The organism is Sporosarcina thermotolerans (genome assembly GCF_042658975.1).
GTDB lineage: Bacteria > Bacillota > Bacilli > Bacillales_A > Planococcaceae > Sporosarcina > Sporosarcina thermotolerans.
In genome coordinates this window covers 57,672-115,342 of sequence record NZ_JBHSRM010000017.1, presented here as the reverse complement: position 1 = coordinate 115,342, position 57,671 = coordinate 57,672, and the positions used below count along the sequence as shown (strand labels likewise).

General features: G+C 42.8%; 59 protein-coding genes (1 of these 59 only partly in view). 38 read left to right on the top strand and 21 right to left on the bottom strand.

Annotated elements, in window-relative coordinates; genetic code table 11:
* The 4 genes from ACFPZG_RS14455 to ACFPZG_RS14440 all read left to right on the top strand — a co-directional run.
* Positions 1-803 carry the 3' portion of a putative RNA methyltransferase gene (locus ACFPZG_RS14455; protein WP_317941028.1) on the top strand. The gene continues 61 nt to the left of window position 1, outside the view, so the window shows 803 of its 864 coding nt (coding positions 62-864); its start codon lies beyond the left edge, outside the window; it ends in the stop codon at positions 801-803.
* A 297-nt stretch (positions 804-1,100) separates the two neighbouring features.
* The gene (locus ACFPZG_RS14450) at positions 1,101-1,748 is read left to right on the top strand and encodes a pentapeptide repeat-containing protein (protein ID WP_317941030.1); all 648 of its coding nucleotides are present in this window, start codon (positions 1,101-1,103) and stop codon (positions 1,746-1,748) included.
* A 47-nt stretch (positions 1,749-1,795) separates the two neighbouring features.
* The gene (locus ACFPZG_RS14445; RefSeq protein ID WP_283733752.1) at positions 1,796-2,281 is read left to right on the top strand and encodes a hypothetical protein; all 486 of its coding nucleotides are present in this window, start codon (positions 1,796-1,798) and stop codon (positions 2,279-2,281) included.
* Complete coding sequence (locus ACFPZG_RS14440; protein ID WP_283733753.1) at positions 2,278-2,409, top strand: hypothetical protein; 132 nt, start codon at positions 2,278-2,280, stop codon at positions 2,407-2,409. Before ACFPZG_RS14445 ends, ACFPZG_RS14440 begins: the two co-directional genes overlap by 4 nt.
* A 59-nt stretch (positions 2,410-2,468) precedes the next feature.
* Here ACFPZG_RS14440 and ACFPZG_RS14435 read toward each other — a convergent pair whose 3' ends face one another.
* The 4 genes from ACFPZG_RS14435 to ACFPZG_RS14420 all read right to left on the bottom strand — a co-directional run bounded on the left by ACFPZG_RS14435 (position 2,469) and on the right by ACFPZG_RS14420 (position 6,812).
* Positions 2,469-4,598: an MMPL family transporter gene (locus ACFPZG_RS14435; protein WP_317941031.1), complete on the bottom strand. Its 2,130-nt coding sequence runs from the start codon at positions 4,596-4,598 to the stop codon at positions 2,469-2,471.
* A 227-nt stretch (positions 4,599-4,825) separates the two neighbouring features.
* On the bottom strand, positions 4,826-5,026 hold the full coding sequence (locus tag ACFPZG_RS14430; RefSeq protein ID WP_116018206.1) for a cold-shock protein: 201 nt from the start codon (positions 5,024-5,026) through the stop codon (positions 4,826-4,828).
* 155 nt (positions 5,027-5,181) lie between these two features.
* Positions 5,182-6,180 (bottom strand): inorganic phosphate transporter, encoded by a 999-nt coding sequence (locus ACFPZG_RS14425; RefSeq protein WP_283733754.1) that lies wholly within the window; start codon positions 6,178-6,180, stop codon positions 5,182-5,184.
* An 11-nt stretch (positions 6,181-6,191) separates the two neighbouring features.
* Positions 6,192-6,812, bottom strand: a complete 621-nt coding sequence (locus tag ACFPZG_RS14420; protein ID WP_317941034.1) for a DUF47 domain-containing protein — start codon at positions 6,810-6,812, stop codon at positions 6,192-6,194.
* 246 nt (positions 6,813-7,058) lie between these two features.
* Here ACFPZG_RS14420 and ACFPZG_RS14415 point away from each other — a divergent pair, with 246 nt between their 5' ends.
* The 7 genes from ACFPZG_RS14415 to ACFPZG_RS14385 all read left to right on the top strand — a co-directional run bounded on the left by ACFPZG_RS14415 (position 7,059) and on the right by ACFPZG_RS14385 (position 13,464).
* Positions 7,059-7,592 carry a hypothetical protein gene (locus tag ACFPZG_RS14415; protein WP_283733755.1) on the top strand — a complete coding sequence of 178 codons (534 nt, stop codon included), beginning with the start codon at positions 7,059-7,061 and terminating at the stop codon, positions 7,590-7,592.
* Between the two features lie 27 nt (positions 7,593-7,619).
* On the top strand, positions 7,620-9,164 hold the full coding sequence (locus ACFPZG_RS14410; RefSeq protein WP_317941035.1) for a flotillin family protein: 1,545 nt from the start codon (positions 7,620-7,622) through the stop codon (positions 9,162-9,164).
* A 139-nt stretch (positions 9,165-9,303) separates the two neighbouring features.
* Positions 9,304-10,233 carry an HD-GYP domain-containing protein gene (locus ACFPZG_RS14405; RefSeq protein WP_283733756.1) on the top strand — a complete coding sequence of 310 codons (930 nt, stop codon included), beginning with the start codon at positions 9,304-9,306 and terminating at the stop codon, positions 10,231-10,233.
* A gap of 128 nt (positions 10,234-10,361) precedes the next feature.
* A complete protein-coding gene (fumC, locus tag ACFPZG_RS14400; RefSeq protein WP_283733757.1) occupies positions 10,362-11,744 on the top strand; it encodes a class II fumarate hydratase in 1,383 nt (460 codons plus the stop codon).
* A gap of 3 nt (positions 11,745-11,747) precedes the next feature.
* The gene (locus ACFPZG_RS14395) at positions 11,748-12,161 is read left to right on the top strand and encodes an HIT family protein (protein ID WP_317941037.1); all 414 of its coding nucleotides are present in this window, start codon (positions 11,748-11,750) and stop codon (positions 12,159-12,161) included.
* Between the two features lie 63 nt (positions 12,162-12,224).
* Positions 12,225-12,728, top strand: coding sequence for a PCYCGC motif-containing (lipo)protein (locus ACFPZG_RS14390; RefSeq protein ID WP_283733758.1), 504 nt, complete (start codon positions 12,225-12,227; stop codon positions 12,726-12,728).
* Positions 12,729-12,927: 199 nt separating this feature from the next.
* Complete coding sequence (locus ACFPZG_RS14385; RefSeq protein ID WP_283733759.1) at positions 12,928-13,464, top strand: DinB family protein; 537 nt, start codon at positions 12,928-12,930, stop codon at positions 13,462-13,464.
* Between the two features lie 31 nt (positions 13,465-13,495).
* On the opposite strand, the gene ACFPZG_RS14380 is transcribed toward ACFPZG_RS14385, so the two are convergent.
* A complete protein-coding gene (locus tag ACFPZG_RS14380; RefSeq protein WP_317941038.1) occupies positions 13,496-14,371 on the bottom strand; it encodes an anti-sigma-V factor rsiV in 876 nt (291 codons plus the stop codon).
* Positions 14,355-14,864 (bottom strand): RNA polymerase sigma factor, encoded by a 510-nt coding sequence (locus tag ACFPZG_RS14375; RefSeq protein WP_283733760.1) that lies wholly within the window; start codon positions 14,862-14,864, stop codon positions 14,355-14,357. Before ACFPZG_RS14375 ends, ACFPZG_RS14380 begins: the two co-directional genes overlap by 17 nt.
* 155 nt (positions 14,865-15,019) lie before the next feature.
* Between ACFPZG_RS14375 and ACFPZG_RS14370 the strand changes: the two genes are divergently transcribed.
* The 3 genes from ACFPZG_RS14370 (at position 15,020) to ACFPZG_RS14360 (ending at position 17,100) form a co-directional block, all read left to right on the top strand.
* Complete coding sequence (locus ACFPZG_RS14370) at positions 15,020-15,715, top strand: Dph6-related ATP pyrophosphatase (protein ID WP_283733761.1); 696 nt, start codon at positions 15,020-15,022, stop codon at positions 15,713-15,715.
* On the top strand, positions 15,712-16,248 hold the full coding sequence (locus ACFPZG_RS14365; RefSeq protein WP_283733762.1) for a hypothetical protein: 537 nt from the start codon (positions 15,712-15,714) through the stop codon (positions 16,246-16,248). Before ACFPZG_RS14370 ends, ACFPZG_RS14365 begins: the two co-directional genes overlap by 4 nt.
* Positions 16,249-16,539: 291 nt before the next feature.
* Positions 16,540-17,100 carry an integrase gene (locus ACFPZG_RS14360; RefSeq protein WP_283733763.1) on the top strand — a complete coding sequence of 187 codons (561 nt, stop codon included), beginning with the start codon at positions 16,540-16,542 and terminating at the stop codon, positions 17,098-17,100.
* A gap of 170 nt (positions 17,101-17,270) precedes the next feature.
* Here the strand turns inward: ACFPZG_RS14360 and ACFPZG_RS14355 are convergent, their stop codons facing one another.
* The 3 genes from ACFPZG_RS14355 to nfsA form a co-directional block, all read right to left on the bottom strand.
* Complete coding sequence (locus ACFPZG_RS14355) at positions 17,271-18,245, bottom strand: Abi family protein (RefSeq protein ID WP_283733764.1); 975 nt, start codon at positions 18,243-18,245, stop codon at positions 17,271-17,273.
* Between the two features lie 664 nt (positions 18,246-18,909).
* A complete protein-coding gene (locus ACFPZG_RS14350; RefSeq protein WP_283733765.1) occupies positions 18,910-20,079 on the bottom strand; it encodes a class I SAM-dependent methyltransferase in 1,170 nt (389 codons plus the stop codon).
* A 192-nt stretch (positions 20,080-20,271) separates the two neighbouring features.
* Positions 20,272-21,003, bottom strand: a complete 732-nt coding sequence (gene nfsA, locus ACFPZG_RS14345) for an oxygen-insensitive NADPH nitroreductase (protein ID WP_283733766.1) — start codon at positions 21,001-21,003, stop codon at positions 20,272-20,274.
* Between the two features lie 89 nt (positions 21,004-21,092).
* Here nfsA and ACFPZG_RS14340 point away from each other — a divergent pair, with 89 nt between their 5' ends.
* Both ACFPZG_RS14340 and ACFPZG_RS14335 read left to right on the top strand, forming a co-directional pair.
* Positions 21,093-22,652, top strand: coding sequence for an FMN-binding glutamate synthase family protein (locus ACFPZG_RS14340; RefSeq protein WP_317941040.1), 1,560 nt, complete (start codon positions 21,093-21,095; stop codon positions 22,650-22,652).
* A 121-nt stretch (positions 22,653-22,773) separates the two neighbouring features.
* Complete coding sequence (locus ACFPZG_RS14335; RefSeq protein WP_317941041.1) at positions 22,774-24,417, top strand: AMP-binding protein; 1,644 nt, start codon at positions 22,774-22,776, stop codon at positions 24,415-24,417.
* Between the two features lie 99 nt (positions 24,418-24,516).
* Here ACFPZG_RS14335 and ACFPZG_RS14330 read toward each other — a convergent pair whose 3' ends face one another.
* A complete protein-coding gene (locus ACFPZG_RS14330; protein ID WP_381427698.1) occupies positions 24,517-25,014 on the bottom strand; it encodes a nucleoside deaminase in 498 nt (165 codons plus the stop codon).
* 146 nt (positions 25,015-25,160) lie between these two features.
* On the opposite strand from ACFPZG_RS14330, the gene putP reads away from it, so the two are divergent.
* From putP to hflX, 3 genes are all read left to right on the top strand, one after another.
* Complete coding sequence (gene putP, locus ACFPZG_RS14325) at positions 25,161-26,645, top strand: sodium/proline symporter PutP (protein WP_317941043.1); 1,485 nt, start codon at positions 25,161-25,163, stop codon at positions 26,643-26,645.
* Positions 26,646-26,739: 94 nt separating this feature from the next.
* Entirely contained in the window at positions 26,740-27,426 is a 687-nt protein-coding gene (locus ACFPZG_RS14320) for a VOC family protein (protein WP_317941044.1), read from the top strand.
* Positions 27,427-27,615: 189 nt separating this feature from the next.
* Positions 27,616-28,887, top strand: a complete 1,272-nt coding sequence (hflX, locus tag ACFPZG_RS14315; protein ID WP_283733771.1) for a GTPase HflX — start codon at positions 27,616-27,618, stop codon at positions 28,885-28,887.
* 410 nt (positions 28,888-29,297) lie between these two features.
* Here the strand turns inward: hflX and ACFPZG_RS14310 are convergent, their stop codons facing one another.
* Positions 29,298-31,016: an ABC transporter ATP-binding protein gene (locus ACFPZG_RS14310; RefSeq protein ID WP_317941045.1), complete on the bottom strand. Its 1,719-nt coding sequence runs from the start codon at positions 31,014-31,016 to the stop codon at positions 29,298-29,300.
* A 224-nt stretch (positions 31,017-31,240) separates the two neighbouring features.
* Between ACFPZG_RS14310 and ACFPZG_RS14305 the strand changes: the two genes are divergently transcribed.
* From ACFPZG_RS14305 to ACFPZG_RS14235, 15 genes are all read left to right on the top strand, one after another.
* Positions 31,241-32,125 carry a DUF6612 family protein gene (locus ACFPZG_RS14305; protein WP_317941046.1) on the top strand — a complete coding sequence of 295 codons (885 nt, stop codon included), beginning with the start codon at positions 31,241-31,243 and terminating at the stop codon, positions 32,123-32,125.
* A gap of 351 nt (positions 32,126-32,476) precedes the next feature.
* Positions 32,477-33,427 (top strand): ABC transporter permease, encoded by a 951-nt coding sequence (locus ACFPZG_RS14300; RefSeq protein ID WP_317941048.1) that lies wholly within the window; start codon positions 32,477-32,479, stop codon positions 33,425-33,427.
* Positions 33,420-34,370 carry an iron chelate uptake ABC transporter family permease subunit gene (locus ACFPZG_RS14295; RefSeq protein WP_317941050.1) on the top strand — a complete coding sequence of 317 codons (951 nt, stop codon included), beginning with the start codon at positions 33,420-33,422 and terminating at the stop codon, positions 34,368-34,370. Before ACFPZG_RS14300 ends, ACFPZG_RS14295 begins: the two co-directional genes overlap by 8 nt.
* Positions 34,367-35,128 (top strand): iron ABC transporter ATP-binding protein, encoded by a 762-nt coding sequence (locus tag ACFPZG_RS14290; RefSeq protein ID WP_283733774.1) that lies wholly within the window; start codon positions 34,367-34,369, stop codon positions 35,126-35,128. The genes ACFPZG_RS14295 and ACFPZG_RS14290 overlap by 4 nt, the downstream gene beginning before the upstream one ends.
* Positions 35,129-35,148: 20 nt before the next feature.
* Positions 35,149-36,105, top strand: a complete 957-nt coding sequence (locus ACFPZG_RS14285; protein ID WP_317941052.1) for a siderophore ABC transporter substrate-binding protein — start codon at positions 35,149-35,151, stop codon at positions 36,103-36,105.
* 212 nt (positions 36,106-36,317) lie between these two features.
* Positions 36,318-37,460 (top strand): MFS transporter, encoded by a 1,143-nt coding sequence (locus tag ACFPZG_RS14280; RefSeq protein WP_317941106.1) that lies wholly within the window; start codon positions 36,318-36,320, stop codon positions 37,458-37,460.
* 222 nt (positions 37,461-37,682) lie between these two features.
* Positions 37,683-38,027 carry a DUF6054 family protein gene (locus ACFPZG_RS14275; RefSeq protein WP_317941053.1) on the top strand — a complete coding sequence of 115 codons (345 nt, stop codon included), beginning with the start codon at positions 37,683-37,685 and terminating at the stop codon, positions 38,025-38,027.
* Between the two features lie 45 nt (positions 38,028-38,072).
* Positions 38,073-38,738: a uracil-DNA glycosylase gene (locus ACFPZG_RS14270; RefSeq protein WP_283733776.1), complete on the top strand. Its 666-nt coding sequence runs from the start codon at positions 38,073-38,075 to the stop codon at positions 38,736-38,738.
* Positions 38,719-39,234, top strand: coding sequence for a DNA topology modulation protein (locus ACFPZG_RS14265; RefSeq protein WP_283733777.1), 516 nt, complete (start codon positions 38,719-38,721; stop codon positions 39,232-39,234). Before ACFPZG_RS14270 ends, ACFPZG_RS14265 begins: the two co-directional genes overlap by 20 nt.
* 11 nt (positions 39,235-39,245) lie before the next feature.
* Entirely contained in the window at positions 39,246-39,803 is a 558-nt protein-coding gene (locus ACFPZG_RS14260; protein WP_283733778.1) for a hypothetical protein, read from the top strand.
* 161 nt (positions 39,804-39,964) lie between these two features.
* Positions 39,965-41,698 (top strand): ABC transporter ATP-binding protein, encoded by a 1,734-nt coding sequence (locus ACFPZG_RS14255; protein ID WP_283733780.1) that lies wholly within the window; start codon positions 39,965-39,967, stop codon positions 41,696-41,698.
* A gap of 10 nt (positions 41,699-41,708) precedes the next feature.
* Entirely contained in the window at positions 41,709-41,933 is a 225-nt protein-coding gene (locus ACFPZG_RS14250) for a hypothetical protein (protein ID WP_317941056.1), read from the top strand.
* A gap of 309 nt (positions 41,934-42,242) precedes the next feature.
* Entirely contained in the window at positions 42,243-42,836 is a 594-nt protein-coding gene (locus tag ACFPZG_RS14245; protein WP_317941058.1) for a DNA-3-methyladenine glycosylase, read from the top strand.
* Between the two features lie 63 nt (positions 42,837-42,899).
* A complete protein-coding gene (locus ACFPZG_RS14240) occupies positions 42,900-43,412 on the top strand; it encodes a type 1 glutamine amidotransferase domain-containing protein (protein WP_283733782.1) in 513 nt (170 codons plus the stop codon).
* 136 nt (positions 43,413-43,548) lie between these two features.
* Entirely contained in the window at positions 43,549-44,604 is a 1,056-nt protein-coding gene (locus ACFPZG_RS14235; RefSeq protein WP_283733783.1) for a YkvI family membrane protein, read from the top strand.
* A 137-nt stretch (positions 44,605-44,741) separates the two neighbouring features.
* On the opposite strand, the gene hmpA is transcribed toward ACFPZG_RS14235, so the two are convergent.
* A complete protein-coding gene (gene hmpA / locus ACFPZG_RS14230; RefSeq protein ID WP_283733784.1) occupies positions 44,742-45,935 on the bottom strand; it encodes an NO-inducible flavohemoprotein in 1,194 nt (397 codons plus the stop codon).
* Between the two features lie 163 nt (positions 45,936-46,098).
* Here hmpA and ACFPZG_RS14225 point away from each other — a divergent pair, with 163 nt between their 5' ends.
* Together ACFPZG_RS14225 and ACFPZG_RS14220 are read left to right on the top strand one after the other, a co-directional pair.
* Complete coding sequence (locus ACFPZG_RS14225) at positions 46,099-46,542, top strand: RrF2 family transcriptional regulator (protein WP_283733785.1); 444 nt, start codon at positions 46,099-46,101, stop codon at positions 46,540-46,542.
* 38 nt (positions 46,543-46,580) lie between these two features.
* Positions 46,581-47,507 carry a manganese-dependent inorganic pyrophosphatase gene (locus ACFPZG_RS14220; RefSeq protein ID WP_283733786.1) on the top strand — a complete coding sequence of 309 codons (927 nt, stop codon included), beginning with the start codon at positions 46,581-46,583 and terminating at the stop codon, positions 47,505-47,507.
* A 55-nt stretch (positions 47,508-47,562) separates the two neighbouring features.
* On the opposite strand, the gene ACFPZG_RS14215 is transcribed toward ACFPZG_RS14220, so the two are convergent.
* The gene (locus tag ACFPZG_RS14215) at positions 47,563-48,348 is read right to left on the bottom strand and encodes an AAA family ATPase (protein WP_317941059.1); all 786 of its coding nucleotides are present in this window, start codon (positions 48,346-48,348) and stop codon (positions 47,563-47,565) included.
* 46 nt (positions 48,349-48,394) lie between these two features.
* The gene (locus ACFPZG_RS14210; RefSeq protein ID WP_283733788.1) at positions 48,395-49,771 is read right to left on the bottom strand and encodes an FAD-dependent oxidoreductase; all 1,377 of its coding nucleotides are present in this window, start codon (positions 49,769-49,771) and stop codon (positions 48,395-48,397) included.
* A 104-nt stretch (positions 49,772-49,875) separates the two neighbouring features.
* Here ACFPZG_RS14210 and ACFPZG_RS14205 point away from each other — a divergent pair, with 104 nt between their 5' ends.
* On the top strand, positions 49,876-50,583 hold the full coding sequence (locus ACFPZG_RS14205) for a DsbA family oxidoreductase (RefSeq protein WP_283733789.1): 708 nt from the start codon (positions 49,876-49,878) through the stop codon (positions 50,581-50,583).
* A 324-nt stretch (positions 50,584-50,907) separates the two neighbouring features.
* On the opposite strand, the gene ACFPZG_RS14200 is transcribed toward ACFPZG_RS14205, so the two are convergent.
* The 7 genes from ACFPZG_RS14200 to ACFPZG_RS14170 are packed head-to-tail and all read right to left on the bottom strand — an operon-like array spanning position 50,908 to position 56,701.
* Positions 50,908-51,294 (bottom strand): Na+/H+ antiporter subunit G, encoded by a 387-nt coding sequence (locus tag ACFPZG_RS14200; RefSeq protein WP_283733790.1) that lies wholly within the window; start codon positions 51,292-51,294, stop codon positions 50,908-50,910.
* Positions 51,272-51,556: a Na(+)/H(+) antiporter subunit F1 gene (locus ACFPZG_RS14195; RefSeq protein WP_283733791.1), complete on the bottom strand. Its 285-nt coding sequence runs from the start codon at positions 51,554-51,556 to the stop codon at positions 51,272-51,274. Before ACFPZG_RS14195 ends, ACFPZG_RS14200 begins: the two co-directional genes overlap by 23 nt.
* Positions 51,553-52,035, bottom strand: coding sequence for a Na+/H+ antiporter subunit E (locus tag ACFPZG_RS14190; RefSeq protein WP_317941062.1), 483 nt, complete (start codon positions 52,033-52,035; stop codon positions 51,553-51,555). The genes ACFPZG_RS14195 and ACFPZG_RS14190 overlap by 4 nt, the downstream gene beginning before the upstream one ends.
* 23 nt (positions 52,036-52,058) lie before the next feature.
* Positions 52,059-53,543 carry a Na+/H+ antiporter subunit D gene (locus tag ACFPZG_RS14185; RefSeq protein WP_283734568.1) on the bottom strand — a complete coding sequence of 495 codons (1,485 nt, stop codon included), beginning with the start codon at positions 53,541-53,543 and terminating at the stop codon, positions 52,059-52,061.
* A complete protein-coding gene (locus tag ACFPZG_RS14180) occupies positions 53,536-53,877 on the bottom strand; it encodes a Na(+)/H(+) antiporter subunit C (RefSeq protein ID WP_317941064.1) in 342 nt (113 codons plus the stop codon). The genes ACFPZG_RS14185 and ACFPZG_RS14180 overlap by 8 nt, the downstream gene beginning before the upstream one ends.
* A gap of 3 nt (positions 53,878-53,880) precedes the next feature.
* Complete coding sequence (locus ACFPZG_RS14175) at positions 53,881-54,303, bottom strand: Na(+)/H(+) antiporter subunit B (RefSeq protein ID WP_283733792.1); 423 nt, start codon at positions 54,301-54,303, stop codon at positions 53,881-53,883.
* Positions 54,290-56,701, bottom strand: coding sequence for a Na+/H+ antiporter subunit A (locus ACFPZG_RS14170; RefSeq protein WP_317941065.1), 2,412 nt, complete (start codon positions 56,699-56,701; stop codon positions 54,290-54,292). Before ACFPZG_RS14170 ends, ACFPZG_RS14175 begins: the two co-directional genes overlap by 14 nt.
* Positions 56,702-56,983: 282 nt before the next feature.
* Here ACFPZG_RS14170 and ACFPZG_RS14165 point away from each other — a divergent pair, with 282 nt between their 5' ends.
* Positions 56,984-57,658 (top strand): adenine nucleotide alpha hydrolase family protein, encoded by a 675-nt coding sequence (locus ACFPZG_RS14165; protein WP_283733794.1) that lies wholly within the window; start codon positions 56,984-56,986, stop codon positions 57,656-57,658.
* Positions 57,659-57,671: the final 13 nt, after the last annotated feature.

The window sequence follows — 57,671 nt, the reverse complement described above, 5'->3', positions numbered from 1 at the left end:
AATGTCCGATATGTTCTGCCGATATGGAAATGGTAGAGTACTCACGACTTGTCTGTGAGAATATGCACTCCTTTGACTTAGCCAAAACAGGCTATGTGAATTTGGCGCCTCAATCGCATACGACAAAGTATGATAAGTCGCTTTTTGAAGCGCGGGCGGAAGTGATGAGCAGCGGGTTTTTCGGACCTGTGCTGGACAAGCTTTTTCCCATTTTGAAGGACCATGTCTTAGAAATCGATCGCCCGGTGCTGTTGGATGCAGGGTGTGGGGAAGGATCACATCTATGTGCTATTCATTCACAGTTGCAAATTGAAAGTGTTGGGATTGGTATTGATCTAGCGAAGGAAGGGATTTCCGCTGCATCGAAGGCCTATCCGGGAATCATTTGGAGTGTAGCGGATTTGGCTGCAATGCCTTTTCAAGATTTTCAAATTGACGTGATTTTGAATGTTTTATCTCCAGCAAACTATGCGGAATTCAACCGGATACTGAAGCGAGGTGGGATTGTCGTGAAAGTAGTACCGGAAAGTGGATACCTTCAGGAATTGCGAGAGGCTTTCTACGGCGGTAAGACGCAAAAAGAGGAAACCGATCCAGTGGAGCGTTTCCGTGAACATTTTGATGATGTTGAGACAGAACGGATAACTTATACATTTGCGTTGCCAGAAGGATTGCTTTCACCATTGATCCGTATGACGCCATTGACCTGGAATGCGGGGGATGAACGGATTAGTGATGTGCTTTCGGAGGGAATGAAGGAGATTACGATTGATTTGCGTGTGATTGTTGGTAAGCGCAGGTAAAGATAAATTAGTGGTTCTGATTATCCACTTTTGGAGAGATATGAGCGTGCAATTGTTGATAAGGGCATAAAGTATGTTGATAAACTTGTTATTAATGTTAACAACTATTTAGATATTGTTGACAAACAACCTCTGTTTGTTGATAACTTATGGATAAAATGTTGATAAAGAAAGGTGGGGACAGTGTATGTTTGGCGGAATTAGCGTGATTCCAAGTTGGTTCTATATTTTAGCGATAGTAGTTGTTTTGTTGCTCGTCATTGTCATTGAGTGGAAGACAAGGTAGGAGGGAGTTCGTTGGTAAAGAAAAAGGATAAGCGTGTGAAGCCGAAATTGTCGGTAGAGCACGAATTAATGCGGCCTACTGATATTTGGAGCAACGATGGGTTCATTGCAAAAGCGAAATTTGAAGGGGGTTCGTTGTCTGGGGCGGACGGGGAACGCATCGTGTTCGACGATTGTGTATTCAAAGATATGTCATTTGCGAACAGTGATTGGAAAGGCGCGGAATTTGTTGATGCTGTCTTCGTAGCATGTGATTTTTCGAATGCTCAACTGGAAAATGTCATGATGCATCGATGTGAGATCATTAATTCAAAGCTTACAGGGACTGATATGGCAAATGCCAAGTTGGGGCATATGCTTATAAAGGAAAGTGATGCCCGCTATGCAAACTTTAATTTCGCAGAAATGAAGGAAGTTGAGTTTGCAGACTGCAATTTGGTAGATAGTGATTTTTATGAATGTGACTTCAAGCAAGTTCGCTTTGAAAAATGTAAGATGGATAATATGAATTTTTCAGAAACCGATTTGGATGGTGTCGATTTATCCAACAATACATATGATCGAATTGAAGTAACATTACCGAAGATTGCGGGTTGCATCGTGTCGAAGGAACAGGCGATTGGCTTTGCACATGTACTTGGTTTAACGGTGAAAGAGTAATAATGTTATACTGAAAAGACATTTGAAATAGAAAGAGTGGCAAAATCATGCTTACATTTGAAGAAAAACAACAAATTATTGAGACAAAATTCCCTGAATTGATACGAAAAGAAGTGTCGATGAAGCGGCTTAATTATCATTATGAGGACAGTTTGTATGAAAAGACGGTTGTTGTGCAGCATCTTCACCCGAACGGCAATGGGTTCGTATATGTTGAAGGGCTTTCCAATTATGAACCGGATGACCGTGGACTCGTCAACATTCGTGAAGCGACAGAAGATGAGTTGATCACAACGATTCGTGATGCAATCCGTGCGTTATCGACAGAAGAGAACGAAAAGGAAGAGAAAGAAGAGCCAATCGAAGAAGTGTGGGTGAACAATGAGGGTCAGAAGCTGAAGTTGCTTGAGGAGGACGGATTTTTCAATGTTTACCACGGTTCTAATTTGGAGGATGGTTTCGGCGATTACAAGGAAGCGGTTGATTATCTAAAAGAGGAGAGTTTCAAGCGCGGTGGGGGTGACTCAAAGTGAATGGGAGGACGCTCGTCATCGGGCTCGTCATGTTCGTTTTAATCATTGTCGCTGTCATCTACTTTGCAATGACAGCGCAGTTTGATAAGGATCAGCAGGAAGATCACAAAGTGGAGATTATTGATTAAAATTAAAAGCTGCCTCGGAAAATGAAAAATTCATTGTCCGGGCAGCTTTTTTCATTAAATTAATGCCAATTTCCAGCCTTGTATTCACCTTTTCTAAAAGGCATCCACCAGTTCCACTTTCCAAACAGTTTCATCAAACTCGGAACAAGCAACAGGCGGATAATTGTAGCGTCGATAGCAACTGCAATCGCGATGCCGACTCCGATTTGTTTCACTGGCATGACGTCCGTAAACGCAAATGCACCAGTCAGAACAATCATGATCAGGGCAGCGGAAGTAATAATCTTGCTCGTCGTCGCAAGCCCCTCGACCGTGGAATGATCATTATCGAATGTCTTCGAATACTCCTCCTGCATCCGTGAAATGAGGAACACTTCGTAGTCCATGCTTAAACCAAAGACAAGACTGAAGACGATAACTGGAATAATAAGTGCTATCGTGCCTGGATGCAATCCGAAATGACCGTATTGGAAAATGTAAACGAGAATACCGAAAGTGGCGGAAAGCCCGACGATATTCATCAAAATTGCTTTCAACGGGATTAGGATTGAACGAAACGCAATCATTAGGATGAAAAATGTCGATACAAGGATGATCATTAACGCAATGCCGATATTATTGGAAATCTCATCGAAGATTTCCTGATTGAACTTCGGTTGCCCTCCGACAAGTAGATTCCATTCTGTTTGATCTGACCAATCTCGTGCCCATTGTTGTGCTTCATCGGATGTTCCTCTAGCTTGAAGTATCACTGGGATCAATAATTGGTCGTCTTTCACGAATGAGTCCAGCAGTGGTTCAAGCTGTACCTTCATTTCTGGAATTTGCGTTGCCTGCACCCACTCTTCAGGTGATCCGAAACCACTTGTGGTGAAAATGGTTGTCAAACCGCCAACTAATGGGTCACTGGACAAGTCTTCTTCCAATTCCTTCATCGCTTTCAAACCGTCCACATCGGACCAACCGCCCGAACGTTCCGCAATGATATACACATTCGACTGATCGCCGAGTCCGAAAGTGTCGTCCATTAATTCATAGGACGCCCGTGTATCATATGACGCCGGAAGTGAATCGATTTGAGGAATTGCCAGATCCATATTCTTCACGGGAACTACAGCAATACCTAACAGTACGAACGCAGCAATCGTAATAAGGATTGGACGTTTAATAACCCCATTCGCGAACTGTCGCCAACGGTCAGAACCGTTCTCCTTCACTTTCAGCACGCGCCCTTTGTTCAAACGATCGCCAAGTACAATTAAAATCGAAGGCAACAATGTCACCGAGCTGAGTACCGCCATGCCGACGACAATCATGCCTCCGAGTGCGATGTTCTGAAAAATTTCAACCCTGATGACGAACATCGCACCAAGACCGATAAATACGCAAAATGCCGAGAAAATAACAGATCGGCCTGCTGTGCGAATTGTCATCGCTGTAGCTTCCAATACATCGCTCTTCAACCGTTCTTCGCGGTATCGGCTGATGAATAGCAATGAAAAATCAATACTTAAAGCAAGCCCTAACATAGGCACAATATTCAGCACGAAAATCGATAAATCGGTTTGACCACCAATCAATGCCATTACGCCAAATGCGGAAATGACTGTAGCAATGCCTACAAGCAATGGCACCACGGAAGCTACTATTGACCCGAAGGCGAGTAATAGAATGATGATTGCGATAGGTAATCCAATTGCCTCTGCTTTCATCAAATCCCGCTGGCTTGCGCTATTGATATCCTTTGTAATGGCAGATTGGCCTGTTAACACAATCCCTTTTTCATCCCCGATAACGTCTCGTATTTCGGTGACGACACCCGACATATCCCTTCCGTTCTTTTCGAAATGAAGCATAGCGTACGATACATCATTCGTATACTGCTTTTCATGATCAAGCGGGGAAACAATTTCCGACGTGAGTTCAAGTTCTTCAATCTTTGTCAAAGTGGAGAAAAGCGTTTCATCATTCACCTTATCGAATACGACAAACATCGTTTCGGCAGGTAAATCGAATTTCTTGGATGCGATTTTCATCACCTGTTCATGCTCAGCATCCATTCTGAAGCCGTCCCCTGCAAGCAATCCCGGCAAGCGAATGGCAAAAATAGCCATAATAATAAAAAGTACAATCCACCCTATGATAATCGCTTTATAACTTGTTGTAACAAAGCGTGCAAGTGTGCGCATAACATCGTCCTCCCGCTGAATTATCTCTCTATATTTCTATCATAACGGAAGTGGGAAGGGATGTCTTATTTGATGAAGTAGTTATGGGGTATCGCGTCTAAAGAGGGTGGATGCGCGTCCAAAGAAGTGCGTTGCGCGTCCAAAGCAACCCCGTCAAAGTCCAAATAGATATGAAAAACGAAAAAAACCACTCCCCGAAGAGAGTGGTTTTGAAAGTTTAGTTTAAATTAGTTTTTTTCAACATTAGTTGCTTGAAGTCCACGTTGACCTTGTTCGATTTCGAAAGTCACGTCTTGGCCTTCTTCAAGAGTCTTGAATCCGTCGCCTTGGATAGCTGAGAAGTGTACGAATACATCGTCGCCATCTTCACGTTCGATGAAGCCATAACCTTTTTCTGCGTTAAACCATTTTACTTTACCATGTTCCATGTTTGTTTCCTCCTCGTGTGCAAAGCACACATTGTGTTACTATCCTTGCTCAAGTCTTGAAGAGTCAAGCATTTCTGTGACCATCATGCCGAACAAAAATAATTCTCCTTTATCATAACAGAGGTTCTTTGGCAATGCAAGAAGTAATTTTTTGTTTAAAGAAACAAATTTAAAATTTGGTAAATTATTGCGGCTAATGCAGCGGAAATTGGCAAGGTGATAATCCATGTCATGACAATTTTTTTCGCAACTCCCCATTTCACGCCTTTTACTCGCTGTGCAGATCCGACACCCATGATGGAAGATGAAATGACATGCGTCGTGCTGACCGGTAAATGAATGAGTGTTGCGCCGAAAATAATGATTGCGGAGTTCAAGTCGGCTGCAATCCCATTGACAGGACGGATCTTCATGATCTTTCCACCGACTGTCTTAATAATTTTATAACCACCTATTGATGTACCAAGACCCATTGCAGTGGCTGCGGCAATTCGTACCCACAGCTGGATGTCGTCGCTTGTTTGCAAATCAGCTGCAATTAGTGCCATCGTAATGATCCCCATAGCTTTTTGGGCATCATTCGTTCCGTGTGTAAACGACTGCAATGCAGCGGTTCCGATTTGCATGTAACGAATCCGTCTATTCGCCTTGAAAAGATTCCGGTTTTTCAATAAAATTTTAAATAGCCACATGAAAAGGAATCCTCCCGCGATGGCGATGAACGGGGAAAGGATGAGGGCCTGCATAATTTTAAGGAACCCGCCGTAATTCAAGATGCCGAATCCCGCAGCAGAAATGGCTGCACCAGCAATTGAGCCGATCAACGCATGGGATGAACTCGACGGAATACCGTAATACCAAGTGATCAGGTTCCAAGCGATTGCGGAAAGAAGGGCTGCTAAGATGACGACTGATCCTTTTTCAAGCATGAAAGGATCGACGATGTCTTTGGAAATTGTCTTCGCAACCCCTGTGAACGTCAATGCGCCGATGAAATTCATGACTGCCGCCATATAAACGGCAGTACGCGGCTTTAATGCACGCGTTGATACTGAAGTTGCAATCGCATTGGCTGTGTCATGAAATCCGTTTATGAAGTCAAATGCCAAGGCAAATACAACGACTGCTATAGTAAGAACTAATACAATTTCCATATTTGTACCCCTTATGCGTTACGCATGATAATTGTTTCGATTGTATTAGCAACGTCTTGACAATGATCTGCGATATCTTCTAATAACTCATAAATATCCTTAAATTGAATAATACGAATTGGATCTTTTTCACGTAGGAACAGTTGCTTAATTGATGTACGAAGAACCTCATCGCAAATCCGTTCGTATTCTTTGATTAAAACAGCGTGGTCTCGCATTTGGACAAGTTTCTTTCTTGATAACAGCTCCATCGCTTTCACAATTTCATCAGAGCTTTTCACAATATTGTCCATGAACTTCTGGACATATTCATCAATTTCCGTTAGAGAGAACATTTCAAGATTTGCAGAGAAATGTTCAATACCATCCAAAATATCATCCATTTTAATAGCCAGTTGCAAAATATCCTCACGCTCAATCGGTGTCATGAACGAGGTGTTAAGTTTTGCGATAAGGTCATGAATCATGTCATCGCCTTCTGTTTCTAATTCCTTTAAGTTGATGCTTACTTCTTTTAAGTCCCCAATGGACGTCACTTTAAAGTCATTTGCATAATGCATCGCTTTTTGTACATGCTCAGCAATCTTTAAAAGAGCTGCGAAAAAAGGATCTGTTTTACGTGGACTAAACATCTTTAAGCCTCCATCCGTTACCGGAATCATTTTTTAGTATTCCTATAGCATAACAAAAATCATTTGATTTAGTACAAAAAAAATCATTTTTACTGTGAAAAAATGGCAATTTTATTTCGTTTTTGTGTTTGAATATTTAAGATTCTTATCTGGCTCTATAAAAAGTATTTAAAGGAATATTGAAACTTCATCGTCCGTCGTCCGTATATATAGTAGAATTCAACAAGGAGATGGGGAGGTGAGAGAATGGAATTGTTCGGAATGCCGGTTATTAATGTCTATTTGACCGTATTGATCATCGCGGGCCTTGCAACTGTTTTATATCTGTTCTTTAGTGATATTTCGGAAGGGATTGGTGAGGCAAGCCCGTTTTTGGATCCAGCTGTTATCCTTGCGTTCATATCATTCACATCTGCAGTCGGCTATATATTGGAGTTGATGACAGATTGGAACCACTTGCTTATTTTACTCTTAGCACTTGCAACGGCGACTTTATTGGACTTCCTTCTATACTTTTTCGTACTCCTTCCATTGAAATCAGCGGAAGTTTCGCTCGCCTATACAGATGAATCGCTCACGGGTCGGGTAGGCAAAGTGATTGTTCCGGTTCCAGTCGACGGTTTTGGAGAAATTGTTATCGAATCAGTGAACGGGATCATTTCAAAAAGGGCAGCTGGATATGAAAACCAGCCAATCGACTATGGGAAAGAGGTTTTAATCATTGAAGTGAAGGAAGGAACATTTATCGTTAAAGAATATGAGCCTTTTCGCTTCAAGTGAAACAATAAATAATGAGGGGGAATCAAAATGTTAGAAATTTCAGGTATGTTAATTGTCATTGGGATTGTCGTGTTCATCCTACTTGCTGTCATTCTCGTCTACATTTCGAAGTATAAGACAGTTGGACCGGATGAGGCGCTAATCGTTACGGGTAGTTATTTAGGATCGAAAAATGTACATACGGATGACTCGGGCAACCGGATCAAAATCATTCGTGGTGGGGGAACGTTCGTCTTCCCTGTGTTCCAACAATCAGAGCCGCTCAGCTTGCTCTCAAGCAAACTAGAAGTGACGACGCCGGAAGTGTACACGGAACAAGGTGTTCCAGTCATGGCAGACGGAACTGCGATTATTAAGATTGGGGGTTCGATTTCTGAAATCGCAACGGCAGCGGAGCAGTTTTTAGGTAAATCAAAAGCCGACCGAGAAAATGAAGCGAAAGAAGTACTGGAAGGGCATTTGCGTTCCATTTTAGGATCTATGACGGTGGAAGAGATTTATAAAAACCGTGATAAGTTCTCCCAGGAAGTGCAGCGTGTTGCATCACAAGACTTGGCTAAAATGGGGCTTATCATCGTTTCATTCACAATTAAAGATGTACGCGATAAAAACGGATACTTGGATTCACTTGGTAAACCACGTATCGCACAGGTGAAACGCGATGCCGATATTGCCACAATGGAAGCTGAAAAAGAAACACGTATCAAGAATGCTGAAGCATCGAAGGAAGCCCAAAAAGCCGAAATCGAGCGTGCGACTGAAATCGCGGAAGCGGAGAAGGAAAATCAATTGAAAGTCGCTGACTACCGCCGTGAGCAAGATGTGGCGAAAGCGCGCGCCGACCAAGCGTACGAATTGGAATCCGCACGTGCGAAGCAGGAAGTTACAGAGCAAGAGATGCAAGTTAAGATCATCGAGCGTCAAAAGCAAATCGAATTGGAAGAGAAAGAGATTCTGCGTCGTGAGAAGCAATACGATTCTGAAGTTAAAAAGAAAGCAGACGCGGATCGTTATGCAATCGAGCAGAACGCTGCGGCTGAAAAATCCCGTCAAATGGCAGAAGCGGAAGCAGAAAAATACCGTATTGAAGCGCGCGCTGCCGCTGAAGCTGAAAAAATCCGTCTTGATGGTTTGGCAAAAGCAGATGCTCAAAGGGCTCAAGGTGAATCGGAAGCAGATGTCATCCGCCTGAAAGGACTTGCGGAAGCGGAAGCAAAACGTAAAATTGCCGAAGCGTTCGAACAATATGGCCAGGCGGCTGTGCTTGATATGATCGTCCGAATGATTCCTGAATATGCGAAACAAGTGGCAAGTCCACTTTCGAACATCGACAAAATTACTGTTGTCGATACGGGTGGCGGGGAAGGCGGCGGTGCCAATAAAGTGACATCGTACGCTACTAATTTAATGTCCACTTTGCAAGAATCGTTGAAAGCTTCATCGGGCATCGACGTTAAAGAAATGATAGAAAGCTACGTCGGAAAAAATAATCTCCGACCAAGCATAGATAATTTGACAGAGGAAATCCGTTCATCGAAACCGGTGGCTGTCAAATCGGCTGATGAGGAATAATGATTGAATCGAAAACATCCAACCGCTTGTAAAGGGCTGGATGTTTTTATGTTGTATAAATATATAGATTTCTCTGTAAATATTCGCTATAATTGTAGATATTAAAAGAAAAAAGTCGGAACCTACACGGAGGACACCTATGGAGAAAAATCCAAACCGTACGTATCGGCAGAGTTCGGATGATCAATACCCAGTATTACACATGGCCTCTGGGCTGATAACACTTTTTGGGAGATGGAATGGCTTGGCGGAGGCACTATTTTCATTGAATGAAAATGGTTCTTTCTGCGCCCAGTACAACATAAATAATTCGATTGTTGAAACGTATACTCTGTTGGATGGCGAAGTTGAAATCGAACATGTAGGTGAAAGAAGAAAGATGGAAATCGGGGAAACGATTGATGCGTCTGCATTTGAAAAGGTTGTGACGTTCTATGCCATAACCAATGCTGAAATCGTCATGAAAATGGAAGCGGATTTCTATGAACAACTGTTTTTCGAAACAAAGATGCTGCAAGTAGAAATGGATACGGTTGCGCAGGTTGACGGCTATACATATCACCATTGCGAGCGAATCAGGCAATATGCAATCGAAGTTTGGAAACGGATGAATCGTCCAAAACATACTTTGAGACTGATGCGCTGGGGCGCTTTCTTTCATGACATTGGTAAACTTGCTATACCATTGGAAATCCTGCATAAACCCGGGAAACTGACAGAAGAAGAATGGGAGACTATGAAATCACATTCCAGAATCGGCGCAAACATTATGCGTGCCCATCCTGTCGAATGGCTAAAGGATGCCGCATTCATCGTTGAACAGCATCATGAATGGTATGACGGCAGAGGGTACCCGTATGGACTGAAAGAGGATGAAATCTCCATCGAGGCGGCAATCGTTTCGGTCGTTGATGCATATGACGCCATGACAACTGAGCGCGTTTATAAGCAAGCAGTTTCGAAAGAAGTAGCAATTCTGGAGTTGGAAAAAGGTAAAGGGACTCAATTTCACCCCGAAGTTGTTGATCATTTTATAGAAGTGCTTGGAGCGAAAGTAACGCATGTCTAATCTACGGGCTAAAAACAAGCTTTTGAACAAGACTCGGGAAACCGGGTCTTTTCATTTTATTTCATCTTAGAAAAGGTGCATGATAGAAGATGAGGTTTTATTATTCATTTGTGAAAGGCGGAGGGAATATGAACTATCGTATTGAGCATGACACATTTGGAGAAATACAAGTGCCTGCAGACAAGTTGTGGGGCGCACAAACACAGCGTAGTAAACAGAACTTTAAAATTGGCGGAGAACGAATTCCGTTAGGCGTCATTCAAGCATTTGCCCATTTAAAGAAGTCCGCTGCAATAGCGAGCAACTCTTTTGGCAATCTATCAGATACAAAAATGAAAGCGATCGTCGCAGCTGCTGAAGAAGTGATTGAAGGCAAATGGGACGATCATTTCCCGCTTGTCGTCTGGCAAACAGGTAGCGGCACGCAATCGAATATGAATATGAACGAAGTATTAGCAAATCGCGGCAATCAGCTGCTTGAAGAGTGGGGCGAGACTGAACGCCTGCACCCGAACGATGATGTGAATAAATCACAAAGTTCCAATGACACATTCCCGACAGCATTGCATGTCGCTGGCGTTATTGAAGTGGAGCGCGAATTGCTGCCGTCGCTTCAGGAATTGAAAAAAACGTTTCTAGATAAATCTGAAGAGTTCATGGATATCATCAAAATCGGACGCACGCATCTGCAAGACGCAACGCCGCTAACATTAGGGCAGGAAATAAGCGGTTGGCACAGGATGCTTGAAAAGACGGAAAAAATGGTAAGCGAAAGTGTCCAGTCGATGAAAGAACTGGCCATCGGTGGAACTGCGGTTGGAACTGGACTCAATGCGCCAAAAGGATTTGGAGAGAAAGTTGCTGAAGAAATCTCGAAATCAGTTGGCATTAATTTCACGTCTGCTGAAAATAAATTCCACGCACTCACAAGCTATGATGAAGTCGTTTATACACATGGCGCGATGAAAGCACTTGCTGCGGATCTTATGAAAATTGCGAATGATGTCAGATGGTTGGCAAGCGGTCCGCGTTCAGGAATTGGCGAAATCACAATTCCTGAAAACGAACCGGGAAGCTCCATCATGCCAGGAAAAGTAAATCCGACACAAAGCGAAGCCCTCACGATGGTTGTAGCACAAGTGATGGGGAATGACGCAACAATTGGATTTGCTGCGAGTCAAGGGAATTTTGAACTGAACGTTTTTAAACCGGTCATCATTTACAACTTCCTGCAATCCGCGAAACTACTTGCGGATGGCATGCGTAGCTTCAATGAGAATTGTGCGGTCGGAATTGAACCGAATCGAGAGGAAATCGACAATAAAGTAAAGAACTCACTTATGCTTGTGACAGCATTGAACCCGCATATCGGCTATGAAAATGCTGCCAAAATCGCTAAAATGGCGCATAAAGAAGGAACGACGCTAAAAGAAGCTGCACTTAAAACAGGTTTATTGACGGAAGAGCAGTTTGATGAATATGTTGATCCTTCCAAAATGATTGGACGATAAGCGATGCACGATAAGAACTGTCCCTATTGTAATTTGACAACTGACCCGGAACAGCAGATCATCTTCGAAACGGAGACATGCGCGTATATCCAAAAGGCTTCCGAACAACAAGTACTTGAAGGCAGCGGTTTGATCGTGCCGAAACGACATGCGGTTGATGTGTTTTCATTAACACCTGAAGAGTGGCAGGATACGCAGGAGCTGTTGTTGAAGGCAAAAGCCTATTTGGAAGAAAAGTACGAGCATGAAGGGTATTCCGTCGGCTGGAATACAGGGGAAGTGGGCGGGCAATCCATTCCGCACGCCCATCTCCACGTCATTCCGCGATTTGCAGATGAAGCGTTTGCTGGAAAAGGAATCCGTTATTGGATCAAGCAAAAGGAAAATTCAAGGGGCGCAATGTCCACAAAGTTGTAACCCTACTCCATTTCGTTATCCGCTATGATGAAAGGACAATGACAAATAAAGGAGTAGACATGAATGATAAAGAAACTCATGCCTATCATGCTTATATTGACGCTTGTCCTTTCCGCTTGCGGTGATAAGGCACAACTCAATGGGGAAAATGGTAAACATTTAGAGGTTGGTAACGAAAGGCATCTTCAAAACGGAGATGTACAGGAAGCAACTGAGTCGGCAGCTGTATTGCCGAAGTTTTTGGATGGCAAACCGGATGACCTGCGCCTCGTATACCAAGTGGCTGCGTCATCTTCTGATGTTTTAGAGTACATGCCATGTTACTGTGGCTGCGGAGAAAGTGCGGGCCACGGGAATAACTTGAACTGCTTCGTCGATGAAATCCGTGAAGACGGTTCCGTCGTCTGGGACGACCACGGCACACGTTGCCTCGTCTGCCTGGAAATTGCGGTTCAATCCGTGCAAATGAAGCAAGAAGGCAAATCGTTGAAAGAAATTCGTGAATCTATCGATGAAATGTACAAAGAAGGTTATGCAGAACCAACAGATACACCGAATCCAGCTTAATAAGTAATGCAAGACAGCAGTCAAACTATTAGACTGCTGTCTTCTTTTGATTGTTCCAAAGCAAGCCTCCGCGCCCCAAACAACATTTTACTTTTCTGAATATGTATATAGGGCTTTAAATTTTCATTGAAAGAGCGTATGCTGTGAAATTGATAGGATATCCATATTTCGTTCAATGAAATAAAGGAGAAGAAATAGAATGACTTTTGAAGGCAATCATAAAGTCCGAAGAAAGATTTATCAAGTGATAGATGGAATGACGGATGAAGAGTTCAATCGAAAACCATCAGAGCATGATTGGTCCCCGAAGCAGATTTTGGAGCATCTTGCCTTGATGGAAACATATATAGCTGCAAAAATAGCGGCAGAGTTGAAGAATAAAGAAAGTCGGCGTGCGTCAAAGAAATTAATTGTCCTTTCCGGAAATTTGATGATGAAAGATGATCTGCCGGAAGCAACAAAGCCGACGGATAGTTTCAAGAAAGTTTCAGAAATGAAAGAGGAACTTCATAACTCACGCATCTATTTGCTTGATGTTTATGATGGAAGCTGTAAAGATATGGATAACTTGCGCGAAAAATCGCTTGAGCATCCAAATCTTGGCTTGATGCCATTGGAACAATGGTTCCCGGTTGTTGGTATGTATGAAAAATGCCATTTGAAGATGTTGAAGAAGACAATCAATGAGTTAAGAATACATGGTCTTGCCTCGGAGTTGAATACGGATGCAAAGTAAAATCCCCACGCCTTGCGCATGGGGATTTTATTTATCGAATATAAACATCGCTTACCAATAATTTTTTCACAACCTCTGTTGGAATTTCGAACGTCACAACCCCCATATACCCCGGAGCGACTTCATATTTATCAAAAGAAATAACAAGCTGCTGATCATTTGTAATATAGAAGTTTTGATCCGATCTGATTGTCGCAAAGCCTTCGCCGTATTCATTCTCTGTAAAATAAGAGATCATTTCATCTGCCGCCATTTGCCGTTCCATCTCGCCTTCGATATAGGCATTGATGGCGTCAATATATGAATCATCTTTGAAAAGGCTTGGTAATGTAATCAACACATTGTCGACTTTATCAATTGTATCGTATCTCATCGTTGTCGAAGAAGATCCGACTGTATTGACCTGATAGCGCATAATCGAAAGGATTTGGTCGTTATCGGTTATCACCTCATAGCCAGCGTCAACGCCTAGATGGCCGCCCCCAACTTTTTTCAGCTCTGCAATTTCCTTTTCGAATTGCTCGAAAAGCTCCCTGTTCTCTTCCATATACTTTTCATTCAAAGCTGCTTGTAATTCTTCATTGTCTAATCCAGTAATGACGGGAATGGATAGATCAGCCTGATATGTTCCTTCATCCACAGTCAGTTGCTTGACAGTGAATACTTCCACAATTGAACCTAAAATAGGTACATTCACCATTGACTTGGCGAAGGCTGGGCTGACATTGATGCTGCCGACGAAAAGGATGGCAGCTGCAGCAACGCCAATCAAACTATTTCTAAAAACAGGTCGTTTCTTTTTACGTTTCATTTTCTCTTCACTTATGGATGCTCTCACAATCCCATCCAATTCTTCAGGAATATCGATATTCTCATAGTCCTTCTTCAATTTATCCATTTTGCTCATACACTTGCTCCTCTCCCATTTCAATACGTAATTTCCGCAACGCCGCATATAATCGTGTTTTCACCGTATTGATGTTATCTCCGGTGACTTCAGCAATTTCCTCGATCTTCAAATCCTCGAAGAAGCGGAGAATGATAATTGTTTTATAATTTGGCGACAGGTGGTCGACCGCTTCTTGTAGGTCAAAATCGGTTACGTCATCCTCCAAGGAAGGTAAATGGCTTTCCAATATTTCATCGTCCATGATGGACATCCGCTGATGTTTACGGATGAAATCAATGGCCGTATTGACAATAATCCTGTAAAACCATGTTTTCATATATTTCACTTCATCGACCCTATCAATGGAACGAAGTGCTTTCAGGATGGATTCCTGAACGATATCCAGTGCATTTTCTTTGTTTTTCACATAACTAAATGCAAGCCGATAATAGGCATGCTGATTCTCTATAATGAACTTTTCCACCAACTTAAATTTATCGTCTCTTGTCATGACAATCGGGTCACCTTCTCTGTAAATAACGTCTCGCGAACACGTCTCATAAGTATGGACGAACTGCCTCGTTGAAAAGTTTTGAGGCGTTGGAAAGAATTACAGATGTTTGTGATATGCTTAATTAAAAATATGAGGAAAGGATGTGTGAAAAAATGAATAACCAACCATTCGTCGCTTCCTGGAGTGGTGGTAAAGACTCAGCGTTAGCCTATTACCGTGCCCTTCAGTTGGGAGGAATCCCAAAGCGGATATGGACGATGTTTGAAAAGGATAAGGAGCGCTCGAAATCCCATGCATTGCCCGTGGAAATCATTCAAGCGCAAGCTGACAGCCTTGGCGTTCCGTTGATGATCCGTGGCGCTGACTGGAATGGCTATGAAGCGGAATTTTTAGATGCAATGAAGGAATGCATTGAAGCTGGTATTCCGAATGGTGTATTCGGTGATATCGACTTAGAGGATCATTTGACATGGGTCCAAACGAAATGTGATAGCGTCGGTATGAGAGCGGTCCACCCGCTATGGATGGAACCACGTCGGAAGTTGTTGGAGGAATTTGTGAACGCGGGCTTTGAGGCATATATTGTTGTCGTAAATACGAAAATGATGCCTTCGGAATTCATCGGCCGTAAATTTACAAATGAATTGATGGATGAACTGGAGTCGCTCGGCATTGATTCATGTGGGGAATCGGGGGAATTCCATACCGTTGTCATTGATGGACCTATTTTTAAGAATCGTGTTCCAATCGTATTTAATGATCGACATGAACGCGAGGGGTATGTGTTTTTGTCCGTCGGATTGGAAGTAAAATCTTCGGAGAAAGCATTCAGGACGCCGTATCTATGAAAAAATGGCTTGCTGGTCTGCTTTGTCTCGCTTTACTCGCAGGTTGTACAAAGCCATTAACGCTTGAAGTGAAAGATACGATGAAAACAAAAGACATGTTTAGCGCTGTATTCGTTCAAGAGGGCTTAGTGCCCGAAGGCTATGGAGTGCATTTTACGGTTGAAAAGTATGTGGATGGGACCTTGTCGACAATCGAGGAAAGTTTTACGGATCTGACAAGTAAGAAGCAGATTATTTCGTTTCGAGTCGCCACTGATACCGCGTCCGGCAAGATAGCTGTAAGCTTCGGAACTAGTGATATCATTCATCGTGTAAAAGATGAACCTATTCGCGACCCTTTCTTCAGCGGTGTCCTCATCGATTTATTGAAGCTTGAACAAGGGGAACCGCAGCCAATTGCCTATTGGTATGCCAACTCGTTGACGGAGGAGCAGAAAAAGATGTTCGAAGAAGGCGCAATCGACGTGGATAAATTAAAACAGGTCGGATTACTTTATGTGCTCATCGTTGAGGTCATTGAAATGCCAGAATGAGTCCAAGTTAGAGAGTTGGCAGACTTTTGACAATCCTGTGGATACTAGGATAAATTCATTGTATTTCTTTAATTATTTTTCTGTAATAAAAAAGTTGTGTGAAATATTGAGTTGACACTATAAAAGACGCATAATCTATTGAAGTTACTCATAGATAGCTTTACACGCGCATAAAGGTAATCAATTGCTCATAAAATGCTCTAATGGCTCATAAATGCGTACAAATACGCATAAATGCCAATAATCGGCGATTGCGACTATACAAATAGTAAAGGATGTTAGGGAAAGAGAATGAACGCTACTTTGACCGAATCACAGATTGTCTCTTTAATCGAATTAACCATCCATGACGTAAATATGGACGTTGAGCTGAAACAGGAGCGCACTGGAGTTAACATGATGTATGACTTCATTAAAAATGAGGTGATCGTCGATAGCAAACGTGTGCAAAAAGCCTGTAATGAGCTGCTCGAACCAATGCCGCTTGAAACGTATATCCGTGTGTTGACTATCCATGAATTAGGGCATGCGATGGATCGCGAGGCATTGCTCGCCTCACTTGACCGCACGAAAGAAATCATCCTTACAAAAAAACAAGCCGCAGCTGAAAAACGGCCTACGGATTTGCCGTTCATGACGATGGTGATGGAGGAGCATGAAGCAGACATTGCATTCGAAGAAACTGCATGGGTGAATGCTGAAATTTTGAACAGCTTTTTCGAAATCGTCGATGGGAATAGCTTCGGAAAAGTGAAGGCGCATAGCCTTTCGACGTATCGGGCAGCTTATGATACCGATTTGAAAATCTATAATGGATTTATTCGCACGCAAGAGGAATTATTGTCTCCATAACATAAAGAAACCGCCTGCCTGAGGAATGAGGAATCAGGGGCGGTTTCTTGTGAAATTAAAAGAGAACTGGACGCATCCAGTTCCCTTAAGTGCAAGCCGAAGCAATGCACCGCAATTAGTTAAGTATATTGTAGCACATAATTACTTATACCCTCAAGTAATTAAATTAATCAAATATAGGTTCTTAATTTTTCTAGTTTACTTCTGAAGTCTGAACCCATTATTGATGTATGTATTGATGTAGGTATTGAATCCCTTAGATGCTCAGAATAGTTTTCAAGATCCTTCAGCACTTTCTTTATCTCATTTTTAGTGACACTTAATTTTTTCAGTAAAATGATCATAACTATAAGATAATCAATAATATGGTTGAAATGAATATTTGTTATTGCTGTTTCACTTTGTAAATACTCAATGACTCTACTAGGTGGATTAGTTTTCTTAAAACGACAGTCAAAAACGACACCATTATGGGCGACGGCATTTCTAAGTTCCTTAATTAGAAAAATAATATCTTCAGGGATTCGTCCATTTTGGTTATGAGAAGTCGTATGAAGGCCTAAATCCTCAGCAATGCGAATCCTGGTTGTCCGGTCTAAGCACTGCAATAAGAAACCAAACTCTCCCATACTTATAACCTCGAAAATTGCCCATAGAGGAACCTGTTTATTATTGTGTAAATAGTGTTTGATTACATCTTTCCCATCTGCATAATTATAGGCGATACTTGATAAAATTTTATTCTTTAAATCAAGACGTTTTTTCATTTTATCACGATATTTGTTATTTCCTACATTTTCAGCCTTATAATCAACTAACAAATGTGTGAAGATATATTCGAAGTCGGAGGGGCTGTTGGCAATCAAAGAGTTCAAGGTATAGTTTTTTAGGGCGGTTTCAATAAACATTATATGAGGATATAATAAAGATTTAATTTGTGTATCGAATTTATTAATTGCAACTAGCTCATCAAAATCCTGAAAGGGTATGATGTTATTTGGTTGTCCAATAAAACGATAACCTTTAAATCCATGGAAATATCCCATATTCATCAAATCACGCTTATTCCGACTACCTTGGATCTCGATACCATGTTTAGTTCTCAAATGTTTCATTAAGGCATTAATCGATTTTCCTTTGGCCAAATCATTACCTCCAGTCATTTACTAAGCTAACGATATTGTCTTATTTCTTATAGTATAGCCTAATTGAGTGTCTGAAGCATCGACGCACTTGAAAATGATTCTATTTATACTAGAATAAGTACCTATAATAGAGTGAACAAGAGTAATTGTTGTTTTTATAACATAAAAGAAACCGCCTGCCTAAGGAATCAGAGGCAGTTTCTTGTTTTAGTTGTATCCTTTTCATTCGATGAAGGCTATATAAAAAGTAAAGAGTATTTATCAATTTGATAAGTATCAAGCAGAACGAAGAGGTGTTCATAGATCAACTATTTTTAACAGACGAGCTTGCAAATCGTTATTTTCTCCTAACCATTGTGGAACATGGGGTTTCAGTATTGAAATGAACAGGTAATAACTATTAAAGAACTTAAGAATTAAAGAAAAAAGAATAAAGTTAAAGATACTTTGTTTTGAAGGGATTTATTCGCGATGGACATGGTGTCGAAATTTCAATCATCCTTAACATCCATCAGGAAAATCCGCTTTTCAAAGCCGCCGCGCTTTTTAGTTCGTACATGATTTCCCAGGGCTTTTAATGATTTGGGGAATCAGGTCGCAAACGAGTTTAGTATAAGTGGGCTTAATCTGAACTCCTTAAGGGAACCGTTGCAACAAGTTGGTATTATTGTAGGTACCCAGCTTCCTTCAACTCACGTTCCAAAAATGGCTTCGCACTCAGTAAATCCCGGAAGGCTTCATACTTTCCAACTGCTTCAGCGGAAGGTTTCTTGCCAGTCCTAAAGCCACGGATCAAAATGTTTTTCGGTGTATGCTCCATATCTATGAACTCTAACAGCTGTGCATCATAGCCGACAAGTGTCAGCAATTCCGCACGAATGGAATCGGTCGCAAGCGCAGAAAAGCGCTCTTTGATAAGCCCATGCTGAAGCATAATGTCGAGGGCTGGTGATTGAATTTGCGAAAATAGCTCATGTTGGCAACATGGAACGCTCAAAATCACTTCCGCTCCCCACTTGACGGCGCGTGATAGGGCCATGTCCGTCGCAACGTCGCATGCATGCAACGTGACGACCATATCGACAGCGGTTTCTTCGTTGTAATCATTAATATCACCAACGAGGAACTCAAGCTGTTCATAACCAAGATCCTTTGCGATTGTATTGCACTCTTCAATGACCTCTTTCTTCAAATCCAGACCAGTTACCCGGATATCCAACCCCTTTTCGATATGCAAATAATGATAAAGGGCAAACGTCAAATATGACTTGCCAGACCCGAAATCCAATATGCGGACGGGACGATCTTTCGGGAGATGTACGAGTGCGTCGTCGATGAATTCAACAAAGCGGTTGATCTGACGGAATTTGTCGTATTTCTGCTTTTTCACTTTCCCGTCGCCCGATTGCACACCTAAACGGATGAGGAACGGGTAAGGGGTCGAATCGTCTAATAGATAATTCTTTTTCCGGTTATGCGACAAATCGACAGTTTTCGTTGCAGCCGTCTTTTCACCCTTCCAGGATACTTTGAATTTTTTCGTAAGCTGAATATGGGCTTTCTCATCGGTGAACTCCACCTGCATCTGTTTGAACTGTTCCAATAAATGTTTGAGTGCAGGCTGAATATCAGCGACTCTTATATTTTCATGTTTCAAAATACGTTCGTAGTGATATTCAAATTGAATATGGACTTCTTTTTTAATTTCCACAGGCTTCAGTTTCACTTTTTGAAGCCCAGTCGATTTGTAACGGGGCTGGCTGATTGTTCCTTGGATGAATGCACCTTCTTGCATCCTATGGACAAGTTTCTCTACAAGTTCTTCAAATTGCATATTATTGGACCTCATTTCGGGCAAGTTTGTATATATAAGGATACAAAAGGGATTAGCTTTTGGCCAATCCCTAAGTTTATGCGTGTATATTTGCATTTATGTGTGCTTAACCTGACTTATGGGTTTCTCGGCCAAATTATGCGTTTTTCAAGTGTTTTATGACTATCTGGCTGGGTTTATGAGCTTTTAGGATCAATTAAACTTAAATCCTTGTTTCGCAAGGAATTCCTTCATATGTGTGCGTCTTGGTTCGGCCAAAAAGTCGGTCATCTGCTCCGACCATGCTGTATCTTTTTGATTTGACCCGCGATTAAGGTAATAATCATGCATCGTTTTATCGTAGTCTGGGAGTAGCTGCTTATACTTTTCCGTGTCATAGCTGTTTTCATGAAGGATTGCTTCAACTGGCAACCTTGGTTTCACTTCATTCGCCTCATCCGGCACACCAATCGACATTGCGAACATAGGTGCAACGCCATCAGGGAGTCCCAACAGTTCGCTTATTTTAGTCGGTGCATTTCGAATGCCGCCGATATAACAGATGCCGTAACCCTTTGACTCGGCTGCGATTGCGACGTTTTGCGCGAAGAGCGCGACATCGATAGCACCTACGAGCATATTTTCAGCGTATGAGTAATCAATTTCTTCTCCATGCAACTCGGCAGCACTAGCCAATCTGCAGTAATCTGCACAGAAGATAAGGACAGCGCCTGCTGTCAAAAACTGTCTTTTGTTACTTGCCAATTCAGCAAGTTGTTCTCGCTTCCCTTGATCCGTTACATAAATGACGGAATAAGCTTGCACGAAATGGGAACTTGCAGCATGCTGCCCCGCACGGACAAGGTTCTGGACCTCTTCCCTCGAAAGAGGAATATCCTTGTATTTCCGTACAGAAGAGTGTGAAGTCAGTAATTCAATGACCATATGTATACCTCCGGAATATTCTGTATTTCTATATTGATTGAATATAATCATGTTACACTACAATTAACGAATGGAAAAGGGGTGCAAGGATGAGTTGGTTAGATAGCCTATCGTTGACGACAACTTTGATAATTATTATTTTAGTTATTATTCCTATATCAAGCGCCATTTATCTTTACTTTTATGACAGAAGGCAAAAGCAGCATGCCATACTTCGAAACTATCCGATATTAGGACGTATGCGGTACATGCTTGAAAAGACTGGACCGGAGTTGCGCCAGTATTTGTTCAACGCAGATCACGAAGGGAAGCCTTTTAATCGCGAGGAATATTTGCATATAGTGTTGCCCGGCAAGTACTTGAACAGCATCATCGGCTTTGGCTCAAAACGTAATTTTGAAGAATCTGGTTATTACATTCGGAATTCATTATTCACGAAACAAAACGAAGAAATGCGAGTTGACAATGACGAGCTGATTAATACAATGCGTTATCGGGTCGATGAGGATAATCTTTTCTCCCGGAAAGAGCATCGGGAAGAAATTCCAGCATTGCCTTGGCTGTTACCTGAAGAGGATGCGGTTGTTATTGGACATAATTGTGAGCATCCCTTTCATGTCCGAAGTTTATTAGGCCAATCAGGTATGAGTTATGGGGCTCTCGGGGAAAACGCCATTACCGCGTTATCTAAGGGGATTGGTATGGCGAAAGAGGCATGGATGAATACAGGGGAAGGCGGGCTTTCCCCTTATCATTTAACTGGAGATGCTCATATTATCGCTCAAATTGGTTCAGGATTATTCGGCTTTCGAACCGAAAACGGAGAATTCAGTTGGGAACGTCTAAGGGAAAAAGCAGAGATTTCTCAAGTTAAAGCGTTTGAAATTAAATTGGCGCAAGGGGCGAAAATGCGTGGCGGACATGTCGAAGGGGAAAAAGTGACAGAGGAGATTGCGAAAATCCGTAACGTTGTACCATTTACGACCATTAATAGTCCAAATCGTTTTAAGCAGTTCTCGGATTATCCTACACTATTTGACTTCATTGAAAAGATCAGGGATCACGGCGGAAAACCCGTTGGGATAAAAATCGTCATTGGAGGCAGGGAAGATGCTGAGGAGCTTGCATTATACATGCAAGAAACTGGGAAAGGGCCAGACTTCATCTCCCTCGATGGTGCAGAGGGAGGATCGGGGGCGACTTATCAGGATTTAGCTGACAGTGTCGGATTACCTTTAAAATCAGCACTCATAATATTGGAAGATGCTCTTCGAAAATATGATGTACGTGATCAGGTGAAAATTATTGCATCTGGCAAAATTACAACACCTGACAAAGCGGCAATCGCATTAGCAATGGGAGCCGATCTTGTGCAGATTGCCCGCGGATTCATGATCTCGGTCGGATGCATTATGGCTGAACGATGCCATACGAATGAATGCCCCGCAGGAGTTGCCACAACGGATAAGAATTTGCAGAGGGGTCTTGTAGTAGAGGAGAAGAAATTCCGTGTAACCAACTATATTTTGACGATGCGTGAAGGGTTGTATCGAATTGCTGCAGCTGCTGGTCTTGATTCACCGACAAAATTCGAGCGACATCATGTTGTCTATAAAGATGAACGTGGAAGGGTTTTTCCTGTCGAATAAACATTTTATACCATTTTGCCTGCATGGTAAAATGGCATTTTGATTAGGAATGCCTAAGACCCCATCAGAATTTTGTGATAATATATAAGGAACCAAATTATTGTAGAAAGGGGTTTGGTGAATGTCTTTGTTAGAGAAAACAGTTGGCGAGATCTTAAGTGATTGGGCGAATTTGATACCGGAGCATGAGGCTTATGTTTATCCTGAGCATGGAATCAGGAAAACATATCAAGAGTTTGATCGTGAGACAGATGAGTTGGCTAAGGCATTCATTGGGATGGGAATAGCGCGCGGGGAACATGTCGCTATCTGGTCGGACAATAAACCTCAATGGTTGTTAAGTCAATTTGCCACAGGGAAAATGGGTGCTGTTCTTGTTACGGTAAATACGAATTATCAGGCGAATGAACTCGAATACCTCCTTGAACAGTCGGATACTAGCACATTGATACTTGACGAAGGTTTTAAAGGGACGAGCTATATCGACATTATCCGTTCGATTTGTCCAGAACTAAAGGATAGTGAGAACGGTGTCGTGAATTGCGATAAACTACCGAAACTGAAAAGAATTATACTCATGACAGACCGTGAAGAAACAGGGATATATAAATGGTCAGAATTTCTACACCATGCGGAAGGGATTGCCGACGCAGACTTGGCTGAAAGGCAACGAACAATGACACCTGATGATGTTATTAATATTCAATATACGTCAGGTACGACTGGATTTCCTAAAGGGGTCATGTTAACGCATCGAAATGTAGTGAACAATGGAAAAATAATTGGGGACTTCATGAAACTTACTGAAGATGATCGTGTCTGCATTCCCGTACCGTTTTTCCATTGCTTTGGATGTGTACTTGGCAACATGGCGGCTGTGACCCACGGATCTACAATGGTTATCGTTGAACAGTTCGACCCTTTACTAGTATTGGAGGCTGTTCAAGAGGAAAAATGCACGGCGCTTCATGGTGTTCCAACAATGTTCATTGCTGAATTGAATCATTCCGAATTCAAAAAGTACGATACTTCCTCATTGCGAACAGGTATTATGGCAGGCTCTACATGTCCAATTGAAGTGATGAAACAAGTGATTCACGATATGGGGGCTGAAGAGATTACGATTTGCTACGGTCAAACAGAATCGTCTCCTGTCATTACCCAAACACAGACCGATGATCCGATTGAAAAGCGCGTTTCCACTGTTGGTAAACCTCATCCCTACGTAGAGGTTAAAATCATTGATCCATTGACGGGAGAGGAAGTTCCTATTGGAATACCAGGCGAACTCTGTACAAGGGGCTATCTTGTCATGAAAGGGTATTATAATGACTTAGAGGCAACCCATGAGGCAATCGATGAGGATGGATGGCTTCATACCGGTGATATCGCCATTATGGATATGGATGGATACATTGATATTACCGGACGTATTAAAGACGTCATTATTCGCGGTGGCGAAAATATTTATCCACGTGAAGTAGAGGAGTTCCTATATAAACATCCGGCGATTTCTGATGTACAGATCGTTGGTGTGCCTGATCCGAAATATGGGGAGGAACTGATGGCTTGGATCATTCTGAAAAAAGATATAGCCCTTGATGAAGAAGCCGTACGTTCATTTTGCCGCGGTAATATCTCTTATCATAAAATTCCGAAGTACATTAAATTCACTAATGCGTTTCCAATGACCGCATCCGGGAAAATCCAGAAATATAAGCTACGTGAACTTTCCATTGAGGAGACGCTAAGTCAAAAGATATAAATCTGAAGACTGCTGCCATTTTAATAGGCACGCAGTCTTTTTTTGTATGATTTGATAGTGAGAAGTCTACTAAATAAAACATTCCCCTTTTATACTTTCTTAAACCTTCTTGCGCTCGTTCCATTCTTCAAATGGGTGAAGCGCATTTTCTGTGTTGTAGTGTGTGAACGGGATATAACGCTCAGTTGGTTTCTTTTGTTGGTCAGAAAAGAAGCTATTTAGTGGATTCGGAAATCCGGCATGTAGTTTGGCATCTGTCTTGCTGCAAGCATAATAGATATGACCAACAGATGACCAATACGCAGCGCCTAAGCACATCGGGCATGGTTCTCCGCTGGCATAAAGGATGCAATCGGAAAGATTGATCGTTTCCAAAGTGGCACAAGCCTCACGAATTGCCAACAACTCTGCATGTGCAGATGGATCATGATTTATATGCACTCTATTTGTTCCGGATCCAATTACTTTTCCGTCTTTGACGATTATCGCGGCAAAAGGTCCGCCGCCGTCTTTTACATTTGTAATAGCCATGTCGATTGCTTGTTGTAGCCATTTTTCGTGTTCCAAGATGAATTCCTCCTGTCGAAGTTTGTTCATTACCCGGGAAATGTCGGGAATTTTGGGGATGATTGATGACCGTTTTCCCTAATTATACAGAAAAAACGAATAGATACTTCAAAAACTGCGTAAGTCGTCTATAAGTGGGTATAAAAGTAGTGTGTAATGAACAGAGGAGGGGAATTATGACTAGTAGTTTGTATCAATTGATAGCCATCATCTTGTATATGGCGGCCATGCTTTTCATTGGTTGGTATGCATTTAGGAAGACGTCCAACTTGACTGACTACATGTTGGGCGGTCGCTCCTTAGGGCCAGCAGTCACTGCATTGAGTGCTGGGGCCGCGGATATGTCAGGTTGGTTGCTATTGGGACTTCCAGGCGCTATTTATGCAGTAGGTTTGACCAAGGCTTGGATTGCCATTGGACTGACGATTGGTGCGTATTTGAACTGGCTTCTTGTTGCACCAAGGCTTCGTGTTTATACCCAAGTATCGAATGATTCCATTACCATTCCAAGTTACCTGGAAAACCGTTTAAAGGACAAATCAAGGTTTCTACGAATTGCTTCAGGTATTATCATTCTTGTATTCTTCACATTTTATGTTTCTTCAGGTATGGTTGCTGGCGGTAAATTCTTCTTGAGTTCCTTTGGCCTTAACTATCACACCGGGTTGTTGGTAGTTTCCGGAGTTGTTATTGCCTACACACTGTTTGGAGGGTTCCTTGCAGTAAGCTACACCGATTTTGTTCAAGGACTTATCATGTTTTTAGCTTTACTTTTAGTCCCGATATTTGGCTTGACAATTACCGGTGGCTTCGCGGAAACCGCAGCAAGCATCAAAGAAGTCAATCCGGACATGCTCAGCCTTGTAAAAGGAGCGACCCTAACAGGAGTCATTTCCTCCATTGCCTGGGGGCTCGGCTATTTCGGTCAGCCGCATATTATCGTTCGCTTCATGGCGATCAAGTCGGTGAAGGAGACGAAAAGCGCTAGACGGATTGGTATTGGCTGGATGATTTTAAGCTTGTTTGGTGCAATAGCTACTGCCTTAGTAGGGATTGCTTATTATCATCAAAATCCTAATGCTGAATTAGTCGATAAAGAAACAGTTTTCATCGCTCTGGGTCAAATTATTTTCCACCCGTTCATTGCGGGGATTATGCTTGCAGCTGTACTCGCGGCTGTTATGAGTACGATTTCTTCCCAATTAATCGTTACTTCTTCAGCTTTGATAGAGGACTTATATAAAGCAGTCATGAAATCTGATGCTTCAGATGAGCGTTACGTCTTTTTAGGACGGATGGCAGTTCTCGTCGTTTCGTTAATTGCAATGGCACTTGCTTGGCCGAATAAAGAATCGATATTAAAACTCGTATCTTTTGCATGGGCAGGCTTCGGTGGTGCATTCGGTCCGATTATCCTTCTCTCCCTTTTCTGGCGTAAACTTACAGCAGCTGGCGCACTTTGGGGTATGGTCGCGGGAGCAATTACTGTAGGAGTATGGGGGAATATTGAGACACTGACAGACAGTCTTTATGAGATTGTCCCAGGATTCTTCATTTGTTTAGTTGTAACTTACTTCGTTAGCTTGATGACGTATCGTCCGAATGCGGAAATAGATAAGGAATTCTACGATGCACAGGTATTATTGAAAAAAGAACGATAAAAAAACGGTCTTCGATTAAGACAATCGATGGCCGTTTTTTTTCTTATAATATGGTACGCTAATCAAAATAGGGTTTAAAAAGGGGGACGTAGAGATGAAGCTGGATCATGTTGTATATTTTTCGTCGAAAGATCCTGACGAAATCATCAATGAACAGAAGAGTGAAGGCAAGCATGCTGTCATTGGAGGCAGGCATGAAAAATGGGGAACACATAATGCACTTATGTATGTGAAAAATGCATATGTGGAATGGCTATCCGTGGAGAAACTCGAAATTGCGAGGAACGTCGACCATCCGTTGACACGCTTACTATTGCATGATGTTAATGAAAGTGATGGATGGGGCACTATTTGTTTATCTGTAAGTGATATCGAACAATTTAATGAGGATATTAAAAATAAAGGTTTTGCTACATCAGGTGTATTGGACGCCGAGAGACGGACGGAAAGTGGCGTACTAAGAAAGTGGAAGATGCTATTTGTCGATCAACCGGTTAATGATGAACTGCCATATCCATTCTTTATTGAGTGGGAAGAGCCTGAAGTTATCCGTTTTGCCCAATTACGGGAGGATGGAACGTTAATTGAGGAAAATGAGGGGCTTGAAATTAGGGAATGCATTTTTGAAGTGGAGGATCCGTTGCGCGATACTGGAGAGTGGGCAGTACTTCTTTCTCAAAAGGTCGGGGATTCGAATGATATTTCTTTGGAAAATGTCCGTTTGAGATTTATTCAGCATGAAGGAGGAAAGGATAGGTTAAAGGATGTAGTCATTGGGTAGAGGGAAGGATAAACATCAGAATGTGGTTATGCGTGAATGTGGACGTTTACGGACCTTTTAAGGGATTTATGTGTGAATGTTGAGTTTTATGCGTTTAATGGTGCGTTTATACGCGTTTGAGTGATTTTATGCGTATTTGAATATGATTTGTAAAACTGCGATGTTGGAATGTGCGAAAGGGGTTCTTTTATGGAGATTTTGGTTGAATATGCGATTCTTGTCGGTGTACAGGAGCAGAATGCAGAGCATTTTGAGTATGAAATGGAAGAATTGAAGAATTTGGCTGAGGCAATTGAAGTGAATGTCGTTGGACAAGTGACGCAAAACTTGGAGCGAAGGAATCCGACCCATTATGTAGGTAAGGGAAAGATCATGGAAGTGAAGCAGCTTTACGAAGAGTTGGACGCGAACCTTGTCATTTTCAATGATGAGTTGTCCCCGTCACAAATCCGTAATTTGGAGCAGGAGCTCGAAGTGAAAGTTATTGATAGGACGATGCTGATTCTTGATATCTTTGCAAGAAGAGCGCGGACACATGAGGCACGAATGCAAGTTGAATTGGCACAGCTGCAATACACACTTCCACGACTTGTCGGATTGCGCGCGTCATTGAGTAGGCAAGGGGGAGGAACTGGCGGAGGACTCCAGAACAAAGGGGCCGGAGAGACGAAGCTTGAGCTCGATCGCCGGAAAATTGAGGATCAGATTGCGAAGCTGCGAAAGGATCTTGAACAAGTACGCGATCGTAGGGATACGCAACGGAAACAACGGAAGAAAAGCGGCATTCCTGTTGTGTCGATTGTTGGGTATACGAATGCGGGCAAGTCGACATTGATGAATGGCTTATTGCGTAAAATCGATGAGGAAAGCGCGAAGCAAGTGTATGAAGAGAATATGCTATTCGCGACGCTTGATACTTCCGTCCGCCACCTGAAATTTGCGGATAATAAAGAGTTCCTTTTGACAGATACGGTTGGATTCGTTTCAAAATTACCGCACCATTTAGTTAAAGCATTCCGTTCAACACTTGAAGAAGCGCGTGGTGCAGATCTACTTCTGCATGTTGTTGATGTTTCGAATCCTGAATACCGCTATATGATGGAAGTGACGAATGATACATTGCATGATGTCGGCGTGGAAAATATAAAAACCGTCAATGTTTATAATAAATCTGACTTGGCGGGAGTGCCGTATCCGCGGAAGATGGATGAAAGTATATGGATATCAGCGAAAGAGGCTGCAGGTTTGGATGAGTTGGTCGATTTGATCAAGAAAAGGATTTTTGAGCAATACATCACTTGTAAACTGCTCATTCCGTTTGATCGTGGGGATGTAGTATCCTATTTGAACAATAAAGCGAATGTGAAAAAGACGGAATACGAAGAAGATGGCACGATGATGACCGTTGAGATGGATGGTTCGGAACGGATTAAGTTCGAAGAGTTCATCATATCCCATTAAAGCCGAAAAGCGGAAGGTGCTCGCTTGTAGAGGTTCGCAGTCTAAGTTCGCCGCGTCCTGCGGCAACGACTGCATGACCAGCATCCTGCTGGCCTCAGGCATAAGGCGGTGATGCCGCGTGGTGTTTTTTGCCGCAGAGCATCATTGACTTATGCCCCGAGTATTTAGCGACATTAGCTGGACAACGAAAAGCGAAAGGCGCCTGCTTAGGGGCGACAAGCATAAGGCGAAGATACGGCGTGGCGTTCTTTGCCACAGAGTATCATCGCCTTATGACCTCGAGCCCCTGGCGCCTGTAGCTGGACAAAAACGAAAAAACTGCACGCGGACTATAAAGTCTGCAGTGCAGTTTTTTATCTATAAAGAGAAAGGGGGGTGGGATGGTTATAGTATCCCCGTTTCTCCAAATGTTAAACCTCTTGAAATTGAATATTATGCAGCCGGGCAAATATACCGCCTTTTCTTACTAAGTCATCGTATTTTCCATCTTCAGCAATGCCATCTTCCGTTACAACAATGACTCTGTCCGCATCTCGGATAGTTGCTAGACGATGGGCAATAACGAGTGTTGTACGATTTTCGGCAAGCTCGTTCAGTGATTGTTGGATGATGCGCTCCGTCTCGGTATCCAAAGCAGAAGTCGCTTCGTCCAATATAAGGATTGGCGGATTTTTAAGGAACATGCGCGCAATTGCGAGCCGTTGCTTCTGGCCACCTGATAATTTCAATCCACGCTCACCGATTTGCGTTTCATAGCCGTTAGGTAGGGATGCGATGAAATCTTCCAAATGTGCCTTTTGGGCAGCTGCTCTTACTTCTTCGTCCGTCGCATTCAAATTTCCATATGCAATATTTTCTTTGATTGTCCCCGTGAATAAAAAGACGTCTTGCTGAACGATTCCGATTTGGGATCGTAGGGACTGTTGTGTCATATTCCGAATATCGATGCCGTCGATGGAAATCGCACCAGCGTCAACATCGTAAAAACGTGGTATAAGTGAACATATTGTTGTTTTTCCAGCTCCGGACGGGCCGACAAATGCGATAGTTTCCCCGGCTTTAATCGATAAATCAATGCCTTTCAAGACATATTTATTATCATCATATTGGAAATGAACGTCGTCAAAGAGGATATCACCGTGCAAATGGTTTACTGACTTTGCACCGGAACGGTCTTTGATTTCTGGCTCCTGTTCAAGAAGATCAAGGAATCTACGGAATCCGGCCATCCCTTTCGGATAAAGTTCCAGTAACGCACTGATTTTATCAACAGGCTTAATAAGAATATTGACGAAAAGAATGAATCCGACAAGCTCACCTGGCGTTAAGTTGCCGTTGTACGTAAACCAGGCCCCGACAACAAGGACGACCAACGTTACAAGCCTTGTCATCATATACATGCTGGAATGCGTCCAGGCCATGACATTATATGCTACAAGCTTCGCCAATCTGAAGCTGCCATTGTCTTTTTTGAATCGTGCAATCTCGAATTCCTCATTCGTAAATGATTTGACAACTCGAGCACCAGATACGGAATCTTCTACTCTTGCATTGACATCTGCAATTTTCCCGTACATATTCTGCCATGCTGCATTCATTTTTATATTGCAGAATGTTACAAGGACGATAAGAAGCGGCACCATGCAAATTGCGATGATTGCAAGCTCCGGATTGATGGAGTACATGAGAACAAATGCCCCGATAATCGTCATAACCGCGATGAACGCGTCTTCGGGTCCGTGGTGGGCGAGTTCACCAATGTCGAATAAATCATTCGTAATTCGGCTCATAACATGACCCGTCTTCGTGTTGTCGAAAAAACGGAATGATTGGCGATGGACATGGTTGAACAACTGCTGCCTCATATCTGTTTCAATATTGATGCCTAACTTATGCCCCAAATAGCTGACGATGTATTGAAGGAATGTGCTAAGCAAGTAGACAAGCAGTAATAGGATGCTTATCGTCACGATTTTGCCCCATTCCCCGGAAGGTAAAAGGGTGTCTATAAACCATTGAACAGCCATCGGGAAAGCGAGCTCCAACAATGCAACGAAAATGGCACTTGAAAAGTCGATGATGAATAGCCGTTTATGTGGTTTGTAATAGGATGAGAATTTTTTTATCATTATGTTTGATGTCCTTTCTCTCAGTTCCGCTTATTATAACGGATTTTATCCCGAACGAACACGAGAAAATTTCTATAATCGAAATAATTTGAAGGGTAAGCAAAGGACCTAACTTATATAAATGGTAGGAAAGATTCAATTACAAAAAAAGGTGGAACCCTTTTCTTTTGATACCGTATCATTAGGTGTAGTAAAAATAGAAACAAAGAAGGGAAGCGAATCATATGAATAAATGGATAAAAGGTTTGGGTGTCGGGTTACTCGCACTTGGCCTCGCAGCATGCGGATCCGCCGCTGAACCGAAAACAGATCCTGACACGGGCAAGAAAGTTGAAGTATCAAACAAAAGTAAGATGACAGCACAAGAAGTATATAACAAAGCAATGGAAGTTTCAGAGGAACAAAAGAGCATGCATGCCGTTATGGATATCAATCAAAAAATGTCCATGCCGGGCCAGGGACTTGATATGGATTCGAAAATCAAAATGGATATGGATATGATTATCGATCCACTTGCAATGTACCAAGTGATGAGTATGGACATGGGACCAGAAATTGGCGCGATGGACATGGAGATGTACATGACCGAGTCTGGTTTTTACATGCACGATCCTGAATCTGATCAATGGATCAAGATGCCGATGGATATGTATGATGAAATGATGGCGCAAATGGGCGGCGAAACGGATCCTACATTGGATATGAAGATGTTCAAAGAATTCAAGGATGAATTCAAATTTGAACAGACGGATGACGAGTATATTTTGACGTTGAATGCTTCCGGTGATAAGTTTAGCAGCCTTATGAAAGAATTGATGGGGTCGGCTTTCCCGGCAGATATGGCGATGACTGAAGAAGAGGCTGATCTGTTGAATAATATGGATTTGAAAAGCCTTGATGTCACTATTTACATCGACAAAGAAACATTCTATACAAATGCATTTGATATGAATATGGATATGACGATGAAAATCGAAGAAGAAGAGATGCATATTGTACAAGAGATGAAATCGGTCATTACTAAAATCAATGAAATCGATGAAATCGTAGTTCCGCAAGAAGTGATTGATAGCGCAGTGGATTTGGAAGAGTTAATGGGCCAAGAATAAGTAATCAAAAACGGTTATGGACAACAAAATGTTGTCCATAACCGTTTTTTTATATATCGAAGCAAGCTGTGCGTCCAAAGAATCGCATTTCGCGTCCAAAGTGGCCACACTTCAAGCCCCCTCACCTTAATAAGCTGTTAAAATAACGCCACAATTGCGTTGAACCGCGTGGTGGCGGCATGTCCAATAGATTGAAATCTACCAGTCTTCTTTTAATTGATAATCATTTTCAATTATCAGTTGACACTGTATTCATACCTGCTATAATTGGATTTGCAGCTAATTGATAATCATTTTCACTAAAGGTGATTCTCAGTTGGAGCAAATATTCGATATCGGAGATCTTTCTTCATGAAGAAACGTTATTTGTTTATCGCACTTATATTACTTTCATTCCTTTCGTTATTCGTTGGGGTGAGTTCGATATCACCGTTGGATCTTCTCGATTTTCAGTCGGAGAAGACAGAGATTTTCCTGATTAGCCGTTTGCCAAGATTGGTTGCAATTCTTCTCGCGGGTGCGGGGATGAGTATAGCGGGTCTCATAATGCAACAGCTTAGCAGGAATAAATTTGTGTCACCGACGACTGCGGGTACATTGGATGCAACTCGACTCGGCATATTGGTATCGATGTTACTATTTACGAACGCATCGACGATTGAGAAAATGATTGTCGCATTTGTATTTGCACTTGCTGGTACGCTGCTATTCATGCAGATATTAGACCGGATAAAGTTCAAAGACGCAATCTTTATCCCACTCGTTGGACTAATGTTCGGAAATATTCTTTCTTCCATCACAACATTTTTCGCATATAAATCAAATGTTATCCAAAACATGGCATCTTGGCTACAAGGTGATTTTTCGATGATCATGGTCGGACGGTACGAGCTTTTATACATAAGCATCCCGGTACTGATCATCACCTATTTTTACGCTAACCGATTTACGGTTGCTGGAATGGGTGAGGATTTCTCGAAAAACTTGGGGCTTGCTTATAAGAGGATTGTCAATATTGGGCTAATACTTGTTGCACTCGTTACGACGACCGTCATCTTGACTGTCGGAATGATTCCGTTTTTAGGATTGATCATCCCTAACATCGTATCCATTTTCCAGGGAGATCATTTGAAGAAGACGTTGCCGCATACTGCATTGTTGGGGGCGATCTTCCTTCTGATCTGTGATATTTTAGGCAGGGTCCTCATTTACCCTTATGAAATATCTATCAGTCTGATGGTCGGTGTCATCGGAAGCGGTATATTCCTCTACTTGTTATTTAGGAGGAAGGCATATGCGTAATTCTACTAAAATTATCATTCTCACAGCTTTGGCAATCGTTTTTTGTTCGTTGTATCTGTTTCACGATTTAAATGGAAGTTTTGATTATGCGTTGCCACGCCGGGCTATCAAAGTGATGGCGATGGTGTTGACAGGAGTCGCAATTGCTTATTCGACCGTCATCTTCCAGACGATTACGCATAATCGCATCTTAACCCCAAGTATAATGGGGTTGGATTCCTTATATTTATTACTCCAGACGGCCGTCATCTTTTTCCTTGGCTCGGGCCATTTTACAATCGTCAACAGGCATGTGAATTTCATTTTATCGGTTTCGACAATGATTATATTTGCACTGATTTTGTACAAATTCCTCTTTAAAAGGGGCGGTCAGCCGATTTACTTCCTGTTGCTCGTAGGGATTATCGTCGGGACGTTTTTTGAAAGTATCTCGACGTTCTTGCAAGTACTGATTGATCCGAATGAATTCTTGAGAGTACAGGACAAAATGTTTGCAAGCTTCAATAATGTGAGTGGGGAACTTGTTTGGTGGGCACTTGGAATTGTCGTCATCACATTTTTGGTCGGATGGAAATCATTCAACGACCTTGACGTACTGTCTCTTGGAAGGGACACGGCTATAAATTTAGGTGTTTCCTACGATCGTGTTGTCAAGTTAATGCTTGTCATCTCGGCTGTATTGATATCTGTATCTACAGCACTTGTTGGTCCGATTACATTTTTCGGTTTGATAGTCGCAAACTTGTCTTATCAATTTTTCAACTCATATAAACATAAAGTACTTATCACAGGTGCTTCAGTAATGAGTATCATCGCACTTGTAGGTGGTCAATGGGTCGTTGAACGGGTATTTACGTTCTCGACAACGTTAAGTGTCATCATCAATTTCGTTGGCGGTGTGTATTTCATCTATCTACTACTAAAGGAGAGTCGATCCTCATGATCCAAGTTCGAGAGTTGTCTAAGTTCTATGGGAAAAAGGCAGTCGTTGAAAAGGTGAATGTCAATATTCATCGTGGAAAAATCACATCTTTCATCGGCCCGAATGGTGCTGGGAAGTCGACACTTCTTTCAATGGTGAGCCGTCTAATTGACGCGGATACCGGTGAGGTGCTTGTGGATAACGACCATGTTCAAAAAATGAAATCCAATGAGTTCTCGAAACGTGTTTCTATTCTAAAACAATCGAATTTCATGAATGTCCGATTGACAATCCGTGAATTGGTTTCATTTGGCCGATTTCCTTATTCAAGAGGGAAGCTCAATGCGGAGGATATCCGGATCATTGAACAGGCTATGGATTATATGGGCCTGATGGATATGCAGCATGATTATATGGATGAATTATCAGGCGGTCAACGTCAGCGTGCTTTTATCGCGATGACAATTGCTCAGGATACAGATTATATTCTGCTTGATGAACCGTTAAATAACTTGGATATGAAACACTCCGTTCAAATCATGAAAATCCTACGTAGATTAGTTGATGATCTTGGGAAGACTGTCGTTATCGTACTCCATGACATTAACTTTGCATCCGTTTACTCTGACCGGATTGTTGCCTTGAAAAATGGTAGGGTCGTCCGCGATGGCCCAACAGAAGAAATCATCAATTCGGATGCATTGAAGGAAATTTACGATATGGATATACCTATTAAAAAGATGAATAACTGTAATATATGCGTCTATTTTAATTCTTAAAAAACAAAGGATGGTTCAAAATGAAAAAGTTAACAATGACGCTTTTGCTTGCTTCCCTCATGATCGTACTTGCAGCATGTGGCACGAAGAATAAAGATGAAGGCAAAACATCAGGAACAGATGCAAATAGTGTCACGGAAACCATTTCAGTAGAGCATAAACTAAGCAGTAAACCAGTTGAAGTGCCGAAAAATCCCCAAAAAGTCGTCGTTTTCGACTTTGGTACACTTGATACATTGGATGATTTAGGAATTGAAGTAGCTGGATTGCCGAGAGCAAACGTTCCAGGCTACCTGTCAAAATATGATGATGATAAGTATGTGAATGTCGGTAGCCTGAAAGAACCGGCTTTCGAGGAAATTCATGCGATGAAACCTGACCTGATCATTATTTCAGACCGCCAAGCGGAACTTTATGATCAATTTGCAGAAATCGCTCCAACAATTTATGTTGGAATTGACTACGCGCATTATATGGATTCATTTAAGCATAATGCAGAATTAATTGGTAAGATCTTCAATAAAGAAGAGGAGGTCCAAAAAGAACTTGCTGACATAGATGATAAAATTGCAGCAATTAAAGAGAAAACATCAGCCATTGATACAAATGCGCTTATCGTTCTTGCAAGTGAAGGAAAAGTGAGTGCATATGGTCCAAACTCCCGTTTCGGACTCATTCACGATGTACTGGGCTATAAAGCGGTAGATGAAAAGATCGAAGTATCCACTCACGGACAGAATATTTCTTTCGAATACATTTTTGAGAAAAATCCGGACGTCCTATTCGTCATTGACCGAGATGCCGCAATTGGCAATGGTGCAAGTGCGAAGGATTCCGTGGAAAATGAACTTGTTAAGAAAACGGATGCTTATAAAAATGGCAAAATCATTTACTTGAACGGAGAATACTGGTACCTTTCTGGTGGCGGATTACTTTCTATGAAAGAAATGATTAAAGAAGTCGAAGCATCATTCTAATAAAATTCAAGGGTTTGCTCACAATAAGTGAGCAAGCCTTTTTTATTGTGCGCAAGGTTTAAAATAAATCCTTGTAATTACGATTGTCTGTAAGTAAAATGACAAGTGTCAAGACACTCTATTACTCTACAACGAAAGGCAGACAAATTGTGAAAAAGACAAAAAACGGAATTTCGCGCAATAAATTACTAGTTATCTCTGGCACGGGTTGGATGTTCGACGCGATGGATGTTGGGATTCTATCATTCGTCATCGCGGCCATTGCAGTCGAATGGCAACTGTCCCCGACTGAAATGGGTTGGATCGGAAGTATGAATTCAATCGGTATGGCGATTGGGGCATTTGGATTCGGGCTGTTGGCAGATCGGATCGGTAGGAAAACCGTCTTCATGATGACACTCATACTCTTTTCATTGGCAAGCGGTTTATCTGCATTGACAACAACATTAACCGTATTCCTCATCTTACGTTTCTTCGTTGGAGCAGGGCTCGGAGGGGAGCTACCCGTCGCTTCCACACTTGTCTCGGAAAGTGTATCCGCAAAAGAGCGTGGTCGGGTTGTTGTGTTATTGGAAAGCTTCTGGGCGGCTGGCTGGCTCGTGGCGGCATTGATAGCATATTTTATCATTCCCGAGTACGGATGGCGTATTGCTTTGGTTCTAACAGCACTTCCTGCTTTCTACGCAATCTACTTACGGAGGAGCTTGCCGGACTCTCCTAAATTTAAGCAGGAAGGGAAGCCGAAAGAGTCAATCGGCTCGAAGATGAAGCTTATCTGGACTAAAGAATATGCACGCAGGACCACAATGCTTTGGATTGTCTGGTTCACAGTTGTATTCTCCTATTACGGCATGTTCCTCTGGCTCCCAAGTGTCATGGTCATGAAAGGGTTCGATATGATCCATAGTTTTAAATACGTGCTTATTATGACATTGGCGCAGTTGCCCGGCTACTTCACTGCTGCATGGCTTATCGAGAGGGCAGGACGTAAATTTGTTTTATCGACGTATTTAATCGGAACAGCCGTAAGCGCTCTTCTATTTGGTAATGCAGAGGGGCTTACAATGCTTCTTGTATTCGGTGCATTCCTTTCATTCTTCAACTTAGGCGCTTGGGGAGCACTCTACGCCTATTCTCCGGAACAATATCCGACCGCAGTACGGGCGACAGGCTCGGGCACGGCAGCTGCCGTCGGCCGAATCGGTGGCATCTTTGGACCATTGTTAGTCGGCTGGCTTCTAACCGCGGGTCATGGATTCGGACTAATCTTCGGCATCTTCTGCGGATCGATTATTATTGGCGTACTCGCCGTAATTTTCTTAGGCACGGAAACAAAACAAATGGAATTGGAATAAATTTGGACCGACGTCTTACATGGACGTCGGTTTTCTTTTGCATTTCGCCTTGGATAAATGTTGCCGCGTCCAAAGAATGCGGTTGCGCGTCCAAAGAAGTGCGTCCTGCTCCCAAGAAACTACATAGATCCCCAAATTCATTTGTTCCGCTCGGAAATATCAACAAACTGAAACTTCTGTTCATGACAATACGTATTTACTACAAAGAGAAAGGGTGATGAAATGTCGGTTAAGGAGTTCACTGTTAAAATCTCTCCAATGGAAGCAGCAAACACGATTGAATCTGAAATTCTACGAGGGAGCATCAGCGGGACATTGGTCGATCATTACGTGAGAATGACTGGTTCATCGGAAGTGCATGTCCTAATTATGGAGAAGTATTATATGCGTTCGAACAACCGGGCATCAGTCACGGCGACGATAGATAATTTTGACGGAGCGACGCGTGTCCATGTTGTTGCAGCAGGCAGTTCGGAAGGTGTTTTCTTCCGATTCGATTGGGGTGCGGGCAATAGTTTTGCAACAAGTGTGGAACGTGCGTTGGAACCATATATCATTGGGGGATAATGATTAGAAGATAGTATTGTTGCAAGGCTGAAAGGGAGTGTGTCGATGTTTCGAATACCTGAATCGATTGCTAACCTTGGCAGGGAGAGGATAAAAGGATTCCCCGTGGAGGGATTCGTCTACGGGGAGGGCCCACAGAAGCCCGAGCTAATGCTGATTGGTGAAGCACCAGGGGAATTCGAGGCCGTGGATGGAATCCCTTTCATCGGCAGGGCAGGCAAGGAATTGATGAAGTCACTCGATTCGATTGGATTGACGCGTGAGGATGTCTATATAACGAGTACTGTCCGCAGTCGTCCATACAAATGGGGCGAGAGACGGGAGCGGGACGGTACGAAGACGCAGAGGAAATATAATCGGCCACCGACAAGGAAAGAAATCTTGGCACATGCCCCGGTGCTCGATTATGAACTGGCGAATATCGAGCCGAAGCTGATTGTTGCACTTGGTAATTTTGGCTTACAGAGACTGCTTGGCAGGGAAGCGAAAGTGACGGAGTTACACGGGCAGTTGTTGGAAAGGCCGATTCAGTTCCTTCCAGATCTGGATAGCACGACGTTTGAGTGGACAGATCGTCTGTATCGAATTGTGCCGACATTCCATCCAGCAGCGGTCTTTTATCGGCCTTCGCATAGGCCGGACTTGGATGCGGATTGGTTAGCGATTGGCGAGATGTTGAAGAGAATTGGGGATGGGGAAAGTGAAGTATAATCGGATTTTGGTCATCGGATGCAGTGGGGCTGGGAAATCGACGTTATCGGTCGAACTTGCGGAGCGCCTAAGATTGCCCGTCCTTCATTTGGATGCACTATTTTGGAAAGAAGGATGGGTGCCTACACCGAAACCTGAATTTAGGGAGAAACTGCAAACTGAACTGGAGAAGCCCGCATGGATTATCGATGGTAATTTCAACTCGACGATTGAGATGCGGGCTCAATATGCTGATTTGATCATCTTCCTCGACTTTCCAAACTACCTTTGCTTGTCACGGATTTTCAAACGGCGTTGGATGTATAGAGGGAAGACGAGGCCTGATATGGCAGAAGGCTGCGAGGAAAAGGTAGATTGGGAATTTGTGAAATTCATATGGACGTATCCGAAAAAGAAGCGGCCCGGAGTCTTTGAAATGCTTGAGCGGAGCGAGGCCGAAGTGATCGTGTTGAAGTCACCGCGTGAAGTGAAGCGTTGGATGGGGACGTTGGAATAGGGGGAGCTTAATTGAAGAGGAAAGTCTGGGGAGTGTCGAGTGCTGTTCTGTTCATATTTTTGATGACAGTTCTCTTTCCGTATTCGCCTTTAAGTGTCTATCAGTCCGTTGGATTTGATGCGGATCTTCCTTATTTGCAAGATTATAAGAAAAAACTGCATGAATTCGGGCAGGTGCATGACGGGAATACAGTTGAAGACTGGGATCGGTTGAACTCTGATACTGATTTTATTTTGGATTTGTATGAGATGGATTTAATGACGTCTGCCAGAGTGAAAGTGGGTAAGGGAGATTTGGATTGGATGCTGGTTGAAGTTCGAACGTTACGTAATACGCTTCTAAGTATAGCTTTTCAGGAAAAGCATTCATCGGAGACAAGAAAGTATCTTGAGGCAAGTGTGAGGTGGAGTCTCAATGCGGAGGAAGATATATTATGGTTGAAAGACCATCCGTTCTATTCAAGATTTCTGTTGATCACGCATTTGAAGAACCTTCAGGAAGATATTAAGATAAGTTTCGATATGTATAGGCACTTTTATGAGGCTTACTATCGGTATGATGGTGAATGAGTAGCGGGCCATACGCATGTGCATTCATTTATGAGCTTTTATCTGCCTTTATGCGTGCTTATTTTTGTTTATGCGTATCTATCAAAGTTTATGAGTTATTAGAAGTTTTTATGCGTGTATAGACTGTTTTATGCGTATTTGGGAAGAAAAGAGGATGGAAGATGGAAAAAGAGTTGAAGACAAAAGGGTCGATGAAGGAATTCTTTGGTTTATTGCGGCAACTAAGATGGCCGAAAGGGATAACGGTGACTGCGCTCATTCTTGCTTTATTTTCGACTGCAGCAAGTTTGGCAATTCCGTTGGTGACACGCCAGCTTGTAGACTCGTTGTCTGCGGCGTCTTTTAACTGGAAGACTGCTGTGTTCTTATTTGTGGTATTCGTGTTACAGGCTTTATTGGGCGGAGTTTCGTACTATTTGCTTGCGTATATTGGTGAGACGATTGTGGCGGATTTGAGGAATAAATTATGGGATAAAGTGCTGCGACTTCCGGTTACGTATTACGATGAAAATGAAACCGGTGAGACGATGAGCCGGATTACGCAGGATACGACTATGCTGAAGCAGTTAGTGTCGGATCATCTTGTGTCGTTCATTACGGGAATTATCTCGGTTATCGGAGCGGTTGCAATTTTATTGTATCTTGACTGGAAAATGACGCTTATTATGTTAATAAGTATCCCGGTTAGTATGGCAATCATTTTGCCGCTTGGAAGGATCATGCATAAAATTGCGAAGTCAACTCAGGGGGAAATGGCCAAATTCTCAGGTCATCTTGGACGGGTGCTCGGCGATATTCGGTTGGTGAAGGCTTATCGGGCGGAGCCGAATGAAGGGGAGAAGGGTGGAAATGCGATTCGCTCGCTATTTTCATTCGGTTTGAAAGAGGCAAGGATTCAAGCAATCATTTCACCTGTCATGACGCTTGTGATGATGAGCATTTTAGTTGTGATTCTTGGCTACGGCGGTGCGCAAGTTTCTAAAGGGGATTTATCCCCAGGAACGCTTGTCGCAATCATTTTTCTTATGTTCCAGATCATCATCCCGTTTGCGCAGATGGCACAAGTGTTTACGATTTTCCAAAAGGCTGTCGGTGCAACAGAGAGGATTCAGCAGATTTTAAGGATGAAGAGTGAGCCCGCGAATGGAGAATCTGTTGTCCCTGCTGGCAGCATTCAATTCGAGTCAATCGATTTTTCGTATGAAAGCGGAAAGGATGTTCTTCAAGGGGTTACTTTCTGGGCGAATCCAGGGAATGTCACTGCGTTTGTCGGTCCAAGTGGCGGTGGGAAAACAACAATATTCTCACTCATAGAACGGTTCTATTTGCCGACGGCGGGCGTTATTTCGGTCGGTGGAACGCCGATTTCAGAGATCGCTTTGTCTGAATGGCGGAAGCGGATCGGTTATGTGTCGCAGGAAAGTCCATTATTAAGCGGAACGATTTTGGATAATATCGCGTATGGTCTGGAAATCCGGCCTTCTATAGATGAGGTGAAGAAGGCTGCGGAGGCGGCGAATGCACTGGAGTTTATCGAAGCGATGGAGGATGGTTTCGAAACGCTTGTTGGTGAAAGGGGCATGAAGCTTTCAGGGGGACAACGCCAACGGATTGCAATTGCGCGTGCTCTCTTGCATGATCCAGAAATTCTGTTGCTTGACGAAGCGACTTCCAATTTGGACAGCGGATCTGAAACGCATGTTCAGGAGGCGCTGCAACGGTTAATGCAAGGACGGACAACGCTTATCATTGCCCATCGGTTATCCACAGTTATTGACGCCGACCAGCTCATTTTCCTTGAAGAAGGGCGGATTACGGGGATTGGCACGCATGAGGAATTATTCAACTCCCACCCGTTGTACCGTGAGTTTGCGGAGGGCCAGGGGTTGAAATAGGGGGGGCGACATGGCGGAATTTATTTTTCTTTTCATCATTTGTATACCGCTATATTTAATTCTTATATGGCAGGTTTTTAACCCGGAGGAAGCAATGTTATGGGGGAAGAGATGGATGTATAAGGAACAGCCCGAGGTTTCGGATGAAGCGATTAAATTTACGAAAATCTTGTCGATCATCGGAATTGTCGTGCTAACTTTAATTTTTGTAGTTTCTTTTATTAAGCTGATATGAAGAAAAGAGGCGTATCCGATTTTTTCGGATACGTTTTATAATTCCATCAAGCAAGTTCTCATATAGGCAAGAAGAGTTCTCGTTTCCGCCAAAAGAGTTCTCATTCGGGCAAGAAGAGTTCTCGTTTCCGCCAAAAAAGTTCTCATTCAGGCAAGAAGAGTTCTTGTTTCCGCCAAAAGAGTTCTCATTCGGGCAAGAAGAGTTCTCGTTTCCGCCAAAAGAGTTCTCATTCACCCCGAAAAGGATTCATTTCAACATAAAAGGGCAATCCTATAGTGATGAAGGAATTGGTGCTATGGAGGGATTCAGTTGTACGAACCGATTGATAAAGGCTTTTTCGAAAGACCAGTTCTTGAACTTGCGCGGAATCTGGTCGGTCAATATATTGTGCATGAGCAGCCGGATGGCATTATAGTCGCGCGAATTGTAGAGACGGAAGCCTATCATGGGCCTGAGGATCGTGCAGCGCATAGCTTTGGGAACCGCCGGACGAAGCGAACAGATGTCATGTTTGGTGCGCCCGGTCTCGTATACACGTATCAAATGCACACACATACGTTGATGAATGTCGTCAGTGGGCCGATTGGAACGCCCCATGCGGTGCTGATCAGGGCGGCGGAGCCTGTAGACGGACTTGAGATGATGCGGGACAATCGTGGTCCGAATTTGAAGATGAAAGATTGGACGAATGGACCAGGAAAACTTTCAAAAGCGCTTGGCGTGACGATGAAGTATTACGGGCATCATTGGTCGGACAAGCCGCTGTTCATAGCTGTCGGGCCAGGGGCAAGTGAAATCGAAACGGGTCCGCGTGTTGGGATAGGCAATACGGGCGAGGCCGTCCATTATCCATGGAGATTCTTTGAAAAGGATAATCCTTACGTCTCAAAATACCGCCCATAAGTTTAGTGCTGAACGAGAGTGGAATAGTAGTAGGGAAAGCATACTTGAAAGGATGGGTGAAAAATGGCTAAAATAGCTACGGTTATCACAAATCTATTCGAGGATTCTGAGTATACGGAGCCGGCTAAAGCTTTTCAAGAGGCGGGACATGAAGTCGTCACAATCGAGATGGAAGCCGGGAAAGAAGTGAAAGGAAAACAAGGAGATTCTACAGTGAAAATTGACGTTGGGATTGCCGATGCTTCCCCGGAAGACTATGATGCTCTTTTCATCCCAGGAGGTTTCTCGCCAGACCAGCTTAGAGCGGATGATCGATTCGTTGAATTCGCGAAAAAGTTCATGGATGATAAAAAGCCCGTTTTCGCAATCTGTCACGGCCCACAGCTATTAATCACCGCGAAAACATTGAAGGGCAGGGATGCAACAGGTTATAAATCCATCAAGGTGGATATGGAATATGCAGGGGCGAAATACGCGGATAAAGAAGTGGTTGTTTGTCAAAATCAGTTGGTAACAAGCAGGACACCAGATGATATCCCTGCATTCATACGCGAGTCAGTTAAACTATTAGGATGAACAAAGTCATGGGAGAGGGGGGATCAATGAAGATTCCCCCCCTCTCTGTTCTTTTATTACTGCCATGAAGAATGACCTTGTCCATACATACATAACTTAATAACAAGTTGTTGAACATAAGGGGGATAGTTCATTTTTGAAAAAGGTACTTAAAATAGGTAGCGCATTTATAGGAATTATCGTAGGTGCGGGTTTTGCATCGGGGCAGGAGATTCTTCAATACTTTACAAGCTTCGGAATGATGGGGATAGCAGCTGCCATATTATCCACAGCTTTGTTTGCATATTTAGGAATGGTGCTTATGAGGTTAGGTAGCAGGATGCGCGCAACTTCGCATAAGGAAGTCATTTATAAAATTAGCGGACGTTTTTTGGGCATCCTCATTGATTATATAATCATTTTCACTTTGTTTGGTGTCGGTGTCGTTATGATTGCCGGGGCGGGTTCCAATTTAGCGCAACAATTCGGTGTGCCTCCTGTTATAGGAAGCCTGTTAATGGTTGCATTGATTTTCATTTCAATTCTCATGAACGTTGATGAAGTGGTTGCTATTATCGGTAGTATTACCCCGTTTCTTATCCTATCTATCATCGTTGTTTCGGTCTATTGTCTAATGACGATGGATCAGCCTTTTGCTTCACTTAATATTTTGGCTAATGAAGTTCCAACTACATTGCCGAACTGGTTCATCTCTGCCATCAATTACGTGTCGTTTAACATAGCAGTAGGTGCTTCCATGTCATTGGTGATGGGTGGGGAGGAGAAGAATGAGAGGACCGCCGCTTTAGGTGGGCTTGTCGGAGGCTTCGGTTTAGGAATCTTGATTCTCCTTAGCCATTTGGCAATTTTCTCGAAAGTGGAGACGATCGCTGATGTAGATTTGCCGATGTTGGCAATCATCAATGAAATCTCACCGATCCTTGCCGTATTCATGGCATTCATTCTATATGGGATGATTTTCAATACTGCTGTTAGCATGTTCTATGCATTTGGAGCACGTTTTACAAAGGTTGGAACAAGGAATTTCAAGATGTTCGTATTCATCACTTTACTCATCGGTTTCGGTCTAAGCTTCCTACGCTTTAAACTACTTGTCGCATACTTCTACCCATGGATCGGCTATTTGGGATTACTCCTATCAGTCATATTGATCTTTACTTCATTTAGAATGCCGAAAAAAGTTAGACGATAAAAAAAGGGGCCCCGTGGAGGAGCCCCTTTTGCCTGTGCGACCAGACGCGGGTCATAAGTCAGGCCTGCTGTGCGACAAATGACGCTGCTTCGCATGTCTGCCTTATGCCTGACGCGTCTAACCGGTCGCTTCAGCATTTAATTAGTCGCCAGTTCCCATTGCAATTCTTCAGCTGGTCCGAAGAATTCGAAGTGGATCTTATCTTCAGTTACACCGTTCGCAACCAATGCTGAGATAACCGCTTGCATGAACGGAGTTGGACCACAGACATAAATGTCGCTGCCTTCAGATACATGCTTCGCAAGGAATTCACGGTTGATGAATCCGTCACCTTCTTCAGAATAAAGCACTTCGTATTTTGCATTTGGAAGTGATTCAGTCATCGCGTGCAACTCTTTGTGGAACGCTTGGTGACCGCGTGTACGAGCCGAATGCAGGAATGCAACCGGGCGTTCAGGTGTTGTTTTCGCGATTGTTTGGTACATAGCCATCATAGGCGTGATACCAACACCACCGCTGATCAATGCGATTGGTGTTGTGCTTTCTGTATCCAGATAGAAATCTCCCGCAGGTGCACTGATTTCGATTTTGTCACCGACATTCAGGCTCCTATGCAGGTAGACGGAAGCCTTACCGTTCGGATTGCACTCGTCCTCGCGTTTTATAGAAATACGTAATGTATCGTTGCCTGGTGCTTTTGACAAGCTATATTGACGGTTAATTGTATGTTCGTCCCCAGGGATTTGGAAGCGCACAGTAATGTATTGACCTGGTTTGTAAGTTGGTAATTTTTTGCCATCAACAGGTTTGAAATAGAAGGAAGTAATGACTTCGCTTTCCGGAACCTTTTCAACAAGTTCAAATTCCTTAAATGTTCTCCAGCCGCCTTCAGCTTCCTCTGCTTCATCGTACATTTCTTTTTCAATGCCGATAAATGCATCTGCGATAACTTGGTACGCTTCGCCCCAAGCCGCAATTATTTCAGGAGTTGCCGCGTCACCAAGAACTTCTTTGATCGCTCCAAGAAGATGGTACCCAACGATTGGATAATGTTCTTTTTGGATGCCTAAAGAGCGGTGCTTATGCGCGATTTGAACAACTGCAGGAATGATTGCACCTAAGTTGTCGATATGAGCTGCAGCTGCGTAAACCGTGTTGGCAAGGGCAGTTTGTTGGCGACCTTTTGATTGGTTCGCATGGTTGAAAACGTTTAAAAGCTCAGGATGAGCAGCGAACATATTTTTATAAAAAACGGTTGTAATTGTTTTTCCATGTTGTTCAAGTACTGGTACTGTGGATTTTACGATGTCAATTGTTTCTTGTGATAACATTGAATGCACAACCCTTCATGTATTATTATTTCCACAATAAACGATTAATCGTCTTAAAGCTATATCAGTAATACATCTTAAGTATTTATGTTAGATTTTAGACACATTTCTTTCACGATACGGACATAATCGTTATAATAGGATGGAGAATGGCGGTGGAATTATGCGGTTAACTTTATATACAGATTTTTCATTACGCGTACTAATATACCTTGGAGCAAAGGAACAGAACGAGTTATCAACCATTCAAGAGATCTCTGACCAGTATCAGATTTCAAAAAACCATCTAACGAAAGTCGTCCATGAATTGGGGAAGATGGGACTAATTGAAACAGTACGCGGACGCGGAGGCGGTATCCGCATGAAGTTGAAACCTGAAGAGATTAATGTAGGTGAACTCGTTCGAAAGACGGAGGATGACTTTTATCTGGTGGAATGTTTTAGTTCAGATGGGAATCAATGCATACTTTCGCCTGTTTGCCGGCTTAAAGGTGCACTGCAAGAAGCACTTGTCGCCTATTTCGCAGTTTTAGACAAGTATTCAATTGCAGATTTTATTGTGAATAAAGATGAGCTTGCCGCGTTATTGTTCGGCAAACCTTTATGATAGAATAAGAACGAATCTATATAAGTAGGAGGATTTAAATGGGAAAAGTATTAGTATTTGGACATAAAAACCCTGACACCGATTCCATTACGGCGGCGATCAGCTTGGCTTATTTGAAACAACAACTTGGAATGGATGCGGAGGCAGTTCGTCTGGGCTCTATTTCAGGCGAAACAGCGTATGCGTTAAGTCAGTTCGGTTTTGAGGCACCGCGCTTGATTGAAAAAGCTGCGCCTGATGCACAGCAGGTCATTCTTGTTGACCATAACGAAAAACAGCAAAGCGTCGATGATTTAGATGATGTACAAGTTATTGAAGTTGTCGATCATCACCGAATCGCCAATTTCCAAACGGCGGATCCGCTGTATTACCGTGCAGAACCGGTTGGCTGTACAGCTACGATTTTGAATAAATTGTACAAAGAACATGGTGTCGAAATTCCAAAGAACATCGCAGGGCTTATGCTTTCAGCAATCATTTCCGATTCACTTTTATTCAAATCCCCAACGTTCACAGAACAGGATCGTGCGGCAGCTGAAGAGTTGGCTGCTATTGCAGATATTGACGCCGAAGTGTACGGCCTTGAAATGTTGAAGGCGGGTGCTGACTTGAGCGGGAAGTCGTTGGAAGAGCTTGTTTCGTTAGATGCGAAAGAGTTCACGATGGGCGCGGCGAAAGTTGAAATCGCACAAGTGAATGCCATTGATGTCAATGACGTCATGAGCCGTCAGGCGGAGCTTGAAGTTCTATTGAACAGTATTATTGAAGAAAAAGGGTTGGACCTATTCCTATTCGCAGTAACGGATATTCTAAACAATGATTCGACTGTTATTGTACTCGGTAAGGCAGCTGAACGTGCTTGTGCTGCGTTCAATGTAGCATTGACGAATAATACGGCTGTCCTTAAAGGCGTTGTTTCAAGAAAGAAACAAATCGTTCCAGTATTGACTGAAGCGCTGAAGTAATAATCTTCAAATAAAAAGAAGCAGAGGGAAGGTGCAATTCCCCTCTGCTTCTTTTTCAATCAAATAAATGACGTAAATATCGATCCGGGGCGTTCAGGAAATCCCGTGTCAACTGGACATGAGTCATCTCTTCGAAATTAGATTGCATAAGGACACCATCCCGAATTTCATATAAATCTGCGTCTGGATACGCCATGAAAATTGGGGAATGCGTCGAAATAAGGAATTTGGCGCCTTCCTTCGTCATATCGTGAATCATCGCAAGAAGCGACAATTGGTTTTGCGGGGATAAGGGCGCCTCGGGCTCATCAAGTATGTAAAAACCGCCTGGGCGGAATCTGGCTTGGAATAAGTCGAAAAAACTTTCACCATGGGATCTTTTTTCGAGGCCATCCCCGTATAAATTTTTCAGTTCATAATATGTTCTTGCATAGGGTAGGATTTCCAAGCTGTTAGGGTCACGCTGTTTGATTTCCTCCATTTTTGACCATGCCTCTTCCCGCATGATCGCAAGGCTTCGCGTATACGTAATATAATCGGAAGCTCTGAAAAAGAAACCATTCTTCGTTTTTACATCCCAAACGAGTTTCAAATCATCTGCCAGATCGAAAGCAGGAGAGAGCGAATGATCCTTTTCCATATGCTCACCGCTAATTAGGATGCTTCCAGCAGCAGCGGCAATCCCTTCAAGAAATGTCGTCTTTCCACTGCCATTATCGCCTGCAATAATTGTGACGGGCGATTCAAGGACGAGTGTATTGAAATTACGTATAAGATCCAAACTGAACGGGTAGCGCTCATCAACCGTTTCCTGTTTCCGTATGATTTTCCGCAATGACATGTACTTCACCCCTTTTGGACAGTATACCGAATAACAGTGGAGGTTCCTATCCCAAATCGAGCGGTTTCGTTGCTGGTCCTTCAAGGACGGACCCATCCTTTCTGAAACGGGATCCGTGGCATGGACAATCCCACGTCTCGTCAGCCTCATTCCACCTCGTTCTACACCCCATATGCGTGCAAATCGGCGAATCCTTTCTCTTGATATGCCCGCCCGAAAATTCCCTTAGAACAAGACCGGAATTCTTTAAAGCTTGTATGAGAAAGGAGCCGAATCCAGTTCGGTCTGGAGCATAGAGGGAGCTTGCTTTGTTTTCCCTGCCGATAATCTGATCGCTGATGATTCTTGCGCAAACAAGTGAATTCGACAGCCCCCATTTTCTAAAACCAGTATTCATGTAGACATAAGGCATACTTTTCGAAATGGGACCAGCATATGGAATAAGGTCAGGGGTCGAAGGGTCCTGCGCAGACCATTTTTCCTGCATTGGGTCAAGTTGATAAATGTATTTTAATTCCGAGTCCAAAGTACGGTAATGTATTTGCGTCTCCTTTTCAACACCTGCACGATGTCCCTCCCCAGATAAAAGGAAATGGGCTTGTCCATCGATGAAGGCAGTCCGTGCTGAACGTTTCGGTGCATCAACCGAAATATATTGTCCCTGCAATGGCATATTGGCATAAGTGGATACTAAGTATGATCTCCCTACGGACAACTTAAGGATTTGCAATCCGCGTAAAGCCTCTATTGGATAATGTGTACACAATATAAGTTTGTTAAATTGTATTTCATTATTAGAGTTTGTATATAGAAGCCTTTTTCTCAAATCCATTAAGCGGATATTCGTTTTCTCGAATATCCGGGCACCTGCTTTAACTGCTAGTTGGGCCAAATGCTGTCCAAATCGAACAGGATGAATTTGAGCCTCATCTTTAATCGTAAGCGTAGCCTCAGTTTTCAGCGGTAGTTCACTATCCCTTCCCAATTCGGCTGCTATGCCAATCTCATCATAGGCCAATTTCTCTTTCCGAAGCAGCTCTGTTCCATACTTCGATTGGGAAAAAAGTACTGAATTTGCATCCCAAAGTTCATCACCTATGGCAAAGCTCTTTCCGAATAATACAGCTTCACGGTTAGCTTCAAAATAAATCTTGGCATTATCCCGTCCGAATTTTTTAATTAGATCAGCATAAACAAGGTCATGCTGTAATGTCAGTTTGCCAGTTGAATTGCCTGTCGCTCCAGCAAGAATCTCATCCTTTTCCAATAAAACGACGTCTACTCCTTCTTTCGCCAAGAAGTAGGCATTTGCGATTCCACTTAATCCTCCACCGATTATGCAGACATCGCACGATATATCCTTATTTAAAGCGGGGTAGGAATTCCGCGGATAGGCAGTTTTAAGCCAAAGTGAATTATTCATGCTCAGTCCTCCAATAGATTCTTCAATAACAGCATAAGCAGGCATATTCATTGTTGCCAGTTTAAATGAATTCTAAAATAAGAAAGGAAAGGTGGTTGTTAATCATGAAAATTGAAGTCTGGTCAGATTATGTTTGCCCGTTTTGCTATATTGGAAAAAGAAGATTGGAAGAAGCAATAGAGTCTACAAACTTAACGGGTCAAACTGAAGTGGTCTTTAAGGCATTCCAGTTGGACCCGAATACGCCTGTTTCAGCAAACGGTTCAGCAGTCGAAGGCTTGACAAAGAAATTTGGAATCAGCCAAACAGAAGCAGAGCGGATGATGGCAAATGTCGCGGAGCAGGCCAAGACGGTGGGACTGAATTATGACGTCGAAGGCATGAAAGTGGCAAACACATATAATGCTCATCGCCTTGCAAAGTTAGCGGAGCAGGAAGGCAAAGCCGACGCTGTATCTGAACGCCTGCTGGAAGGTCATTTCGTCAAAGGAGAGGCCCTTGGTGACGAGTCTACATTGGTAGCCATTGCGGAAGAAGTAGGTATTTCAAAAGACCGGGTTCAACAAATGCTTCAATCTGATGAGTTCTCCAATGAAGTGAAGAAAGACATTGGCGAAGCTGGACAAATCGGTGTTCAAGGCGTGCCATTCTTTGTCATCAACCGTAAATACGCAATCTCAGGTGCGCAACCAGCGCAAGCTTTCGAAGAAGCATTACGAAAAGTAGCGGCAGAAGAAGGAATCCAACCCCAGTTGAAAGTACTAGGCAAAGAAGGCCAAGGCCTCTGCACAGACGACAACTGTGAAATTTGAAGGATCTAATCATTTTCACGTAACTTTTGAAAAACGTAGTAGGTAAAAGACGTCTCCGTTGATTGAAGCGTAGGGCGGCGACTCCAGCGAACGCCGTAACGAAGGACGGCGTTTGCGAGCAAAAGTGCAGCGTTGCGAGCAATGTTTATTGCGACCCTAAGGGAGCAGGAATGCCAAAACGGATGCCTTAATTTCTGCAAAAAAACGCAGAAATACGGCAAATCGAACTCTTCGTGGTTCGATTGGCTGAAGCCATGCCCGCGGAAAGCGTCCGCCTGAAGCGTAAATCAACAGTACTGCTTATCTAATGAAAAAACGACGGTGTTAGCTTTTATCGCTAACACCGTCGTTTTTTAGTTCATCCTTATACAAAACTTCCTTCAAAGCATCCTCAGTCGAAATATCCGCCAACTCCACCTTCGAACGATAAGCAGCCCTCACAAGTAAATGGCCTGCCACCGGAGCCGTAAGAAAAACGAAAACAATTCCAAGAAGGACACGTACGCTAACAAATTGCTCACGGAACAAAAAATACAAAAACGTTCCAGAAAGTGTTAGCAATACAGCGAGAGTCGAGCTCTTTGTCGCAGCATGCGAGCGCGTATACACATCCGGCAATCGAATAAGCCCGAACACACTAATCACACTCGCAATCCCGCCCATTAATATCAATAGCGCCCCTATAAATTCACCGATCACGTTTACGCTCAACGATGACCCCCCTTTCAATTGCTCTCGAAAAGGCGATCGTTCCAATGAATGAAAGAATACCTAATATCAAAATGACCTCCAAAAAGGCCTTTGTCTTCAATATGATCGAGACAACCGCAATCGTTGCGATCAAATTCACACCAATCATATCAAGTGCAAGGACACGGTCAGGCATCGAAGGGCCAAGAACGATCCGAATGATTGCAATGGAAATAGTGATAGAAAATAGAATTAGTGACACCGTCAGCATCATTTCAATCATCGTGTCACCTCCATGATCGCTTTTTCAAAGTTCTTTAGCTGTTTGATCAAACCTGCCCTGGACTCCTCAACATCCATCGCATGGATATACAGCGTATCGCCTTCAGGAGACACTTCCATCACGACCGAACCCGGAGTCAACGTGAGAAGAAGGGATAGCATCGTCACTTCTACATCACTTTTCAGGACTGTCTCGTATTTAAAGATTCCCGGCTTGATTTTCAATTTGGGACTTAAAATCTGTCCCAAGACAACGATGCTCGACTGCGTCAATTCAGATATGAAAATGAAAAGTAATTTAATTGTTTTAACTAACCGCCGCAAATAAAATTGTGTGCCGAAAAAGCGGTGCATGAAAAAGATAATTCCAATTCCGACAAGGAAACCGGCAAAGAAAGTCGTGAACTTCAATTCATCTTCATCCATTAACGTCATCCATAAAAAAGCGATGAACAGGTTCAGTAATAACTGGGCTGGCATCAAACTCCACCTCAACTTTCCGCTTAACGATTTCCTTGTAATACAGCTTCTATATAGATATCAGGATTCATAAGTGTACGTGCAGCATCACTGACATAGGGGGCAAGACCTTCGACCCCAATCCCGATTGCAACTGTCATGATTGCGAGGAGGACACATGGAATGAGCATCCCTTTTTTTAATGGTACATCGTCATCCTCATTAATAATCGTCTCACCCCAGAAGCAATTCAGGAAGATGCGCAGTAATGAGTATAGAACGAAAATACCAGACATAAAGGCCACTGCCAACAACAGATAGGACCCTGTTTCAATCGCCCCTTGTCCTAAGTACACTTTGCCGATGAATCCACTTAACGGAGGAATACCCGTCAATGATAGCATCGTGATGAAAAACAGCCAACCAAGCATAGGATAGTTGCGGATAAGACCGCTCATCTCTTCAATCTTGGATTTTCCTGTCAAATAGATCATCGTCCCCGCAATAAGGAATAACAAAGCTTTCACAATCATGTCATGTATTAAATAATAGATAGCACCCTGGAACGCAATTTCGGAAGACATGGCAAGACCCGCCAAGATGAAACCGACGGCAATCACAACATTATACGAAACAATTTTTCGAATATCGTTATACGCAAGTGCACCGATACTTCCGCCTATCATCGTCAATATGGCCATGATCCCAATTACAGTATGCGTAATGACCGTTTCATGATAAAAGATGAGTGTGAAAATACGGAACATAGCATAGATACCGACTTTAGTGAGCAAAGCACCGAATAATGCCGCAACTATGGTAGGGGGTGCACTATATGAGTTAGGAAGCCAGAAATAAAGCAACAGTCCAGCCTTTAGACTGAATACGATTAGGAACATCAAACTGATCACTGTTAGTAGCGGCCCTTGTCCTACTTCCGCAATCCTGACAGATAAATGAGCCATATTCAAAGTTCCGACCGTTCCGTATAAATAAGCAATCCCGATTAAGAAGAACCATGAGGAAAGTACATTGATCGTCACGTATTTGATCGATTCGACAAGCTGAATCTTCCTGCCGCCCATTGTAATGAGCACATAAGAGGAAAGTAACATGACTTCGAAACAAACGAATAAATTAAATAGATCACCTGTCAGGAATGAACCGTTAACTCCTGCTACAAGGAAAAAGATAAACGGATAAAAAAACATACTCTCATGTTGTTTTCCAATGGACGAAAAAGCATAAATAAGAAGAATTCCTGTCACGATCGATGTCGTTATGACAAGCAACATGGAAAACGAATCCGCTACAAATAAAATGCCATATGGCGGTAACCAACCACCGAAATCTAATCGTAAAATACCTTCATGCTGAATTTTATTTAAAATGACTATGCTTACAGTGATCGTTGCAATTATAGATAAAACACTGAAAACACGTTGAGAATTCGTGCGAGTTCGTAAGAAAATCAAGATAATCCCCGTCAATAAAGGAATGATCATCGGCATAACTAAAATATTATTCATCATCAAGCCCTCTCAATGCATAGAGGTCGTCAGTCCCCGTCTTTTTATATGTACGATACGCCAACACCAATAAAAATGCCGTCACGGCAAAGCTAATCACAATCGCAGTCAGAATTAGAGCTTGAGGCAATGCGTCCACATAACTTGCCGCATTCTCACCTAACAGCGGGGCGCTTCCTTTCTTCAATCCGTTGCCCATCGTCATCAAAAGAAGATGCGCGGCATGTGATAAGAGAGCAGTCCCCAAAATGACGCGAATCAGATTGCGAGATAGTAACAAATAGACAGCTATGGTCACGAGAAGGCCGACAAGCACCGTTATTAAAGTTTCCATCTGCTACACATCCTCACTTATTGATAAAATGATTGTCACTACAACGCCGACAACCGTTAAAGCAACCCCAGCTTCGAATAGGATGACTGTCGACAATTCAGTAACCCCGAAAATCGGCAAATCGAAATGGCTAAAAGCCTGGGTCAGAAAATGTTTACCGAACAGAACGGAACCGACGCCTGAACCGACCGCGAGGAGCACCCCGATTGCTGCAATTTTCTTGAAATCAAACGGGATGCCTTTGCGCACGGTTTCTATATCGTTTACCAAGTAAAGCAAAACAAATGCGGAGGACAGGACGAGACCGCCGATGAAGCCGCCGCCGGGATTGTTATGACCCGACAGAAATAGTTCAACGCCGAACGTCAATATGATGAAAGCGACGATTCTCGTCACTGTTTTCAGAATGACATCATTGATCTTCAATATCCTGTTCCTCCTTTTTAGATTTCAATTTAATGAGTGTGAATACACCAATACCGGCGATGAAAAGAACGACGACTTCAAGCATCGTGTCAAATGCACGGAAATCTCCCAATATCGTATTGACGATATTTTTACCACCGGCAAGGCGATAGGCATCTTCAAAATACACCGAAATTGACTCGAATAATTTATTACCTTGCACTGCAAGGCCTAACACCGTCACAATTGTCCCCGCTAAAATGGCAATAATGCCATTTGAAATTTTTGTCTTACGTGCAGAACGCTCTTTCTTCCATTCAGGCAGGAAGTAGAAGCAAAGCAGGAACAGGGCTGTTGTCACCGTTTCAACAACTGTCTGAGTTAAAGCGAGATCCGGTGCTCGGAATATGACGAAGAGAAGGGCAATCGAATAACCAAGCACACCATTTAAAATGATTGCCGTCATTCTGGATTTAACAAAGAGCATTGAAAGCGCCGCCCCGGCCATAGAAAGCACGATAAGAAATTCATTTATTGCTATGGGACTGTCATCCGAGAAGTCGAAAGAGTAAGACCCTGTGTATAGTATAGATCCTCCTACCGTTAGGACGAAAAACACAAAAATATAGACGAGGTAATCTTTCAAATAGCCCTTCATATAAAGCCGTGTCAAGTATCGGGATCCATTTTCAAGCCATGACAAACTGGCGTTGAAAGCAGTATCCAAATTCCATTTAAACGGAGCGAACGAATAGACGCCTTTCCAATATCTCATGAAACGATACAGAATAGTCCCAAGGACAACAACACCAATCGTCATCCATAAAGCAGTATTAAAACCGTGCCATGCCTTTATATGAGGCGTCAGGCCTTCTGCACCCGCAAATGTTGGATAAATTGCTGCCATCGCGGGACGCAACAAATAGTTACCAATGACATTTGGGAAGAAAAAGATGCCGACAACTAATATTGCCAAAACGGAAGGTGCAACTAACATCCCCTTAGATGCTTCGTTGATAGGCTTTTCGACACGCTCGGGATGGAATTCCCCGAAAAACGTTTGGAAAACGATAATCATGCTATAGACAAATGTAAATACACTTGCAATCCATGCAACTACGAGGACCAACGTACCCATTGTACCGGTTGAGAAAACTTCAAGGTTTCGCGCATTCACTAATGCTTCAAAGAACATCTCTTTGCTTAGGAAACCGTTGAAAGGCGGGAGACCTGCCATCGAGAAACTTCCGATTAAAGCGATTGTGAAGGTCACAGGCATGAATGCCATAAGTCCACCTAACCTACGGATATCCCTGGTTCCAAGCTCATGGTCAACGATTCCGACGACCATAAAGAGTGCACCCTTGAAGGTGGAATGGTTAATGAGATGGAATAATGCCGCGAACGTCGCTTGCGTATAAATCACCGAGTCGGGGCTGTATCCATGATGGAGTGCCACGGACCCGAGGCCAAATAAACTCATCACCAAGCCTAACTGACTAATTGTCGAATAAGCGAGCAACGCTTTTAAATCCGTCTGCTTCACGGCGTTCAGTGAACCTATTAACAAAGTGAAAACCCCAACGCCACTTACTATGTAAAGCCACATTGCCTCACCGCCGAAGATGGGAGTAAAACGTGCAACTAAGTAAATACCCGCTTTTACCATCGTCGCTGAGTGTAAGTAAGCGCTGACCGGTGTAGGTGCCTCCATTGCGTCTGGAAGCCAAATATGGAACGGAAATTGTGCGGACTTAGTAAATGCGCCCAATAATACAAGAAGTAACGCCACTAAAAATAGTGGCTCGTCCGTATATTGGCCAATTGTCGCAACTATGTCACGTACACTGAAAGAACCTGTCATAGATTGTAGCATGATGAATCCGGCAAGCATCGCTATGCCACCTGATACTGTGATCAGCATGGATTTCTGAGCACCATACCTTGATTTTTTCCGGTGGTACCAAAAGGCGATCAACAGGAAGGATGAAATACTCGTCAGTTCCCAAAAGACATAGAGTACCATTAGGTTATCTGACAAAACGACACCAAGCATGGCGCCCATGAATAGTAGGAGGTAGACGTAAAAGCGCCCTAATGATTCCCGTTCAGACAAATAGTATATAGAGTATAGGATGACCAAACTGCCGACACCCGTAATGAGAAGGCCGAATATTAAACTGAGGCCGTCGAGATACGTAGTAAAATGGATTCCAGCCGTCTCTATCCACCGAATCGTATGCATATAGGTACTTCCATTTGCGATGGAAGGGATGTAGCTTGCTAAAAAAATGAAAAGAGCGATTGGAACGATAATTACAAACCAGCCGATATGTCGGCTATGAATCCGTTTATAAATTAATGGGATGAAAATCGCTGCCAAAAAGGGGATGAATATGGATAATGTAATCGTCAACAACAGAAAACCTCCTAGGGGACAACCGCTGATTTACGTGAAACCGGGTTTTCAACTTCTTATGTAAATTTTTCTTAATAATTGAGGATAGACTTGACTCCTTGCAGAACTGGGGACATAATTAGTAGCTACAAGTTCATATTTGAATTATACACTAAATATTTTAAAATCGCCGATGATGCGATTATATCTTGTCAGTCTACCGACACTCATGTATAATATTGTGGTTTTCAAATTTAGATTCGTTTTACGAAACGAAAATAATTGTAAGAGGTGACTACGGTCATGGGCAAAGTAAAAGGTCGTATGGACGAAAGCATTCTTGTTTGTGTCTACTACGGTCCAAATGGTGAGCGTCTCATTAGACGTGGACATAAAATGGCATCCATCATGGATTGTCCACTATATATTTTAACGATTGACCCATTGCCATTCGATGAATTCGACGCTGAAAAATCAGATTATATCGAAAGATGGCAAGAGCTTGCAACGGAGCTTGATGTTGAAGATTTTATCGTTATGGATAATGAGAAGCGATCAGTTGCAAAGGTGATCAAAGAAGTCGCTCACAAACATAATATTACGCAGATAATTATCGGTCAAACTGCTCAAAGTAGATGGGAAGAAATCACAAAAGGTTCGTTCATGAATGTGCTGTTAAGAGAAATAACATTTGTAGATTTCCATGTCGTATCCGTCGATCGTGCCATAAAAGATGAAATAGAGGGCATGTTTGAAAAAGGCGTACGGGCTTACTTAGTCGAAGAGGGCGAAGGCTTCCGTGTTAGTTTTACCCATTCGAAAGATGCAAAGTTTGAAGGGATCTTCTTCAAAGAAATCGGAACGGACTTCAATAACGGGATCTTCAAATTCATGAATAACAATAAAATGTGTCAAGTGCAGATAACGGATGACAGTGTCACCGAAGCAACACAATTTGTCTGCAAAACGGAACAATGATGTAAAAAACACC

Bases quoted from the DNA above. Each gene is read 5' to 3' on its own strand.
- ACFPZG_RS14445 (WP_283733752.1), top strand. From the start codon at position 1,796: ATGCTTACATTTGAAGAAAAACAACAAATTATTGAGACAAAATTCCCT.
- ACFPZG_RS14435 (WP_317941031.1), bottom strand. From the start codon at position 4,598: ATGCGCACACTTGCACGCTTTGTTACAACAAGTTATAAAGCGATTATC.
- ACFPZG_RS14430 (WP_116018206.1), bottom strand. From the start codon at position 5,026: ATGGAACATGGTAAAGTAAAATGGTTTAACGCAGAAAAAGGTTATGGC.
- ACFPZG_RS14425 (WP_283733754.1), bottom strand. From the start codon at position 6,180: ATGGAAATTGTATTAGTTCTTACTATAGCAGTCGTTGTATTTGCCTTG.
- ACFPZG_RS14420 (WP_317941034.1), bottom strand. From the start codon at position 6,812: ATGTTTAGTCCACGTAAAACAGATCCTTTTTTCGCAGCTCTTTTAAAG.
- ACFPZG_RS14415 (WP_283733755.1), top strand. From the start codon at position 7,059: ATGGAATTGTTCGGAATGCCGGTTATTAATGTCTATTTGACCGTATTG.
- ACFPZG_RS14410 (WP_317941035.1), top strand. From the start codon at position 7,620: ATGTTAGAAATTTCAGGTATGTTAATTGTCATTGGGATTGTCGTGTTC.
- ACFPZG_RS14405 (WP_283733756.1), top strand. From the start codon at position 9,304: ATGGAGAAAAATCCAAACCGTACGTATCGGCAGAGTTCGGATGATCAA.
- fumC (WP_283733757.1), top strand. From the start codon at position 10,362: ATGAACTATCGTATTGAGCATGACACATTTGGAGAAATACAAGTGCCT.
- ACFPZG_RS14395 (WP_317941037.1), top strand. From the start codon at position 11,748: ATGCACGATAAGAACTGTCCCTATTGTAATTTGACAACTGACCCGGAA.
- ACFPZG_RS14390 (WP_283733758.1), top strand. From the start codon at position 12,225: ATGATAAAGAAACTCATGCCTATCATGCTTATATTGACGCTTGTCCTT.
- ACFPZG_RS14385 (WP_283733759.1), top strand. From the start codon at position 12,928: ATGACTTTTGAAGGCAATCATAAAGTCCGAAGAAAGATTTATCAAGTG.
- ACFPZG_RS14380 (WP_317941038.1), bottom strand. From the start codon at position 14,371: ATGAGCAAAATGGATAAATTGAAGAAGGACTATGAGAATATCGATATT.
- ACFPZG_RS14375 (WP_283733760.1), bottom strand. From the start codon at position 14,864: ATGACAAGAGACGATAAATTTAAGTTGGTGGAAAAGTTCATTATAGAG.
- ACFPZG_RS14370 (WP_283733761.1), top strand. From the start codon at position 15,020: ATGAATAACCAACCATTCGTCGCTTCCTGGAGTGGTGGTAAAGACTCA.
- ACFPZG_RS14365 (WP_283733762.1), top strand. From the start codon at position 15,712: ATGAAAAAATGGCTTGCTGGTCTGCTTTGTCTCGCTTTACTCGCAGGT.
- ACFPZG_RS14360 (WP_283733763.1), top strand. From the start codon at position 16,540: ATGAACGCTACTTTGACCGAATCACAGATTGTCTCTTTAATCGAATTA.
- ACFPZG_RS14350 (WP_283733765.1), bottom strand. From the start codon at position 20,079: ATGCAATTTGAAGAACTTGTAGAGAAACTTGTCCATAGGATGCAAGAA.
- nfsA (WP_283733766.1), bottom strand. From the start codon at position 21,003: ATGGTCATTGAATTACTGACTTCACACTCTTCTGTACGGAAATACAAG.
- ACFPZG_RS14340 (WP_317941040.1), top strand. From the start codon at position 21,093: ATGAGTTGGTTAGATAGCCTATCGTTGACGACAACTTTGATAATTATT.
- ACFPZG_RS14335 (WP_317941041.1), top strand. From the start codon at position 22,774: ATGTCTTTGTTAGAGAAAACAGTTGGCGAGATCTTAAGTGATTGGGCG.
- ACFPZG_RS14330 (WP_381427698.1), bottom strand. From the start codon at position 25,014: ATGAACAAACTTCGACAGGAGGAATTCATCTTGGAACACGAAAAATGG.
- putP (WP_317941043.1), top strand. From the start codon at position 25,161: ATGACTAGTAGTTTGTATCAATTGATAGCCATCATCTTGTATATGGCG.
- ACFPZG_RS14320 (WP_317941044.1), top strand. From the start codon at position 26,740: ATGAAGCTGGATCATGTTGTATATTTTTCGTCGAAAGATCCTGACGAA.
- hflX (WP_283733771.1), top strand. From the start codon at position 27,616: ATGGAGATTTTGGTTGAATATGCGATTCTTGTCGGTGTACAGGAGCAG.
- ACFPZG_RS14310 (WP_317941045.1), bottom strand. From the start codon at position 31,016: ATGATAAAAAAATTCTCATCCTATTACAAACCACATAAACGGCTATTC.
- ACFPZG_RS14305 (WP_317941046.1), top strand. From the start codon at position 31,241: ATGAATAAATGGATAAAAGGTTTGGGTGTCGGGTTACTCGCACTTGGC.
- ACFPZG_RS14300 (WP_317941048.1), top strand. From the start codon at position 32,477: ATGAAGAAACGTTATTTGTTTATCGCACTTATATTACTTTCATTCCTT.
- ACFPZG_RS14295 (WP_317941050.1), top strand. From the start codon at position 33,420: ATGCGTAATTCTACTAAAATTATCATTCTCACAGCTTTGGCAATCGTT.
- ACFPZG_RS14290 (WP_283733774.1), top strand. From the start codon at position 34,367: ATGATCCAAGTTCGAGAGTTGTCTAAGTTCTATGGGAAAAAGGCAGTC.
- ACFPZG_RS14285 (WP_317941052.1), top strand. From the start codon at position 35,149: ATGAAAAAGTTAACAATGACGCTTTTGCTTGCTTCCCTCATGATCGTA.
- ACFPZG_RS14280 (WP_317941106.1), top strand. From the start codon at position 36,318: ATGTTCGACGCGATGGATGTTGGGATTCTATCATTCGTCATCGCGGCC.
- ACFPZG_RS14275 (WP_317941053.1), top strand. From the start codon at position 37,683: ATGTCGGTTAAGGAGTTCACTGTTAAAATCTCTCCAATGGAAGCAGCA.
- ACFPZG_RS14270 (WP_283733776.1), top strand. From the start codon at position 38,073: ATGTTTCGAATACCTGAATCGATTGCTAACCTTGGCAGGGAGAGGATA.
- ACFPZG_RS14265 (WP_283733777.1), top strand. From the start codon at position 38,719: ATGGGGAAAGTGAAGTATAATCGGATTTTGGTCATCGGATGCAGTGGG.
- ACFPZG_RS14255 (WP_283733780.1), top strand. From the start codon at position 39,965: ATGGAAAAAGAGTTGAAGACAAAAGGGTCGATGAAGGAATTCTTTGGT.
- ACFPZG_RS14250 (WP_317941056.1), top strand. From the start codon at position 41,709: ATGGCGGAATTTATTTTTCTTTTCATCATTTGTATACCGCTATATTTA.
- ACFPZG_RS14240 (WP_283733782.1), top strand. From the start codon at position 42,900: ATGGCTAAAATAGCTACGGTTATCACAAATCTATTCGAGGATTCTGAG.
- hmpA (WP_283733784.1), bottom strand. From the start codon at position 45,935: ATGTTATCACAAGAAACAATTGACATCGTAAAATCCACAGTACCAGTA.
- ACFPZG_RS14225 (WP_283733785.1), top strand. From the start codon at position 46,099: ATGCGGTTAACTTTATATACAGATTTTTCATTACGCGTACTAATATAC.
- ACFPZG_RS14220 (WP_283733786.1), top strand. From the start codon at position 46,581: ATGGGAAAAGTATTAGTATTTGGACATAAAAACCCTGACACCGATTCC.
- ACFPZG_RS14215 (WP_317941059.1), bottom strand. From the start codon at position 48,348: ATGTCATTGCGGAAAATCATACGGAAACAGGAAACGGTTGATGAGCGC.
- ACFPZG_RS14210 (WP_283733788.1), bottom strand. From the start codon at position 49,771: ATGAATAATTCACTTTGGCTTAAAACTGCCTATCCGCGGAATTCCTAC.
- ACFPZG_RS14205 (WP_283733789.1), top strand. From the start codon at position 49,876: ATGAAAATTGAAGTCTGGTCAGATTATGTTTGCCCGTTTTGCTATATT.
- ACFPZG_RS14195 (WP_283733791.1), bottom strand. From the start codon at position 51,556: ATGATTGAAATGATGCTGACGGTGTCACTAATTCTATTTTCTATCACT.
- ACFPZG_RS14190 (WP_317941062.1), bottom strand. From the start codon at position 52,035: ATGCCAGCCCAGTTATTACTGAACCTGTTCATCGCTTTTTTATGGATG.
- ACFPZG_RS14185 (WP_283734568.1), bottom strand. From the start codon at position 53,543: ATGAATAATATTTTAGTTATGCCGATGATCATTCCTTTATTGACGGGG.
- ACFPZG_RS14180 (WP_317941064.1), bottom strand. From the start codon at position 53,877: ATGGAAACTTTAATAACGGTGCTTGTCGGCCTTCTCGTGACCATAGCT.
- ACFPZG_RS14165 (WP_283733794.1), top strand. From the start codon at position 56,984: ATGGGCAAAGTAAAAGGTCGTATGGACGAAAGCATTCTTGTTTGTGTC.